The following is a 57,671-nucleotide window of genomic DNA, read 5'->3' as shown; positions in this document are numbered from 1 at the left end:
ATTTAGAACTGTTGTTGCGAAATCACGAAGCCGAACTACAACAACATTTATTGATTATCAGAACTGCATTCAACCAAGTTGCGTTAGTCCGCTACGGTCAGAATTGGGTAAGCGTTGCACCAAATAAATTGATTGCTTTTTGGCGTGGTTTTATTGAGGTAGAGTCTCATATATTCAATTTAGAAGAAAGCTTAGAATTACCTAGTTCCTTTGTACAGCAATTGCGCTCAGTTGCGTTGAATGGACTGAAAAAGTTCCAAATCTCCGAGTATGAGATTGGTTTACTATATCTGCAAAACAATTTTGTGCGACCTCTAGAACCAGGAGATTATGCTTTTTGGTCAGTAGATAGAGATGTTACAGTCCGAACTCTCAGCCGAATTATCCCTAACCCAGATTTTCCCCTGGAAGATGTACTCATTGAAAAACATCCCGATTTTATTGCTGCCTACTGTCAAACCGTGCAATTACAGACTTCGCAAGTTGCAATTGTGCGGTATCGAGGGAAAGTAATTTCTATTTTGCCACCTACCAGCCGCAAACTATTTTGGCAAGGTGTTGCAGTGGAAATTCTCGACATCAGCGCTGATGCTCAGTTACAGCCTGCCTTAGTGGCTGAGTTGGTTGAGGGTTCAGCAGAAGCGAAATTGCTCAGTCGCAACTGTTTGCATATTTGCCAAGTTCCCGCGCAGCACGTGGGACTAGTATACATTAATCAAGAGTTTCAAGGATTGCGATCGCCAGGGACACACGCTTGGTGGTTATTTGGTCGTTCCTTTCAAACCGAAGCTATCGACCTGCGACTACAAAATATGGAAGTATCCGGTCAAGACATCCTCTCTAAAGATAAAGTACCTCTGCGGTTGAATTTGACGGCTGGCTTCCGCATACTCGACCCATTGAGAGCAAAAAACGGGTTATCAGATATTTCTGGTTATTTGTACAAAGAATTACAATTTGCTTTGCGTGGTGCAGTTGGTGAACGCAACTTAGATGCTTTATTAGAAGATAAAGGTGCAATTGATAGAAGCATCTCTGAATACATTCGCCAAAAAGCCGCAGACTATGGAATTGAAGTAGATTCTGTAGGTGTAAAAGATATTATTTTACCTGGTGAGATTAAGGCTATCTTGAGCAAAGTAGTCGAGGCAGAAAAAACCGCTCAAGCAAACGTAGTCAGACGTAGAGAAGAAACTGCTGCTACCCGCAGTATGTTAAACACTGCCAAAGTCATGGAGGATAACCCCGTCGCATTGCGTCTGAAGGAACTCGAAGTATTAGAGCGGATTGCAGAGAAGATCGATCGCATTCAAGTTAATGGCAGCTTAGATAGTATTTTAACAGACTTGATTCGGATGAATCCGCAATGATTTAGTTATTAAAAGCGATCGCACAAACCAAGTGTTGAGTTATCTAGCGTTAATTACCGCGTCTGCTAGATGCAACGATTTCTTATTTGCGATCGTTTTTATCTATTGGTTATTCCAAAAACGATTAAAATGCAGCTTTTGCCAGCATAATGATTTCGCTTCAACAACTCTATTATCGTGATAGAGTTATTAGATAATTTGTTATCTATTTGAGATGACTAGCCTCCCACATCCAATTCAATATCAAGGCAGTAAAAGAAATCTAGCTTCAGACATTCTCAGATTTCTACCCACAAGAGTTGAGAGACTGGTAGAGCCATTTTCAGGAACTGCTGCAATTAGTATTGCTGTCTCTAATAAAGGAATTTCACAAAATTTTTGGATTAACGATCTAAATAAACCTCTAGTTGATCTACTAGAGTTAATTGTAGAAGAACCAGATGAAATAGCAGATGCTTATACCAATATCTGGAATGAACAGCAAGATAATTCTGTAGAACACTTTTATCAAACCAGAGAAAGATTCAATAAAACTAACAATCCAAAGCTTTTTCTATACTTGTTGGCTCGATGTGTAAAAGGCGCTGTACGATATAACTCTGAAGGGTTCTTTAATCAAAGCCCTGACAAAAGGCGAAAGGGAACCCAACCTGAAAAAATGAGGAAAAATATAAAAGGAGTTTCTAGACTTCTTAAGGGAAAGTGTATATTTACACACTTAGATTATAAAGATGTTCTAGCTGAAGTTAAAAATAGTGATTTTGTTTATATAGACCCACCATATCAAGGTGTATGTGGTAATAGAGATTCAAGATATTATTGTGGGATTAAGTTTGATGATTTCGTTATAGCGCTCAAAGAGTTGAATTGCAAGGGAATCATGTTTGCAGTTAGCTATGATGGCAAACGAGGAAATAAAACCTTTGGTAATGAATTACCTAAAGAATTAAGACTAAAGAAAATTGAAATTGAAGTTGGACGCTCGTCTCAATCAACATTATTAGGTAGACAAGAAATTACAGTAGAGTCTTTGTATTTATCATCAAGTTTATTGCGCGATCGCAATTTAGATTTGGAGAACTATATTAGCAAGGCACATAAACAGATTACTCTTTTGGAACAGCATGGACAGTTCTCAACAGCACCCTGACTTACCTGATGATTTCGTACAACTTTGTCAGTCAGTAACCGCTAAAAGACCAAAAGCTGTTCTCGATCATATTTTGCAATATGGTTTTGTAACAACAGAGGAGTTGAAAGAAAGATATGGCTACAATCATCCTCCCAGAGCGGCTAGAGATGTTAGAGAACATGGAATTCCTCTAGAAACATTTCGCGTTACAGGAACTGATGGAAGGAGAATAGCTGCTTATAAATTTGGAGATATCAGTAAGGCTAGATTTTCTAGGCTATCTGGTAGAACAGGTTTATCCAAGCAGTTGAAGGATGAATTGATCAAGAGATATGGCTGTAAGTGCTTCATTTACTTGGAGAAAGTTGATAAGCGCGAATTACAAATCGATCACCGCATTCCTTTTGAAATTGACGGAGAGCCAGAGCTAGTGGCTGAAAGCTTTATGTTACTTTGTAGTTCAGCTAATCGGGCAAAATCTTGGTCATGTGAGCATTGTGAAAATTGGAAAAGTATAAAAGATAAATCTATTTGCTTATCATGCTATTGGGCATATCCAGAAAGTTACACGCATATTGCGATGCAACAAGTTAGGAGGATAGACCTTATGTGGCAAGGGGAGAATATTGAAATTTATGAAAAATTAAAACAAAAAGCAGTAAGATTAAACAAAGAAATACCTGAATTCATCAAAGAGATTATTGAACGAGAAATTAAGCAAAGCGGTGACAGCTAATACTATTTTAATTTTAAACTCTCACTAATAGAAAGTAAGGTAAACAGAAGCAGAAGGGAAAGAGAAAAATGCTTATCTAAGCTATACTTCATAGATAAACTCTAATTATGCCGATTCATTAGCATGGAGTCCCTACAATGTCAATTGATGAAGTGAAAAACCAGCAAAATAATGGTCTATTTCAACCCTCTACAGACTTAATAGAAAACCTAATGAAGGCAAAAGATAAGAAAAAATCTAAAAAATCCAAACGGATTTTTGATGGTAGTACTGAAGCTTTTGCCAAGAAAATTCCCAAAAAGACTTTTGAAACGGAACTAAAGCAACTCCAGATTGAGCTAGTCAAAATGCAATACTGGATTAAGCACACTGGCTATCGAGTTGTCGTCATCTTTGAAGGGCGCGATGCTGTAAGCAAAGGAGGAGTAATTAAACGCATTGCCGATCCACTCAATCCTCGTGGCTGTCGTGTAGTTGCTCTGGGAACTCCCTCCGATCGCGAGAAAACTCAGTGGTATTTTCAACGTTACGTCCAACATCTTCCCACAGTNTGCAGCGAAATAGTCCTTTTCGATCGCAGTTGGTACAACCGAGCCGGAGTTGAAAAAGTAATGGGCTTTTGTACTGAAGCAGAATATCAAGAATTCATGCAATCTTGCCCAGAATTTGAACGAATGCTGGTGCGATCGGGCATTGTTTTAATTAAGTACTGGTTCTCCGTCAGCGATGAAGAACAAGAAAAACGCTTTCTTTCTCGCAGTCACGATCCCGCAAGACGCTGGAAACTCAGCCCAATGGATTTGGAATCACGCGATCGCTGGGTAGAATACTCCAAAGCAAAAGATACCATGTTTGCTTACACGAATATTCCCGAAGCTCCCTGGTTTACCATTGAAGCAGATGATAAAAGACGAGCGCGGCTCAACTGCATTCATCATTTGTTGAGCAAAGTTCCTTACGAAGACATGACACCTCCTCCCTTAGACCTTCCATCTAGACCTGTGGCTGAGGATTATGTTCGCGCCCCACGTAATGAGCAGTTCTTTGTCCCTCAAGTGTATTGAACAACATTCCTGAGTCGAAACTATGGAGTACAGCGACTTTACTCTAGAAAAAGTTTCGGCTATTTTGGGAATCACCACCCAAGAAGCTAAATCTAATGATTCATAACGTATTTTTTGGAACAATGATAACCACAATTTAACGTACTGAAAGATGAGCCATTTTCTAACACTTGTGATTGTTGATCGCACAGAAGCAAACCCAAGCAAAAAGGCTAAAGAATTGATGCTGCCATATTTTGAAACCGATGAAGATAATCCATCTTTGCAAGCAAAATGTGACGGATTTGCTATTGGTGGTCAGTATGATGGCTTAATTTGGGGTAAGGAACAGCATTACAATCTCAACCCAGAAGAATTTCAACTTCGATACGGGCTAGATATTGTGCAATCAGAAGACAATATTCGTCCTATCTCTGCCCTAATGTCTGACTTAGTTTCATACGCTATCGTTACGCCTGATGGAAAGTGGCATGATCGTGAAGGAAAATCCAATGAAGAATGGCTAGAAAAGTTCCGAAGTCTTTTACGCCAATATCAAGACAATATAGTGGTTGCGATTGATTGTCATTGTTGATTAAAGGGATTTTGGCAAAGTACCGGGATTGTTAATTGAGGATTGAACGATTTAATGCGTAGGCGCAGCCCGTCGTAGACATCGCATCCCCTAATCACGCGATCGCCACCGGAAAAGGCGGGTACGCCATCGCAAGCTGGTTGTCGAAGAATGTAGTCGCACCAACAGTCTACTTCTTATCCATCTCACACCAATCTCTAAATGTTATCGAGTGAAGGCGATGTCTACGACGGGCAATTCGTTGTCGCTTAGGTGCTAAATTAAAGACGGTAATATTGGAGTATCAGGAATTACCAAAGATAGTCAAGCCGTTTATTTATGTAGCTCCTTACTGCAATGAAGCCAAAAGTTTACATTGAAACATCCATTCCCAGTTTTTATTACGAAGCACGTACTGAACCTGATATGGTGGCGCGGCGGCAGTGGACACGAGAATGGTGGAGCAATGCAAGTGATAACTATGTGCTTGTAACTAGTCTTGCGGTGCTGGATGAACTTAATCGAGGTAACTTTCCTGGAAAAAGCGAGGCAATAGAACTGATTAGTAGCTTGTTATTTATCTCGATTGAATCTGCGATTGCTGAAATCGTTGAAGTGTATATTCAGCAACACCTGATGCCCAGCGATCCGCTTGGAGATGCACTACATCTTGCCCTGGCTTCGTATCATAAATGTGATTTTCTATTGACTTGGAATTGTCGCCACTTGGCAAATGCTAACAAGTTTGGGCATATTCGACGGCTAAACGTTATGCTGGGGTTATACGTTCCAACACTAGTTACGCCATTAGAGTTAATAGGAGCGCAAAATGACGAAGAATGATGAAGCAATCAACCAAATACGTAAAATTCGCCACATAATATCTCAGGAAAATGGACATAACCCTGATAAATTGGTGGATTACTACATTGAACTTCAGAAGCAATATCCCCATCTTATTCATTACAAAGAGCAGCATACAAAAGTTTTAGAATCCGCAGTACAACAAGGTGTTGAAGCCGAAGCATAGAAGCGATCATCAATCAAGTTCGCAAATTTATCTACGTAGGACGATGGAGAATGTTAGTGCGATGTCTACAACGAGCTATTCGGCATCGCACTATCTCGTAAATTAGTTTTATTGACGCGCAATCATCGGGATTTCAGTAAAGTACCCGGATTGTTAATTGAGGATTAGACAGTTTAATGCGACACCGAATAGCCCGTCGCAGACATCACCTAGTCTATAGTCGAGTGAGGGCGATCGCAACAACACTCTACTTCTTTTACTGCGATCGCACTTTCTCGTAAATTAGTTTTATTAACACGCAATCATAGGGATTTGGGCAAAGTAGCCGGACTGTTAATTGAGGTAGTAACAGTTTAATGCGACACCGAATAGCCCGTCGTAGACATCGCCTAGTTGATTCTCGAGTGAGAGCGATCGCTCATAAAGGCAATTAAATCATCATTATCTTCGAGAAAGTTGCCACCCCTTACTTTAACTCGTTATTCTTCAGATAGGCGTGATGCAGTAAGGGAAAACCTCAAATGTCAACTAATGTTTCTCTGGAAGAACGTCTCGCGGCTGTCGAAGCGGCGGTGACGGAGTTGCAAAAACAAGTATCGGCTTCTCAACCAACTAATTGGCTGCAACAAATTACAGCTTCCTTCAAAGACGAGCCTGCGTTTGAAGAGGTACTCGCTTATGGACGTGCGATTCGTCAAGGCGACGAGCCAATAATCGAAATTCAGGATGAGCTATGAAATATTTGTTGGATACAGATCATTTAAGTATTATCCAGCGACAGATGGGGCAAGATTACATCAATCTTTCAACCCGCATGGCTCAATATCCACTATCAGATTTTGCAATTTCAATTGTTACATTTCACGAACAACTTCTTGGTAGCCACACATATATTAGTCGCGCTCGTAACGATAGTGAAGTTGTTAAGGGTTATGAGATGATGGTACGTCTTGTAAATGATTTCAAGGTTCTACCGCTTGTGTCATTTGATGCTGATGCTGCTACTGCATTGAGTCAATTACAAGCTAAACGCATTCAACTTGCAAGAATGGATTCGCGGATTGCGGCGATCGCACTATCTCGTAAATTAGTTTTATTAACACGCAATCATCGAGATTTCAACAAAGTACCCGGATTGTTAATCGAAGATTGGACAGTTTAGTGCGTAGGCGCAGCCCGTCGTAGACATCGCCTAGTTTATTGTCGAGTGAGAGCGATCGCACCACCAGTCTACTTCTTGTCCATCTAACACACAATTCTTAAATGTTGTTGAGTAAAAGCGATCGCACCAACAGTCTACTTCTTGTCCATCCCACACACAATCTCTAAATATAAAGTCGCGTTTTGTCGAATTGGGGCGATCGCAGGCTGATTTTGTTTAAGGGTATTTTTACGGGAACTTTTTAAAAATGAAATTTTATGTAATTTACGTCTAAGTAATATTTCGGTCGCAATAAAATAAAGTTGAGGTTAAGGTATTTTGATATTGTTAAACGAGGTATAACAACTAATCAAGATGTCTCAGCAAACAACCCTAAATGAACAGCAAAAAAACAAACTAGTAAATAAAGTTTCAGCGATTCGCTTTTACCTTGGTATAGGTAATTTTGATGAAGCTAAAGAAGAAGCTTTCTCAGCAGAACAATCATTGATTGAAAAAGGCATGTCTCCGTTCGGAATTATAACCTTTTATGAGCATATTGCGATGGATTTCGCAAATATTAGAGATTTTGATACAGCTGCAAAGCTTTTAAATTCTTGCTTGGCTTTTCTAGACAATAATAAAACTTTTTTTGACGATGCCTTCTATTCTCGAGTTAGGGAACTTGCTGAAAATGCCAGAGAAAATATGGTTATGCAGCAGTCTAACAATTCGGTTAGAGCCGATAGTTAAAATAGATCGTCAGTTTACCTATATTCATCCTATTTATTGCTAGCTAGCATATATGTCAATTCATATTTTTTGGGATAACTCAAATATTTGGTTAGTTGGTCGTAATGTTTGCCAACAAAAGGAACCTAGCGATGAAAATAGCTTCCGTATTCACTTTTCCAATCTGTTCGATTTTGTTGTAGATAATCGTAAAGTGGATTATGCCTTTGTTGGCGGTTCTATTCCGCCTTATAGTGATCTGCTGTGGCAAAGATTTGAAAATTTAGGAATTAATGTTAAAACGCAAGAACGAGGGCAAAGTAGTGGTGGTGAAGTCGCTGTAGATGAAATCATCCAACTTCAGATGGCTAATCAGGTACTTGATGTAAACCCACCAGGTGTCATAGTACTTCTAACAGGGGATGGTAGTGGTTACAATAACGATCAAGGCTTTATTAAACAGTTGGAACGGGCACACAAATATGGCTGGCAAATTGAGGTAGTAAGCTGGGATTTAGGTTGCAATCGCTTATTGAAAAGATTTGCAGAAAATAACGGAGTTTACCGAACATTAGAATCTGTTTATAACAAGGTAACATTTATTAATAACAAGCGTTGGGCTATGTGAGTCTAGTTCTCTTCTATCGGTGGCAAGCAACATAACCGTATATTAAAGCGGGTGATTAACAAATCGTAGTGCAGTTTTAAATATTATTTGCCGTCGTTCAATTTAACGTCAGACAAAAGTTGGGAGAATTGCATCTTCTACAATTACTCTAATATTTACTAGCTTGTTGTAAAGTAAAAGCGATCGCACCATTTAATCTAAAAAATCGTCATTTAAAATAGTCTTTTGTTTTACAGTTTTTCTTTGAGCAAAATGCCAGCAAAATCTAAGAACCAGACTCCATAAGAGTTATACTGTCTGAAGCAGGAAAACAGATTCTTCCTAAATAACCCTGCAACTGGCATTTAGGCTAGAAATGGGCTGCTTTTTTCTACCGCCACTAAAAAACCTTGCATTGTATGATGTTGAGGAGCGATCGCTAGGTTCGGAGTAATCCCAAGAGTGCATTTGACGGAAAGGTAGACCCATCTTTTGGAAGACGTACTTCTCTTTCACACCAGAAGCAACTAGGTCAGGCTTCAGCGCTTTGATAAATTCCTCGAATTCGTAAGCGGTAACGTCGTCATAAACGATGGTGCCGTTTTCGATGTAGTGAGTGGTACGTTTGTAATCGTCATTATGAGCGAACTCATAACCTGTACCAATCATCTTCATGCCCAAGTCTTGGAAAGCTGGGACAACGTGGCGAGGACGTAAACCACCAACCATGATGGCAACGGTCTTACCTTCCAAGCGGGGGCGGTACTTAGCAACTACCGCATCCATTGTTGGCTGATATTTGGCGATAACTTTCTCAGCGTTTGCTTGGATTGTTTCGTCAAACTTGGAAGCGATTTCCCGTAAAGATTCAGCAATCTTGGTGGGGCCGAAGAAATTATACTCAAGCCAGGGTATACCGTAAGCTTCTTCCATGTGACGGCTGATGTAGTTCATCGACCGGTAACAGTGGATGAGGTTCATCTTCACATTAGGGGTCATCAACATTTCGTTGATGGTGCCATCACCTGACCACTGAGCGACTACGCGCAAGCCGATTTCTTCTAATAGGATGCGGCTAGCCCAAGCATCTCCACCGATGTTGTAGTCACCAATGATGGCTACATCATAGGGAGTACCTTCAAACTGAAGTGTACCGTCTTTTTTCGCTTTGTCTGCTCTGGTGAATACCCAGTCACGAACCATGTCGTTCGCAATGTGGTGTCCCAAAGATTGGGAAACACCACGGAAGCCTTCGCAACGAACGGGTACTACTGGCTTGCCAATTTCTTTGGATGTCTTACGAGCAACAGCTTCGATGTCATCCCCAATTAGACCGATGGGGCATTCAGATTGAATGGAAACACCACGGTTGAGGGGGAAAAGTACATCAAGTTCTTGGATTAGCTTGACAAGTTTCTTGTCACCACCAAACACGATATCTCTTTCTTGGAAGTCGGAGGTGAAGTGCATTGTACCAAAGGTATCAATACCTGTGGTACCGATGTAGTAGTTACGACGACCAGACCAAGACCAGTAACCGCAACCAACAGGCCCGTGGCTGATGTGGATCATGTCCTTAATAGGGCCCCAAACCACACCTTTAGAACCAGCGTAAGCACAACCACGAGCGGTCATTACCCCAGGAAGGGATTTGATGTTAGACTTAACGCCGCAGTCGGACTTACCTTCTTCGTATACACTTAAGTGCTTTTCCCGTTTTTTCTTAGCTTTATCGGGGTAAGCGTCTAGAACTTCTTTAATTAGTTCTTTTCTTTCTTCGATGATGTTTTGATTTTCTGGAGGTGTCATATTTAGCCTCTGTGACTCGTAAGGATCGGGGCATAGGGGGACTAGGAGTCCCCTCTAGGGTTAGGGGGGAGATGCAAGGGAGAGGATAAAAGGGAAGATATGAAACTCTTCCTTTTTCCTTGTGCTAAATCGTTATTTCTTAGCGCCTACTTAGACTAAGCTTGAGTAGCAGTCTGAGCAACCAACTTAGCAGTATTTTCTTCGCTTTCGAGAATACCGAATTCAATCAACAATTCTTCTAGTTCTTCCATTTCGATGGGTGTAGGAATAGCCAGGTTTTTGTTGTTGATGATCTTGGTAGCCAATGTCCGATATTCGTTAGCTTGGTTGCTTTCTGGTGCGTATTCGTTAACGGTCATACGGCGCAATTCAGCGTGTTGAACAATGTTGTCACGGGGTACGTAGTGAATCATTTGGGTGTTCAACCGTTTTGCCAAGGTTTCGATCAATTCGATTTCTCGGTCAGTGTTACGGCTGTTACAAATCAAACCACCCAAACGCACGCCACCTGTGTGAGCATACTTAAGAACACCACGAGCGATGTTGTTAGCAGCGTACATCGCCATCATTTCACCTGATGTTACGATGTAGATTTCTTGTGCCTTGCCTTCACGGATTGGCATAGCGAAACCACCGCACACAACGTCACCTAACACGTCGTAAGATACGAAGTCTAGGTCTTGGTAAGCACCGTTTTCTTCTAAGAAGTTGATGGCGGTGATGATACCACGACCAGCGCAACCTACACCGGGTTCTGGACCACCAGATTCTACGCAACGAACGTTACGGAAACCGGTTAACATTACTTCTTCTAGTTCGATATCTTCTACTGCACCACGTTCTGCGGCGAGGTGAAGAACGGTTGTTTGAGCTTTGCTGTGCAGCATCAAACGGGTGGAGTCAGCTTTAGGGTCGCAACCGACGATGAGGATGCGTTGACCCATTTCTGCCATAGCTGCTAAGGTATTTTGAGAGGTGGTAGATTTACCGATACCGCCTTTACCGTAGAAAGCTATCTGTCTTATGTTTTCTTCTGTCATGGTTCTTGTTTCCCTGCAATTGGTTGGTTGGTGGGTCTGTGCGTTTGTCAGTTGCGTTCACGCCAGTTGAGCGACAGTAGTGAGCGCGTGTAGAGCATCGTTGGTACCGTTGGCATAAATGCCTGCTGGGGGCGATCGCTCCACAGCCAAAATTATTGACAGTAAGTTCATCATCTTCCTCGTTAAAATTTTTTTCTTTTGGTTTTTTGTCCTTTGTCCTTTGTCATTTTTTTTGACAAAGAACAAAGAAAAATACGCAATTTACAAATACGTCATAATGTGTTTCAGCTTGCAAGATTCAATAGGACTTGATGTTGTTATTTGTCAACAATCAATGCATAAGTCCTATTACTTGTTCAAGATAGCGCCCTTCATTTTTGTGACGCGATCTAGTGCAGCTTTGGTGTCATCTGCTGACACTCCACGCACAGCCATTGCTTCGCCGAGATGCTTGGCGATCGCATCGAAGTGTGGTTGCTGTAGATTCAATCCTGCGTGGGTTTTGTCCATTGGACGACCGCCGTATTGCTTTGGCCCTTCAAATATTTGAGCTAAGAAAGCAACTAGATGATTGCGTTGCTTCGCCATGTCTGTACCAGCAAAAACGGGAGCGAGGAGGCTGTCTGTAGCAATGCGTTTGTGGAGTTCATCTACTACTTGTTCAATAGCAGGTTGTCCACCAATGTTGTCGTACAATGTACTCATATCCTGTTCCTTTGAAGCGAGTTGGATGATGAAATTTGCAAGTAGGCGCTTAATCTTTTTGCCTATATGCTGTTAGCCGTCATAGTGGTAGGAGTACCAATTCGTAATTCGTAATTCGTAATACCTCGACTTCGCTCGGCACAAGTTCGTAATTAAGAGAGAATTGGTATGAAGCATTGATGTGGAGACAATTATATGGTTCAAATCCTACTTTCTGTTCCTGGCTGAATGCATATTAGGGCGTATTTGTAGAATACGTTAAGTCCTACAGCAATTCCTAAACTGCTTCGACTACAAGGCTCTTGCTGACACGATCTTGTAATCTGGCTTCGATCGCAATTTTCAGAGTTGCTGTACTACTAGAACAGGAACCGCAAGCACCTTGCAGTACAACTTTAACGCGATCGCCTTCTACATCATAGAGTTCTACATCTCCCCCGTCTGCAATCAGTACGGGTCTGACTTCTTCATCAAGAACCTTTTGAATTAGAGCAATCTTTTGGACGTTTGTTAGCGATCGCTCTTTAGATGTAACAATTTCTGTGGCAACTTTTACGCCGTAATTGTTGAGAGCAGGTGAGGCGTATTCCTGTTGAACTGATCTAATAATATCATCAATGTTCGCCAGACAGGAACCGCATCCGCCACCAGCTTTTACATAATTTGTTACTTGTTCGGCATCCGTGAGATGATTTTCTAGAATCACGCGACGAATTTTAGATTCGCTGATGCCAAAGCAACTGCAAACTAATGCACCTTCATCATCATCATCGTGGGTAGCTAGAGGAATGCCACGATAATTGTAGATAGCGGCTTCTAGCGCTTCTTGTCCCATAACAGAGCAATGCATCTTTGCTTCTGGCAAACCACCAAGGTAATCTGCAATGTCTTTATTGGACACTTTCAAAGCTTCGTCTAAGGTTAAACCTTTGACCATTTCGGTTAATGCACTAGAAGATGCGATCGCACTAGTACAACCAAAGGTTTGAAAGCGAGCATCTAGAATCTTATCAGATTCCACTTCTACTTTCAGGTGCAATCTCAGAGCATCACCGCAAGCAATGCTACCGATTTCACCCGTTGCAACCTTAACTCCAGCTTCGCCCGTTTCTTCAATTTCTCCCTGATTTTTGGGATCGTAAAACAGTTCTAATACTTTATCGGTGTAGTCCCACATATTTAGTTCTGAGTAATGAGTAATGAGTAATGAGTGGGGACAGGTGATAGGGAATAATCTGTTCCCTGTAACCTGTAACCTATTGCCTAATTAACGATGAGCTAGTGCTTGTTCTTGTCCTTGCAACCAACCTGCGTCATCATTTTTGAAGGGTGAGAGGGCGCGTAAACGTTCTACAATACCGGGCATTACCTCTATTACTTGATCGATTTCGGCAACGGTTGTGTAGCGACAAAGACTGAAGCGAATAGAACCGTGCAAAGTTGTATAGGGTAAGCCCATTGCCCGCAGGACGTGGGAAGGTTCTAGAGAACCGGAGGTACAAGCAGAACCGGATGATGCACAGATACCGTATTTGTTCAATAACAGTAAAATTGCTTCACCTTCGATGTACTTGAAGCCGATATTAGTTGTGTTTGGCAATCTCTGCGTAACGTCACCGTTAACGACACAATCGGGAATTGTAGCAAGTAAAGTTTGTTCTAGGCGATCGCGCAGCTTTCTTTCTCTTGCCGTCGCTTCTTCTAAGTGTAACAGTTCTAGTTCAGCAGCTTTGCCCAAGGCGATAATTGCTGGAACATTCTCAGTTCCCGCCCTACGTCCGCGTTCTTGGTGTCCCCCAATTATGAAGGGACGGAACCGAACCCCGCGCCGGATATACAAAGCACCAATTCCTTTAGGTCCGTGCAGCTTGTGACCAGACAAGGTTAACATATCGATGGTGCTAGTCTTCATATTCAGAGGGATTTTTCCCACTGCTTGCACCGCATCTACATGGAAGATAGCGCCATATTCTTTAACGCGCAACCCAATTTGTTCAATCGGGAAAATCGTCCCAGTTTCGTTATTAGCATACATAATTGTCACCAGGGCGGTGTTACCCGTCAAGGAAGCTTCTAGTTCATCTAGATCCAGCTGCCCTTGATTATTTACTGATAGATAGGTAACACTATAACCTTGGGTTTCTAATTGTTTGCAGACATTGAGTACTGCTGGATGTTCAACTTGGGTAGTGACGATATGTCGCTTTTCAGGTTGCGCTAACAGTGCGGCTCGAATCGCCGCGTTATCTCCCTCAGTTCCACAACTTGTGTAGACAATTTCAGACTCATCGGCTCCCAGGATGGCTGCAAGTTGTTCTCTTGCGGTTCTCACTGCTTTACCGACTTGCCCACCAAAGGTATGCATACTGGAGGGATTGCCGTAATAATCTGTGAGGTAAGGTAGCATTACCTCTATAACTTCTGGGTCTACCTTAGTGGTGGCATTATTATCGAGATAGATGCAGTTATTTTGCATTGTTGTCTTCAATTAAGAATTAGGAATTATTTAGGGATTACCAAGAAATAAATTATCCAATCTTGTGGGGTGGACATCTTGTCCGCCCTTAGTCACGGGCACTCGTGTCGCCCACCCCACAAGAAAAGTTGGGTCTTTTTTATTTGGAAGTCCCTTAAGCTTCTGCTACCATTTTTTGGGGTTGGCGCTTTTGCAACTGTTCAGAGTATTTCTGGGAATAACAGTTAAACCAACGTTCCCAGTAATCTTGTTTATTTGTTAATTTAGCGACTACGCGGTTGTAATTAGCAAACCAGCCTTCCCAATAATCGCTAGGCTGCTTAACGCAACCGTTGCAGGTGGGACAACCAGCTTTACACTGGGGCATGGTATGAATACTACCAATACAGTTTGTACAAAGTTCAGGGTCAATCCAGTGCTGTCCATCAACCACTTTTACTGCATTTGTCGGACATACCGTTAGACAGAGATTGCAGGAAATACACTGGCTAGTAAGAATTTTGTAAGCCATGATTATTCTCCTTTCTGGGGTAAGGGGTATTGGGCATTGGGCATTGGGGAGGCAGTGCCGTAGGCAAGAGGCGACTGGCGGCATTGGGGATAATTATTGTTCTATTCCCCATGCCCCATGCCCTATTCCCTAATTACCTAATTCCTTAACGTATTGCTCGTAGAACTCCAAAGCAACCTTTTCAATTACGTCGTAAGCTTCAATTGTCTTGATTCCAGCTTCTTGCAATTTTTCTTGAGGACAGTTACCAATCTTGGAGACTAAAACTGCTTTGCAATCTGCGATCGCTTTCATAATATGCTCAAAGGAAGCTTCTTCGCCGTATCCACCTTGGCAGTATTGGTCAATTTTGCGATGACCGATAAAGCGAACTTCGTTTCCACCCACTTCGTAAATTTGGAATTCTTTTGCATGACCGAAGTGTTGGTTAACTAATCCGCCGCCTTTGGTTGCTACTGCAACTAAAACTTTCGGACTATTGGCAACTTTCTTACCAGCTAGTGCCTTATCTTTGGCTACTTTAAGTTCTTCTTTAAACTTCTCAATTCCTTCGTGAACGGTAGCGCGTTGTTCCATGTCATATTCGGGAGCCATTTCCAAGAATTTCTCTTTGGAAAACTCTTGGCTGCGGTCTTCTCCCAACAATCCGACTGCATCGGCACGACACTGGCGACAGTGGCGCATCATTTTCATGTTACCAGAGCAGTTGTCTTGAACTTCTTTGAGTTCTTTGGGTGTGGGGCCGCGTTGACCAGTTAAACCGAAGTGTGTGCCATGTTCTGGTGCAGAAATCAATGGCATGATGTTGTGCAAGAATGCACCTTTCTCACGAATGACTCGATTCACTTCAACTAAGTGATGGTCATTAATTCCGGGAATCATTACGGAGTTGACTTTGCACAAGATGTCAGCGTCTTTCAGGGCTTGCAATCCTTCCATTTGTCTTTCGTGGAGGATTTTTGCACCTTCAAGACCTCTGTAACGCTTGCGTTTGTAGTGAACCCAAGGATAAATCAATGCACCGATCTCTGGATCTACCATGTTAATGGTGATCGTTACGTGATCTATATTTAATTGTTTAATGCGATCGATGTAGTCTGGCAGCATTAAACCATTGGTTGATAAGCACAGCTTGATGTCTGGTGCTTGCTCTGCAATCAACTCAAATGTGCGGAAGGTTTTTTCTGGGTTCGCTAATGGGTCGCCAGGACCAGCAATTCCCACAACTGTCATTTGGGGAATCTTACCACCAATGACCAAAGCTTTGTGTGCTGCTTCTTCTGGTGTTAGTAATTCGCTAACTACTCCAGGACGGCTTTCGTTAGCGCAATCATATTTGCGGTTGCAATAGTTGCATTGAATGTTACAAGCTGGTGCAACTGCAACGTGCATCCGGGCGTAGTGGTGATGAGCGTCTTCGCTGTAGCAGGGATGTTTAGCAATGCGTTCTTGGAGCTTTTCGTCCCTTTCCACGGTGGTGCTGGTGGTGCTGTCACAGCCGCAACCACCTGATTTTGCTTGGGTTGGCGATTCCGTAGCGTTGGAGTTGAGGAGTCGTGTAGACGGTGATGTCATTGAGTTTCGCAAAAGGTCGGTGGACTTGGCTGCCACTGTGGGAGATGCTGTTGCTACTCTTTCATGCCCAGAATTGAAGTCGCGTCTTCCACACTGCCTGCAAACCCTTGGGTTCGGGCGACTTATTTTCAAGTCAGACAGGCGATAGATATCTGATGTTCGGCTGGTGTGTGTCAACGTTCGGTTCTTGGGTAGAATTTGTGCTTACAGCCGCGACTTCTCTTCACTTCAGGCATGGTGCTATGTCATCCCTCCACTCACTTTCCGCTTTGTTTTGTTTCAGAGCGTTAGGTGATTGGCGATATAAGATTTATAGCAGCCGTCTCCCAGCCAGATATTGCGTCTCTCTAGGATAGAATTTATTGGATTTATTACTTTTGTACTCAATACTAAAAACCCTAATTCTTCAAGCATTACAAGAATTAAAAAAGTTTTTTTCGGGTAGGGGTTCTAGTATTTTTTGGTTGGGGTTCNNNTGTTTATATATAGGGGTTCAGGATTTCTTTGTACTCAGCNNNAACCTAATCCCAGCAAAGAATTTAATCTATTTGCAACTAGGTTTTGGTTTTTTAAATGTGTACTCAGACTACCCTCAATTTCCGTCAAAAGCAATAAATGCCAAGGGTTTGAGGGTGAAAAACTGGAGTAATCTATGTTGTTTTACTCCAGAAACGTGCGAAATTCAATTCTGTATCTAACATATCATTTTTTTGAGGGTAAAAATGCACTTCATATTTTTTTAATTTTTGCTTTGACAATCATATTCAATTGTGGTTGTAAGCCTTGTGTGATAAGCGATGTGAGGTAATGAAAATAGGTGTGTTGCTGCATATCATTTTCAAAAAACTTAACTTTTAACTCTTTTTTTTCATTCCCACAATGAGGAGATGGGTAGGAACCTGTCGGATTTTGTGTTTAAGAGAAACAACAAACTATAATCTAACATGATTGAGCGATCGCAATGAATTTTCTGAATTGCTCATTACAAACCTTAGCAAAAAACCTCACCCCCTAACCCGGATTTATCACCACACCTCTTAAAGCCTGCGCAAGTGCCGGGGAGAAGTAATGAGCAAGAAGTAAGAAGTAAGAAGTTTTTACTTATTACTTATTACTCATTACTCATTACTCATTACTTCTCCTCTGCTCCATCAAACGCCTTAAGCTTGTGAGAAATGCGGGCTAAGCAGCTACAATCAAGCCAAGCGTGAAAAAATCTGATTGGTTGGATTTGTATACTCCTGGAGTCGTAGGAAAAGACTGGGAAATTCCGCCAAAGTTAGGGTCTTTGTAGACCTTAACCTGTTGTGACGGCGTGTAGGAAAGCTTATAGATAGTGCCGCTGAAGTCATCCGAAATTAACAAATTACCTTGCTGGTCTACTACCATATCCACGGGTCGCCCCCAGGTTTCTTGCGTTGCTGGAACTACCCAACCGATGACTAAATCCATCTCTTGCCCTGGGGTCTTTGTCGTACTGTTCCAGGGAAAGTAAGCTATTTTGTAGCCCGTTTTCTTCTGCCGATTCCATGAACCATGCAGCCCTGTCACTGCCCCATTTGAGTATAGGCTGGGAAAGTTGGTATTTTGTAAGAATGTTAGTCCCAAGGGAGCGGAATGGGCTTGGATACCTTTGCTAATCCTGTCCATTGCATTGCAATTAACACTTCCATTCGCATTGAACTGATAGTCGCGGTCAAATGGCATATTGTTGAGGCCATTTGGCGTGTCAGGATTGGGGTTGCAGAATGGCCAACCGTAGTTACCGCCATCTCGGACTTTCGTGAACTCTTCTGGTGGGTGGTCGTCTACATAAGAGGGGATAATTTTACCGTAATTGCCAGTGCTATCGTTGAAGGGATAGGCGATGTTATCTCGATTATTAACGACTACCCAAAGGTCATTTGTGCCAGGTAAGAATGCTAACCCTTCGGCATTACGTAAACCTTCGGCAAAAAGCCGCTGATTGGTTCCATTAGCGTTGTACTGGTAAATTGCACCACGCTTTGGAGTGCTGACAGTATCTTCCTTACAGGCATTGCATGTAGAGGCGATCGACACGTATAGTTTGTGGTTGGCATCAAGTGCGATATTTTTTAGTTCGTGACCATAAGCGCCTTTGAGTTCTAGTGTGCTGCTGTCTGGTAAGCCAACTACAACGATTTGACGATTTTTCGCGATTAAGTCTCCAGAGTTGTATATGAAGCGGTTAATTTGATGAGTTTCAGAGATATAAATGTATGTGGTGTTGTCAATTTTATGAAACACAATGTCGTGTGGTTTGCGTAGACCCGTTACGAAGTCAGAAATAATTGGATCTTTGCTGCCATTTGGCCGGACAATTAATACTTTACCGGAACTGGGCTGTGATACTAGAAGATCCCCATTGGGAGCAACTGCCATAAAGCGAGCTTTGTTAATGCGAGCATAAACAGAGATAGAGAAATTGGGCGGCACTTTCAAGTAACGGCTAGTATTAAAGGGCCAAGAGGTCATTGTAATAGGCACTTTCAGCTTGGTTTCAACAGACGCAGGGGGCGGTTGACCGATTGCAGCGGTGCTAAGAACCTCTAAGGACATCAAACTAATTAGAGATGCGGATAGTATGCGTCCAAGTATCTGTGTTGGTTTTAGAGTAGATGCAACCATTTTGAACTTCCCTCTAGCTTAGTAGTGATCTATATTACACATCATTCTCGGCTAGCCGATTTGACCGAGAATTTGAACAAATTAACTCAGAGGTGTCATTTTTTAGAAATACTTAAAATATCTTTATCTACTGCTATTTTTCTAACTTATGAAAAAATGGGTGATATCATGTCCGCCAAATTACCCAGAATAAAATAACCCCAACCCCCTCCCCGCCTGCGGGGAGGGGAGACAAAGCACAGCTTTGGCGGGGTGGGGTTCTTCGGGTTTAATAAGCAATCAAGCGGACATGATATGAAATGAGAGTTATAAAAAAGGCAGAGCGATCGCACTTCCCAACTAAAATATTCCTCAAGCTACTTAGCCTCGAAACCATTATGCAGAGGTTCTTAACAGCGTTCCTTCTCGGTCAAAAAGCCAAGTTTGTGTTGGAAAAACCCAACGCTGAGGACTTGGTTTTTCTCAAATAGTGGTGATTGATTGCACATATCCCTTGGTATAACTAGCCGTGGCTCATGGTTGTAGCGAGAGTGAGCGTGCTGTGGGGGAAATTGCGATCGCTCGGCATAGATCCAGATAATCTTGATTAATCTGCGAAAAACTAACGCGAAACCTAACCCCCTAAGCCCTTTCCCAAAGCGTAAAAGGGAAAAATTCAAAGTCTCTCTCCTTTTAGGAAAGAGATTTAGAGAGAGGTTCTTCAGATACCTGTAATATTTCCGCAATCACCCTGAAATTTGGAAACTACTTACAACAAATAGGGGTAAAATTTTTACCCCTACAAAGTTGTGTATTATTTTAAGAATAGCTAGAAAAGCTTATTAATCTGAAGTTAAATGACTTTCTAGCAAAGTTGCGATCGCATCAGGATGAATATTCTTGTATTTCTTTTTACCAAGCTGCAAAACACAGTTGGGAGCGCTGCCACAGCATTTTTGGCAACTGGTATGTTCAATGGTAACTTTGTCTAATAAACCGCGATCGCACAAAGTTTTTTCTAATTCTGATAATAACCCTTTACCACCACGTTTCAGACAACCGCCCTTTTGACATACCATAATCCTCGCTTTTGATTGAGGTGGTAAATCTTGCTTTGGACACGCATTGATTGGTGTCACCTTATAGGCTTTAATTTTAATTTTACTTGTGCGTGAGTCTATCTTACTATGACCACAAATGCGAAGTTGCTGACCAGGAACTAAGGATGAACTTAGTAAACGGCGCAACTCTTTAGGCAGTTTAATATCTACATTTCCAGATGGAACTGCCAATTGTAAGTATTTATATTTTCCTGGTTCACCACCAACAAAACCTAGTAACTGTCCCTCAAGGTTCAATTCTGATAACGTCAAATACTTGTTACCCATGATTGATAAAAGTTAGGAGTGGGGGAGTTAAAAGTGAAGAGTTAGGAGTGAGGAGTTAGGAGTGAGGAGTTAAAATGAGGAGCTAAGAGTTAATAATTCATAACTCTTAACTCATAACTATTGACTTCCAACTCATAACTCTTAACTCCTAACTGTTTTATGCGAGGCGTTTAGCTTCTACTGTTTGAGGTAAATTTGCTGTGTCTGGCAATTCACGAAATTCTAATTCCCAACCATTTGCTAGGGTGAGAATCTTGCCATCGTTTCCATCGGTTTGTTTGACGACTTCTTCTTCCAGGTCTTTTTTAGCAACGTAAACTACTAAAGTGCCGGCATCATTCATCCGTAGCATTACTTTCATGAGATTCCTCAACCGATTCTAGTTCTTTTTTCTTGCAGCCGACGACAAACCCTGTTTCTAAGAAATGCACAGCATATATATAGGAAGTCTGCAAATATGTGCCTATACTCGCTATGTAACCGATATCTCCCTTGTTCACTAAAACTTGGCCGACTTCCTTACCAGGAAAGGTACCATCGTTTTTTAGCAGTTTACGAACTCTGACTTTTTCACCAATTTCAAAAGCGGGTGGCAAGTTTAGTTCTAATTCATCGCGTTGCATGAGAGTACCTCTGTTCTCTGACCAAATTCAACAGTTCTTCTGTCGTCAAACTGCGTTTTTTCTGTACCGATTGATGGCGTACTGCATCTAAAACAGATTGGGTTTCTTGGGAATTCAAGAAAATTCCATGCTGTTCTAGCAAGTTAGCAACTAAATGCCGTCCAGAATGTTTACCTACTACTAAACGCCGTTCCCAACCCACTTCTTCAGGTGCAAATGGTTCGTAGGTAATGGGATTTTGCAATACCCCGTGAGCATGGATGCCTGATTCGTGAGCAAAAGTGTTTTCGCCAACGATCGCTTTCCAAGGTGGTACATCGGCTCCTGATGCGGCTGCAACTAGTTGAGAAAGTTCCAGCAAACTTGGTGTGTCAATGCCCAAATCAACGCCGTAGATGCGTTTAATCGCCATGACAACTTCTTCTAATGCTGCATTTCCTGCCCGTTCACCCAATCCGTTAACTGTGGTATTCACTGATGAAGCTCCGGCTTTGATACCCGCAAGGGCGTTGGCAGTTGCCAGACCAAAATCATTATGCGTGTGGATTTCTAGGGGAATCGTCAACGCTGAAACCAACCTTTGGACTTTGGTGTAGGTGGTGAAGGGGTCGAGAACTCCTACTGTGTCGCAGAAACGGAAGCGGGATGCACCCCACTCTTGGGCATAAAGTGCTACATCTAAGAGGAAGTTTTCATCAGCCCTGGAAGAATCTTCTCCGCCGACTGCTACCCAAAGACCCTGATCGAGGGCGAAGTGGATTGAGTCTTTGAGTTTTTGCAAACTTACTCGCCACTGACCATGAAATTTAGTGGCAATTTGGATACCAGAGACGGGAATGGCAATATGCACCCGATTCAAACCACAGGCGATGGAAGCCTTGATATCTGAGATGACAGCGCGGTTCCAGCCCAAGAGTTTTGCTTGTAAACCCAAGTCAGAAATTGCGGCGATCGCACGGGTTTCTTCGTCGCCCATTGCCGGTATACCCACTTCTAATTCCGGTATACCAATAGCATCGAGAAATTTAGCGATCGCTACTTTTTCTTCTAGGGTAAAAGCAACACCTGCTGCTTGTTCACCATCACGTAGTGTAGTGTCATTAATTATGATTTGATTCATTGCAAATATCCCTCTCTTGGAAGTATTCTTAATATCCTTTCCCTCTACAATCCCTCGTGATGGTAAATGCTAAAAATATCACAATTCATAATGTAGGATACATGATCCTTAATTATTGCCCCATTATTAGCATCACATCTGTATGGCAAGGAACTAAATCAATGTATAAATTACTAATCGTTTTTACCGATGTCAGTTGAAATGTCTTCGAGTAGCAATGAGCTAATATAACTATTAGCAAATCCCGAACAAAGTAATACACAAAATCCAGCAATTAAGGATGTAATCATCTTCGTAACCTCATCTTTTCTAGTGCATTTGGGTGTAATTTAGGCAGATAATGCTACTTAAAGCTAAGGGGTAAAAACTAGCTAACTGTGGTCTGCTAGCCAATCAAATATCTTTCCTAGCTGCTCCAAATCAACGAAACCATACTGCCAGAGGAGCATCGGTAGTGGGCCATTTTCTAATTCACGGTGTCGCAGAGCTACAGCAATATCGGCATTTGAAAGTTCAAGTTCATTGTGCAAAAAATTGAGTAGTTTTATATCTCTGTTCCGAATCGCCATAATTGATTGAACTTTCAATTTCTTAATTTGGGAAAAAATTAAAAATCAGAAATCCCAATTTATATTTGAGAATTTCGCCTTTCTAATTGTTGCTATATGTCAGGGTAATTTCAGATTTAGTAGACCCAACAAAATCTAAACCCCATCTAATCCATCTCAGTCTGCAACAAATTCTGCTAGCGGACAGTAGCTTCAAACTCTAAACCTATTTGAGCTTTGTGCATCTATGAACAAAAAGGATAAAGTCCAGTATTTGCGTCATGAATTCAAGATTAATCGTCTCTGAATTAGGTCTTTTTGAAATAATCATGACTCATTACTGTAACGCCAGCAACGCTCTAGCCATTCTAATAATTCGTTACGAGAAGCAAGAAGTTGCATAACTGTACTACGAATTAGAATTACTTCCAGTAAATTGTTCACTTGCACTCGTAAAGAACCATCAGGGGGACAAGAGCAATTAATTTTTAACTCTTGCAAACGGTGATAGATTCGCCAGCGATCGCTCAAAGGAATCTGCAAAACGTGATTTGTCATTTGTCCTTTGTCATTTGTCCTTTGTCTGTTGTCATTTGTCAGTTGTCCTTTGTCCTTTGCTAATGACTAATGACTCTTGACTTTTAAAGTTTGCAGTTGTTTTTCGAGTTCTTCGATGCGCGAGAGCAAAGAACGAATCACGGTTGCTTCCACATCGGGTAGCTTTCCATGTTCTAAGGGAGAAAGGCTGACGCCGCTTTCGTTGCGAGAAATAATTCGGCCGGGGATTCCCACAACTGTGGAGTCGCTGGGGACATTTTGCAAGACAATGGAACCTGCACCAATACGGACGCGATCGCCAATTTGCAGATTACCTAAAACTTTCGCACCCGCCCCAATCACTGCATTTTTGCCGACTGTGGGATGACGCTTACCAGTTTCTTTACCAGTTCCGCCAAGGGTGACGCCCTGATAAATCAGTGTATAGTCACCGACGATCGCAGTTTCGCCAATGACTACTCCCATTCCGTGGTCGATAAACACGCCGTGTCCAATCTCTGCACCTGGGTGAATTTCAATACCGGTCAAAAATCGCCCCAAATGGGAAATGAAACGGGGAATAAAACCGACTCCTCGACCATGTAACCAGTGAGCAAGACGATGCAAACATAGGGCGTGTAATCCAGGGTAGCAAAACACCACTTCTAGCCAATTCCGTGCTGCGGGATCGCGCTCAAAAATAATGCGAAAATCACTCAATAATGGCTCAAAAAAAACGCCAGAGAGGAGATTTTTCAGCATGGATTTATGTGCAGAATCCTGTGTTTTGGTACTGGGGGGATCGCTAATACTGTCTAAAGACTGTTGCATCGGTAATGTCTATCTGGTAAAAGATTCATCTGCTATTTTTATGCTTATATCAGGTGACATCCAACTCGATACAAAACTCAATGCTGATTGGATTTATTGGATTGATTAAGGTTGTACTCAAACGCCGAAACCCCGACTCTAGATAAACTTAAAATTTATCTTGGGGTAGGGGCACTAGTATTTAATGATGGGGGTACTAGTATTTTTGGGGCAGGGGTTAAGAATTTATGTTCATGCTACAAGAAACCTTACCCGTAAGCATTTGCTAAGATTTCGTCAAGATATTTTGCAATATATTAAGCTGTACTCAGATGCACTCAAATATGAATTTAGTAAGGCTATAAATCTATTTTCTGTATATCCTATTACTATTAGTATCTTATTATTTGGATAGGCGAAAGACAGGTTTCTTTATTTTCTTTTAGGATTTGCTGTCTGTATGTATGTATACGTTTCAAAATATAGTTATCGCTCATTGCGACTGTTTTCTTATTATATAGATGTGTGGGAATAGCCAACACAAAATCTTAGAGCGGCAGAATAAGTAGATATTCTCATAGCAGTTAAATAATTGTTGATTGCTGTAGCGGCGTAAAGCTATGCTACCCTAGCCACGAAACTTGTAGAGGCTTACTAATGGAGTTCAAAGACTCAAGAACCAGACGCAGCTTTAGTAGGTCTACCTTTGATAGCATTAAAGCGATCGCCTAACTGTTAAGCGACAGTCTTTAAACCTGGAATCTTTTTCGATGCAGTTTTGACATAATCGTAAACAGTTAAACTGCTAAGGAAGTCCCAAATAAAAAAATATACAACTATTTATTGTGGGGTGGGCGTCTCGCCCGCCCACAGTCAAAGTCAAAGGCGGGCAAGATGCCCACCCCACAAGATTGGATAATTTATTTCTTGGAAGTCCCTAATCATCGCTTCACTACCAACAAGCCATTAGGGTATCATCTACCTGTTCAGTGAGTTGCTTATGAGCAACCCTGTCGAGCAGAAAAACGTAATTTATACACTATTTTGCAGTTTCTACCAGAAGTAGGTCGTGCTTAAGCGATAATAAATACAATTTGCTTATAGATGCACAGTTATGATCTGCTGCCTCAATCCAGCTTGCCATAATCCGCCCGATCCAGATCGCACAATGTTTGGCTCTAACTGCGGCACAGGATTGGTGGTGTTGAGAAACCGCTATCGCCCGATAAAAACATTAGGTGGTGGGGGATTTGGTAAAACCTATTTAGCAGAAGATTTAGACAAGCTGAATGAATCTTGTTTCTAACTCGGTTAGTTCCGTAGCCTTTAGCCCAGATGGCAAAACCCTTGCCAGTGGTAGTGATGACCAGACCATCAAAATTTGGCGACTAAAGTAGTGAGTGCTGCGATCACAGTTTTGAGTATTTAGCTAGATACAGAAAAAGTAACCTAAACTAAAATCAAGATGACTTGCTCTTAAATCTGGAAAAAACTATGGTTAATACTTATGACGACATTTTCAATACTGCATTGTCCTTACCTCCAGGGTTAAGAGCAATGCTGGCTGAACATTTATTTAAAAGTCTGGATGCTGAAAATCAAGCAGAAATAGATGCTATTTGGGCAGAAGAAGCAGAGCAAAGATTTGAAGCTGTTGAACAAGGCGAAGTTAATTTAATTCCTGGTGAACAAGTATTGCGAGAGCTACGTTCTAGGAGTAAGTAATGGCTTATAATTTTCATCCTGATGCCAAACAGGAATTAGATGATGCTGTTGCTTACTATGACAACATCAGCCGTGAGATGGGAGACGCATTTATTGCTGAAGTAGAACGCACTCTCAATCGTATTGAACAGTTCCCAGAAGCATGGACTCAATTATCAAAGAATACAAGACGCTGCCGCATAGCCAGTTTTCCCTATGGGATAATTTATGCCATCAAAGAGCAGCAAATTTTAATAGTTGCAGTTATGCACCTTCAACGTCAACCAAATTACTGGGCTAAGAGAATCTGAATAGATAGCTTAATCAAGATTATCTGGATCTATGCCAAGCGATGTCTAAAGTTACGTTAAGTTATAATCAGCAGTCCAACATTTAAAACAAATGAACTGGAAACTTGACGAAGCACAACAAAAACTGCCAGAGGTAATTGATGCTATTGCATCAGAACCTCAATTAATCTTCAAGCAGGACAAATTAGTTGCTGCAATTGTAGAACCAAAACTTTTTCAAGAGTTCCTTGCTTGGCATCAGGAACAAAAAGCCTCTTCCCTCGCCAATGCTTTTGTAGAATTACGTCAAATCTGTGCTGAAGAAAATTACATTTTAGAGACACCTGCACGATGTAGCGATCGCCCTATCCCATTTGCTGAGGAATAGCATGAGCTTTCTTTGCGATACTAACATTATCAGTGAATTAGCTCGTCCAATACCCAATCCTGGAGTCATCACCTGGAGTCAAAGCATCTCATCAATTTTTCTGAGTGCTATTACCTTAGAAGAAATTTGCTATGGTTTATCAGCAAAGCCAAACCAGAGAATTCAAACTTGGTTTGATAATTTTTTGGTCACTTATTGTCAGGTAATTCCTATTAGCCCAGAAATTGCTAAACGTGCGGATGAATTAAGAGGATACTTACAAACTCAAGGAAAACCTCGCACTCAAGCGGACATAATCATTGCCGCAACTGCCGAAATTCACCAAATTACATTAATAACCAGAAATACAAAAGACTTCGAGGGATGCGGTATTACCATACTTAATCCATTTACTTGAGTTTTGAGTGCGTTAGCCTTGGTATAGCTTCTCTAAGAGTTACTTGCGTTGCGATCGCGAGTATTGATATTCCTACGTCAACAACACAGCACTATGAATCCTGATGATTATTTTCTTGCTGGATTCGTTGAGCGATGCAGATGTACTAGCAAGCGATTAATCAAGATTATCTGGATCTATGCCAAGCGATCGCAACCTGTCTGCCATCTGTTGAGCGCGTTGTTCAGTTTGTTGAATCTTCTCGTAAGGTGTAGGATAGCGTTTTCCTGACTGATCATACCAATAAAGCCATTCTCTAGTGACACCAGAATAATTCCCGCGATCGCATCCTATTCCTAAGCCAATTTCTGGTAGCCAAACCGGATTTCCTGCTTGCAATTCATACTTACCCTTGACTAATTTATGCACTTCTAAACGCGGTTTGCGGCGACGGCGAGAAGAATAAATTACGTAATAAAGTACGCCTAAATTTGCATATTCATCTAATTTAGTTGTATATTCTTTACGGTAAATTTGAGATACCACCTCTAGCACTAAACTTGGTAAAACTTTTTCTTCCCACAACGCATAACTAGGACGCAATTCCTCATCATAGAACCGTTCTACCCCTAAGCTTAAAAATCCATCTGGTACAATTGGTGGTTTATCGGGGTGATAATAAATACCCATATCTATGCCAAAGAACCAGTCCATGCGTTCCGCCCAAAGTATCAGCAATATTGCTTTCAGCAAGCCTGGTATTAATTCTTGCAGTTCATTATCCACAGGCGTTTCATCAGAGTCGGGTAGTTCTTCGGCGCTTGGCAAGTACCTCGGCAGACTGTACTCTAACATGGCTGGTTTCCCTAAAACTCACTAAAATTATAGCGGTTAAATCTGATTATTACTTAGCAATGGATAGGTACTAGAGCGATCGCACAGATAATCAGTAATTCAGAAATAATATTTGTATCTAAAATATAATTCATAATTCTAGTTGGCGGTTGTCAAGGTCTCTTTGACGTTTTAAATCTATATCCACACCAACTAGAGGAGAGCTTTGAAATAATTCAACTAAATTTTCTGATTCTGTTTTGGGGTCTTTCTTTTCTATTTGTCTAGTCAAATAATGAATTAATTGTATCTTTTATTCTCTGCTTAAATTATCAATTTCTTTTAATAAGGAATAGTAATTCAGGAATTGAATAATCACAATAACTAAGAGCTTGTCTGCCTATATTTGAAAAATGTCATGAGCGTTACCGAGATTATTTAGAGAATTGCCTGAATAGTTTTGTATTTGATAACTATCTTAGAAAAAAATGCCCTTGCTAAAAAGTAAGGGCATTGAAATTTACCTATTTAATATTTAGTGAGTAAATCTATACAGCTTGGGATACTTTTTGCTTAAGCTTCATCCAAAATTCCATTACTCCAGCGATCATTTACATGAAAGAAAATAGTCTTTTATTTTGTCTATAATCACCGAAGATAAATCAAGCCGTATTGCGAATAGTCCCTACTCAATGGCTACGCTAATTTCTTGCGTAGCTTGCTACCAGCCAAAGCCAGACCGACGATTCCTAAACCAGCAAGGCTAGCAGGCTCAGGAGTCGATTGGACAATAGAAGATTTCTTGAATTCAAATGCAATGGTTTGTGTGCCGTTGAATTTGCTGGCATCATAGCCAGTGGTTAGCAACTGCTGCGTTACATTACCTTGTGCTAGGAATGAGATTCCACTCAGATAGTTTCCAGAGTTGATGACATTGAGATTAAATGTCTTGTCTTTCCCGTTATTGGTAAAGTAACTACTGGTCAAATCACCATAACCGACAACGCCACCACCTTGTTTTACCTGAGTTTCGTAAGAAATCCATCCATCTCCTGCCAAACCACCATATCCAACAGTGTAGCCTTCTTTGATATTAGTAACTGTCTTTGCTTGAACATTACTATAAACACCAAGTTGTTGTACCCCTGAAGCATTTGCTGAAGCGAAATGAATCCCAAACAAATCGCCACTGCTCATAGCATTTTCAAAGGTTTTACCCGCCATGTTGAAGAACAAATCGCCATATCCAATCTGACCGTCAGCAGCACCCTGTTCAGCCTCTCCTGTTAACTTCATGTTGCCATTGATTGCTACAATGATACTGGTAGCAGTTTCTTTGATAGCCATACCAGAGAGATCGTAGGGATTTACTTTTCCTGCCGCGGCACCAACCCAGTAATTCCCGTTCATCCCATCTTTGTTTGAATCAAATGAATACTGCCATCCGCTAGCATCAGTGGAGTTTTGACCCATCAAAAGTCCGGTAGTGTCGTTCAGACACTCCAAAGATATGCTAAATGCTGTTCCCTTTAAGTCTGAGGCATAGGCTCCTTGAGCAGCCACAAAGAAGATTCCAAAAGTAGCAATACCAACCTTCAGAAAATTGAATAAGTTTTGAGTTTTCATTATTTATAAATTGATTGATTTAGAGAATCACAATTTTTTGGGCTTCTCTATTTGTAATTGGAATTACAAATAGAGAAAAGCGTGATTTTTCTGAAAATATAATTTGGATAACTTAACGTTAATTTTATAAAACTCAAATGAAAAATGACATATTTAGTTACAATTGCCGTTATCTAACCCAATTGTATGAAAGTGAAATAGGAGCAAAGGCAAGCAGGTCTAGCAGCCTGCGATTATCTGCACCCATTTATTTAGACAGTTTTGAAAAACTTTTGGGTTTGTGCAAGCTTAATAAACCATATCCCCCTAGCATCTCCGTACAGAGCATCTAAACGCGCGATCTACTTTAAAAAGTAATATCCGATTTGGATGAACACTTGGGCATTTACATTGCGCTTTATTATTTAAGAGAGTCAGGAGGCAGGGGTTGAAATCAATAAGCCTCTGACGACTGACAGCTTTATTATGGTTACTAGCAAACAATGCAACCCTTCTAATCAAATCAAACCTTCCAACGCGTGTTGTAAATCGTTTGTTACATCAGCAACAGCTTGTCTAGCACCCAAACGATTTTCCTTATACGCTGGGTAACGCTCAGAAATGGATATAGGTTCACCCACAATTATTTTTACTTTTTGCTTACCCAACTGTGGACGCTGCACAGCTTTATTACCTTTGATTTTAGCAATCATTTGCCATAAAATTAAAGTCGTCTCAGCAAACCTTTCTACTGTTGGATTTTCACGAATATAATTACCAGAAACAGCCACAAAGCTTTCTACTAAACGCATGTGCCACATCCGGGCATTGGCTTCTTCTGCAACGCGATCGCCTAAAGCTCTTTCAACCGCAGATACTCCTTTTACATCTTTAAATTCTTCTCTAAATATATAATTCCAACCTGCTTGTTCTACTCGCCGACAACGATCGCTCAAACTACCTTTTGACTGCAAATTAAAATACTGTTCTGAGATTAACAACGCTGCATTCAACAAAGCTTGTAGACGAACTGCTAACGCTTCATTTCTATCTGGAATTTGCCCGTTGACAATCTTCGCATCTGGCAGTTTTTGATGATAAAACCGCGTGTAAAATTCTTCCATTAGCAAAAGTAAATGTTCTGCCAAAGCCAACAACCGGGGATAAAGCGACTCTATAGAAGCATTTTCTGGTGGATTTACAGGTAAACCACTAGCCGCTTCCAATTCACTTAAAAGATTAGCGATCGCATCCCAAGGAGCATCAACGTAACTATATTTAATCCCAACTGGTAAAATTAGAACCTGTTCGGGGCGTTCAGCTTTGTGCAAGTCTTCAGCACACCAAAAGCCTAATTGGGCAATACCAGGTTCTAGCGGGCTGATATTCTCTGATAAACCATTGGTAGCACCTTCTGGCGCAGCCGCCATCGGAAATTTCCCATTGGCGAACAAGTCACGCGCCGAACGTAACCCCGTCCAGTCAGCCTTACCGCGCTGAATCGGAGTCCCACCTAAATGAGAAGCAATCCAGCCAACATGGGAACCTGCCCATAGAGGAATACCGCGATCATAGATAAAATGAGCATGAATGGGATGTTGTAGTGTTGTACCTTGCGATCGCGCTGTCTTTGGTACAATTTGAGACAGCAAGTAACCCAAACAAAACGGATCGTCTGTTTTCGGATGGCGAAATGCCAGCATAAAACGGATCTTACCCTCCTGAAACTGGCGATAGAGATCCACCAGAACTTCTACGTTGTCTGCTTCAATTTGGGTAATAGGTGTTTGCCATTTTATCCAACTGGGTAGCAACAGATGAACAACTCGTAGCAATAAAGGGTTAAACGCGGGGGGAATAAATTCTAAGGGTGCTTGTGCTTGATAAATTACATCTGCCAAAGTAGTTTCTCCTAAAGATTCCCTGATTCTAATCGCCTGATGGTTATTTCTTTTAAGATATCCTAACGGCTGTAATATGCCCTGAGTAATGAAGTCAAAGTAAAACCTGCCTATTGCGCTGTGCTTGGCACATGACTTAGGTTAGAAAACTAGGATACCTTCTTAGCCCGCCTACGCAGATTATTTTAATGAAGAGTCTTTACGCAGACTTATAAAGTAGGGCTTGCTGCAATGGGAAGTGTTGGCAGATAGTGGAGTTTAGCAGCACTTGCAAATCTTAATAACAAGAAAGACTTAAACCAAATCCTGGTAATACATCTTCACCCGATAATTGTGTGGGTAGATTTCGCACTTCGACTTAGATTAAATAGTTCCAAAGATCACATCACAATCCAGTTCAGAATGAGCAGCAAAACACTTGTAGAGACGGCGATTTATCGCGTCTCGAAAACCCAAAATTGTTGCCAGTAGACCTTAACCCAAGCGTATTGGTTTATGAGGCGTGATGCTTATATCCCCCGTTTTTAAACGGAGGATATAAGCGAATGTGCCAAATGTATTGGGCTATCTTATGTCAAGAATGTTAACATAAATATGTGGTTAATTGGTCGATACCATTGATTATTTACGAGTTCAAGGTTAAAGGAAAAGACAGGCAGTATTGCGCTATAGATGAGGCTATACGTACCAGCCAGTTCATTCAAAACAAGTGCTTGCGCTACTGGATGGATAACAAAAATGTTGGTAGATATGATCTCAATAAATATTGCGCGGTATTAGCTGCTGAGTTTCCCTTTGCTAATGAACTCAACTCAATGGCTAGGCAATCTGCGGCTGAACGTTCTTGGGGTGCAATTTCTCGATTTTACGATAACTGCAAGAACAAGGACTTGAGTAAGAAAGGCTTTCCCAAATTTAAGAAAAATTGCCGTTCGGTTGAATATAAATCAACTGGGTGGAAACTTTCTGTTACTCGTAAAGCCATAACTTTCTCAGACAAGAAAGGCATTGGAACCCTGAAACTAAAGGGAACTTACGACCTAAATTACTACAATATCAAGCAAATTAAGCGTGTCCGTTTGGTGCGTCGTGCTGATGGGTATTACGCTCAATTTGCGGTTGATGTGGATGCTAAAGTAGAAGCACAACCGACTCAACAAGTAGTTGGTATCGACTTAGGTTTGAAGTATTTTATTGCCGATAGCAAAGGTAATGTAGAACCTGCGCCTAAGTTTTACCGCAAATCCGAAAAAGCCTTAAACCGCGCTAATCGTAAAAAGTCCAAGAAGTTTAGTGCAGCCAAAAAGAAAGCCAAGATCCGGCAATCAAACAATTACCACAAAGCTAGAAATAGATATGCCCGGAAGCATTTAAAAGTAAGTAGGCAACGAAAAGAGTATTGCAAGAGATTAGCATACTCCGTCATCCAATCTAATGATTTGGTAGCCTATGAAGATTTAAATGTGAAAGGGCTTGTGAAAAATCGACATCTAGCTAAATCTATCAGTGATGCTGGTTGGTACACTTTCCGTCAGTGGTTAGAATATTTTGGTCACAAATACGGGAAGGTGACTGTTGCAATCCCTCCCCATAATACAAGTCAAAACTGTTCTAACTGTGGCGAGAAAGTGAAAAAATCTCTGTCTACAAGAACTCATGTTTGCCCACATTGCAACTATGTAGCGGATAGGGACATAAACGCTAGCATCAATATTTTGAAATTAGGACTGAGTACCGTAGGGCATACGGGAATTTACGCTACAGGAGATTTGCCCTCTTGGGCGGTTGGCAAAAGCCTGTCGTCTAACGGCGAGTCTGTGAATGTAGAATCCCCGAATTAGCAATTTGGGGAATGTCAAAAACAAATTAGAGATTTTGGAAAGGGAATAAGGGAATAAACGATGCGACTTTCACAAATGTTATTTGTTACACTGCGGGATGATCCGGCTGATGCTGAGATTCCCAGTCATAAATTATTACTCCGTGCAGGCTACATCCGTCGCATCGGTAGCGGTATTTATGCTTATCTCCCGCTAATGTGGCGGGTATTGCAAAAAGTTTCCCAGATTGTGCGGGAAGAAATGAACGCTACAGGCGCACAAGAATGTCTTTTGCCACAATTACAACCTGCTGATTTATGGAAGGAATCGGGACGCTGGGACACTTACACCAAAGCTGAGGGGATCATGTTTTCCCTAATTGACCGCCGCGAGCAACAATTAGGATTAGGCCCAACTCATGAAGAAGTCATCACAGCGATCGCTCGTGATATGATTCGCTCGTATCGCCAACTACCCCTACATCTCTACCAAATTCAAACCAAATTCCGCGATGAAATTCGTCCCCGCTTTGGTTTAATGCGCGGACGAGAATTTATCATGAAAGACGGTTACTCCTTCCATACCGATGAAGCCAGCCTCAAGGAAACTTACCAGGATATGTATAAAGCGTATAGCAATATCCTGCGACGTTCTGGTTTAGCTTTTCGGGCAGTGGAAGCTGATTCTGGTGCAATTGGCGGTTCTGGTTCCACAGAATTTATGATTTTGGCGGAAGCGGGTGAAGATGAAGTTCTCTACACTGAGGATGGTAAATACGCCGCTAACGTAGAAAAGGCTGTTTCTTTACCAATTGACGCCGAAACCTCACGGTTTACAACCTACGAAAAACGCGATACACCTGGAACAGAAACCATTGAAAAGGTCTGTCAACTCCTCAACTGTTCTCCCACTCAATTAGTGAAAAATGTCCTTTATCAGACAGTTTATGATAATGGTATAACGGTGTTAGTTTTGGTGAGTATCCGAGGCGATCAGGAAGTTAATGAAGTCAAATTGCAAAATGAATTGACCAAATTAGCTTCTGAATATGGTGCTAAAACTATTATTAGTTTGAATGTACCAAATGTAGAAGCCCAGCAAGCATGGACAGCGAAATCTCTACCTTTAGGCTACATTGCGCCGGATATTGCAGATGATTATATTACTGCTAATAAACAGATTCATCCCAAGTTTTTGCGCTTAGTGGATCAAACAGCCGTTGATTTAAAAAACTTTGTTACAGGCGCAAATGAAGCTGGTTATCATGTAGTTGGTGCTAATTGGGGTGAGCAATTTAAGTTACCAGATAGAATAGTAGATATTCGTAAGTCCAAACCAGGCGATCGCGCCATCCACAACCCAGAACAAATCCTACAAAGTGCTCGTGGAATTGAAGTAGGTCACATCTTCCAATTAGGCACTAAATATTCCCAAGCGATGGGTGCAACTTATACCAATGAACAGGGTGAAGAAAAACCGCTATTTATGGGTTGTTTTGGTGTAGGTGTGTCACGATTAGCACAAGCTGCCGTCGAGCAATCTTACGATAAAGATGGGATTATTTGGCCAGTTGCGATCGCACCATACCACGCGATCGTCACAATTCCCAACATAAAGGATGCTCAACAAATCGAAATCGCCCAAAAACTTTACACAGAACTCAATCAAGCGGGAATTGAAACCCTACTAGATGACCGCGACGAACGGGCGGGAGTCAAATTTAAAGATGCGGACTTGATTGGCATACCTTATAGAATTGTAACCGGACGCGCGATCGCTAATGGCAAAGTTGAAGTTGTAGAAAGAGCCACCCGTAAATCTCAAGAAATAGTCATTGATGAAGTTACAAAAATACTCAAACAATGGATTACAGAAGCAATAGGGCATAGAGACTTGGGATAAGGGAAGAGGTGACAGGTTATAGGGAATAATCTGTAACCTGTAACCTATTCCCTTCTTTACTCCCGACTCCCAAAAATTTACATAATCTGGCAGGTGACGGATTAGAAATAAAAATTCTAGAATTGGATTAGGGACTTGCAGAATTAAAAGCCATCAAGTCTCCTCTCGATTGTGGGAAACTCTCTACTTATAAGTATCGTCTTTAACCAGGCTGCTCCTCACATAACTACCATATCAGCCCTCAGTTAGGAAGGTTTTGAACATGAAAGACCAACAAGGATCTAATCGTATTTCTTCAGGCGTAATTGCAGCTGTGTCAGCAGCGGTTGTAGCGGTGGGTGGCGGTGTAGCTTGGTTTACCACACAATCCAGCAATACTCCCACACCATCAAACCCTTCTGGCCGCATTGAACAGTCAGCACAGCCATCAACTAGGCAGCTAGGTAATGAGCAAACCCCCAACGTTTATTGGCTAAGATCAAACAACAAAAATGTTACTTTGGTTCCCCAGCCTGTTAAAGTCGCTTCTATTCGACCCAACCAGCCTTTAGAAGCAGCTTTCCAAAGTTTGTTAGCAGGCCCAACAGAAGGGACAGATTCGACAACCATCCCTAAAGGAACCAAGCTATTGGGACTGAAGGCAGAAAATAATGAGGTTCACGTTAATTTATCTGAAGATTTTACCAGCGGTGGCGGTAGCACCTCAATGATGGGTCGCGTAGGACAAGTTGTTTACACTGCCACAACTTTAAATCCCAAAGCCAAAGTGTACATTGACGTGAACGGCAAACCCTTAGATGTTTTAGGCGGTGAGGGTGTAGAGTTACAACAACCGCTAACTCGCGAACAGTTTCAGAAAGATTATCCCCTTTAAAAAAGTTAGGAGTTAGAAGTTAGGAGTGAGGAGTTTTAACTCATAACTCATAACTCATAACTCTCTTAAACTTACCGTTTACTATTTAACACACGAAAATTACGGGCTTGCTGCTCCAACCTTGTGGCGAGGCGATCGCAAACCCGATTACACAAATCAAAAATCATTTGATCTTCCACCCGGTAATAGGCGCAAGTTCCTTCACTGCGGCGGCTAAGAATACCTGCTTGCCACATTACCTTCAGGTGTTTTGAAACATTTGCCTGAGAAGTCTGTGTTGCCTCTACCAACTCTTGCACGCATTTTTCTTCATCCCGTAATAAGTGTAACAGCCGCAGGCGCATTGGCTCACTTAACAGGCTGAAGTATTCAGCTACTTGTTGCACCACTTCTGGTGGTAAAGGCAACGTTTGTTTCATCAGGGTTAACCCGCAAGGAAAGAAAATTTTAACAATGACTCACATCATATATACATTAATACTTAATCGGGGTTAATTCGCATCAAAGGTTGACCATATTCTACAGCGTCGCCATTTTGGAGAAGAATTTCCATCACCTGTCCAGAGACTTCGGCTTCGATTTCATTCATCAGCTTCATGGCTTCAATGATACAGACTGTTTGACCCTTGCGGACGCGATCGCCCACTTCCACAAATGCCGCTTCCCCAGGCGCAGGAGCGCGATAAAACGTTCCTACCATTGGGGAAGGCACTTCTACTAATCTCTGGTCAATGGTTGAGGGAGGATTTACTGATAACTGCATTTGTGTGCTAGTTCCAGTATTCTCAAATACACGAGATGTGGACACCTCCGTTACCTGACTTCCGCTCATCTGGTTTCCTCCAGATGAACCCGATGTCAAGCCTGAACCTACCACACCGCCTAAAGTCCCTTGACCTAACGACAACATCTGATTGCTAATGCTCACAGCCTTACGGACTGTTAGCTCAAAGTCATCGCTTTTGAGTATGACTTCTGCAATATCTGTTTGTGCGATAGTTGCCAGAAGTTGGCGGATTTCATTAAAGTCCAATGGCACAGTTTTTATTACCTCGACCTATCCGTAAATTAGCATTTTAAGTGTGGCAGGGAATTAATCCCTATGTAGGGATTTAAATCGAGACTTGCATTTCCGTAGAGATGAAAGTTATTCCCTGCTGATATATTTATCTTCCTGGGTATCAACTTTGATGCGTTCTCCTTGAGAAATAAACAAAGGAACCATCACAATTGCACCAGTTTCCAGAGTTGCTGGTTTTGAGCCACCTGTGGCAGTGTCACCTTTTAAACCTGGATCTGTTTGGACAATTTCCAGAACTACAGACTTAGGTAACTCTACTCCTAGAACCTGCTCACCCCATTTAATAACTTCAGCTTCCATACCTTCCTTCAGGTACTTGACGCGATCGCCAATTTGCTCACGAGTCAATCTGCCTTCTTCGTAGGTTTCCATATCCATAAAGACAAACTCATCGCCTTCTTTATAGGTATGCTGCATCGTGCTTTTTTCTAAAGTAGCTTGCGGCACTGTTTCCCCTGCGCGGAACGTTTTTTCCATAACGCTCCCACTTTGGACATTTTTTAGCTTAGTGCGTACAAAGGCTGAACCTTTACCTGGCTTGACGTGTAGGAATTCAAGCACTCGCCATACAGACCCATCCAATACAATTGAAACACCGGGTCGAAAGTCGTTACTGGAGATCATGAAACTTTCAAATTTTGGAAGACAATCGGCATTTATTGTACCCTTCTAGGGTCGTCATTGGGCATTTGTCATTAGTTTAGTTGTCATTGTCATTAGTCATTTTTACTCTGCCCTAGACCTCTGCTCCACTCATCACCTAACGTGGGAAGATTATTTATGGGTTACGTCCAGTCAACAATTCACTGCTGCATTTGAGTTATCCCATGCTTAACTTATTAAAATCCTGGCTGAAGAACAGCCTAATGGCAATACTGCTGGTAACAATATTTTTAGGCATAACTACAGTCGGGTGGACTCCCTCCAGTAGCGCCGCACTGCCAGCCGGCAATGCAATTACCGACGGAAAGGCTTTGTTGCGGTATGCACTCCCGATAGATAACAAACCTGTGCGGCAACTACAAGGCAGTTTAGAGGACATCTCTGCCCAACTGCGGGCGAATCGACGTTGGGGTGCTATTTCCAAAGACATTAGCCAAGCATCCCGCATTCTCGATAAACCTTCCCAAATCTTAACAAGCGTTCCCGCAGAACGCCAACCCCAAGCCGAAGCTTGGATTACCGAGTTGAAATCTGGGGTGGGTAAATTACAGGAATTGGCGAACAGCAAAGATAAAGAACAAATTCTGCAAGAAAGAGGCAAACTTCTGAATCTTGTGACTCAGCTAGAAGAGTCAATGGTGAAACAATTCCCCTTTGAAGTACCTGCTGAGTACAGCAACCTGCCACAACTTAAAGGTCGTGCCACTGTAGAAATTAAAACCAACAAAGGCGATTTGGCCCTTGTAGTAGACGGTTACAGCGCTCCTGTAACTGCTGGTAATTTTGTAGATTTGGTACAGAGGGGTTTTTATAATGGCTTAGAATTTACCCGTTCTGAAGAATCTTACTTTCTCCAAACTGGAGATCCTGCTGGGAAAGATGTGGGTTTCATTGATCCAACAACGGGCAAATATCGTGCTATTCCCTTAGAAGTCTTAGTTCAAGGAGATAAAGCACCTACTTATGGCATTACTCTAGAAGAAGCTGGTCGTTACGTTGATATGCCAGTTCTACCTTTTTCTGCCTTTGGTGCAGTAGTGATGGCTCGTCCTGAAAGTGAAGTAAATGGTGGATCTTCGCAATTCTTCTTCTTTCTCTTTGAACCAGAACTCACTCCCGCCGGACGCAACCTCTTGGATGGTCGTTATGCCGTTTTCGGCTATCTTACCGAAGGCAGAGAAGTTTTGGATAAACTGAAAGCTGGTGACAAAATCGAATCAGCAAAAGTGGTTCAGGGAATAGAAAATCTGGTTGAACCGCAAGCTGCATAAGAAGACACAGGGGACAGGAGAAGAATAATTCTTGTACAGACGCGATTAATCGCGTCTCCCCTGATTCAGATTTCCGGCGGTGAACACCCGATCAACTGCAATAGCTAATTCTGGAAAAGTCTGTGATACAATTTGCTCAGTGGCTGTAAAAACTGTTTCTTCGTAAAATCCATCTTCCAGTAGTAACACCGAAATTTTTGCTTTTAGTGGGTCTACAATCCAATATTCAGGAACCTCTAAGACCGCATATTCTGAGCGTTTATAACGATAGTCCCGTTTCACCGACTCAGGACTGACCACTTCGACAATTAGTAACGGTGGTGACTCAAATACTGCTGAAGCATTCAACAATTCTCTAGCTTGCTCCAGTGTCACTACACACAAATCAGTCAACCTAGATTTATTTCTACCCGTTCTCACCCCACTTTCCCGAAAACACAGCCAAGTAAAGTTACAACGTTTGATTTCTGCTTCCAAGGCAGTATCCAAAAAACTGGCAATCAGAAAATGTTCAATAGTTGGTGGGTTCCTTAGCTCTAGCTTTCCATCCACCAGTTCATAATGGGAACCGTTACCATCATCATAGGTTAAGTACTCCTCAAATGTGATGCTGGTTACTGGTGTTGTTACCATCCCAACTGGCTCCTAGACGATACCCTTATTTTAAACAGTAAAACAAATCATCAGTTTTCTTCGTAATTTTGCAACACGAAAAACCGATTGTGAACAGTGAGTTATCTTCTCAACAAGTAAAAGACATTGGTGAACAAGGAATTTTAGAAAGATTACAGCGCTTCTGTCCTTCAGAAATTATCGGCGATGATGCAGCAGTACTTGAGACTGCACCAGGGCAATCTTTGGTAGTGACTACAGATGTGCTGGTTGATGGTGTGCATTTTAGTAACCTCACCACTTCCCCAGAAGATGCAGGTTGGCGAGCTGCTGCTGCCAATTTATCAGATTTAGCAGCAATGGGCGCTTCTCCATTGGGAATCACTGTCGGGTTGGGACTCCCTGGTGAACTTAGAGTTAGTTGGATAGAACGTTTGTACCAGGGAATGACAGAATGCCTGCAAAAATACAATACCCCAATTGTTGGGGGTGATGTGGTGCGATCACCTGTTACTACTCTGTCAATTACCGCTTTTGGTCAAGTTAACCCTAGTCAAATTATTCGCCGTTCTGCTGCTATTGTGGGTGATGCGATCGTCGTTACAGGCGTTCATGGAGCCTCCCACGCTGGCTTAGAACTCCTCTTACATCCCGAATTAGGACAAAACCTCAAAGATGCAGAACGCACGGCTCTAATCCGCGCACATCAACGCCCACAGCCACGATTAGATGTCTTACCAATCCTCTGGAAAATTTTAACTCCTAACTCCCAACTCTTCATTGCTGGTATGGATAGCAGCGATGGTTTGGCAGATGCAATTATCCAAATTTGCCGCGCCAGTGGGGTTGGCGCTGTCCTAGAACGCAGACAAATGTCCATGCCAGCAGCTTTTGACAATTGGCTGACACAAGAGCAAGCGCTAGAATATGCTCTATATGGTGGCGAAGACTTTGAATTAGTACTGTGTTTACCACAAGAATTAGCATCAGCCTTAGTGCAACATCTTGGTCAAGGTGCTGCGATCGCAGGCAGAATTACAGCCGGATCGACAGTAATATTGCACGACGAGCAAAAAAAATTCCCTGACCAAGTTCTGAATCTTAGCCAGGGATTTCAACACTTCAATAGTTAAGAGTTATGAGTTAGAAGTTTTAATTCGTCACTGTTAACTCTTCCCTCCTTATTCCTCACTCCTGACTCCTCACTGTTTAATTAAACCCACTTCTCGGCTACCAACTCTGCCAAATCCAAGACTCGTTGGCTGTAACCCCACTCATTGTCATACCACGCCATAACTTTTACTAAGTCATTGCCCATAACCAAAGTCAAGCTAGAATCGACAATCGAAGAAGCATCACTACCTTGATAATCGGAAGATACTAGTTCTAGTTCGCTGTAGTCCAAAATCCCTTTAAGTGGGCCTTCGGCAGCATCTTTGAGAGCTTGGTTAACTTCTTCAGTAATAGTACGCTTCTCAACCTGAACTACGAAATCTACCATTGAGACGTTCGGGGTTGGTACGCGCAAGGCAACACCATTTAGCTTGCCTTTCAGGTCTGGGATAACCAGCGCCACTGCTTTTGCTGCACCAGTAGAGGTGGGTACAATGTTTATCGCTGCGGCCCTCGCCCGTCGCAAATCCCGGTGAGAAGCGTCTAGCAAGCGCTGATCGCCTGTATAGCTGTGGGTGGTGGTCATCGTACCTTTGATGATGCCGAACTTATCGTTCAACACCTTGGCGATTGGTGCCAAGCAGTTGGTAGTACAGCTAGCGTTACTGATAATGTTGTGTTTGTTGTGGTCATAGTCATGATGATTCACACCAACCACAAAAGTACCATCCTCGTTTTTACCAGGAGCGGTAATCAGGACTTTCTTGGCTCCAGCATTTACGTGCTTGAGCGCTCCTTCTTTGCTAGTAAATACCCCGGTTGCTTCGATAATTAGGTCAATTCCCCAATCTTTCCAGGGCAAGTTTTCGGGATTGCGATCGGATACGCACTTGATGGTCTTACCGTTGACGATGATAGAGTTATCGTCAGCACTAATCTCAGCACCTTTGATCTTGCCTAGCATTGAGTCATACTTTAGCAGGTGAGCATTGGTTCTAGGGTCTGAAGTGTCATTAATAGCGACAAGATCGATCCGACTATTCTCTCTACCCACCCAGCAACGCGCAAAGTTACGTCCAATCCGCCCGAAACCGTTGATTGCAACTCTAATCACAGTGTCTTGCCCTCTGTATTTATGCTTATATGTTGATATCGTTGACCCCAATCATATCGCAAAGGGGGGGGCACTTTTAACCATAAAGTGTTAGATCAATAAAAAAACACATAATTTATTCAGATTTGTAAGAGTAGAGATTGTTGTTAGTGATATATGATCTGACCGATTCCGGGACTAAATAACGAATTGACTGGTCTTTGCGGCAAAATTTGCGAATTAGACTTGACGAAACTCCTACTAAAGGTATATTCAAGAGTTGCCAGTGAACGATCACAGACTCCTCCTTGAGTTGTTGCTCGACTTGCTTGCAGATTAATTTGCTTTGAGTTATAGTCTCACCACCTAGCTGTCGGGGTGCGATTAACCAATCACACATTTGTGCTAATTCGTGTCCCCGGTACCAACCGGGTAAGGTTTGGAAAGTATCCAAGCCCACAATCCAGTACCAGTGAGTATTTGGGTAACAAGCAGATAAGTCAATCAGGGTGTTAATGGCATAAGAAGTCCCAGACCGATTAGTCTCCACTAGTGAGACAGTAAATGCTGGGTTATCTTTTATTGCTAATTGCAGCATTTGCAGACGATGCTCAAACAAAGCTGCTTCTTTGTGAGGAGGATTTAGGGTTGGTACCCAAATTACCTTTTCAAGGGAGACTTGATGCAAAGCTGTCTCGGCTACGAGCAGGTGTCCCCAATGAATTGGATCAAATGTGCCACCAAAAATTGCTAGTTGCTGCATCCAGATCAGCCTGGGTTATATGCAATTGAAAAATAGTTTCATTACCAATGTACTATTGTACTCAATTCACGCCTAAACTTGATGCAATTTCAAATTAGTTTCACTAAACAATGTATTATGTAGCCAATTCCAGTAAGGTAGCCAAAAATATGTATTTGACATTACAAGAATTTCTTTCCCGATGCGGCCAAAATTTTCAGAATAATCTTAACAACAGTTCAGAAATCGCAAAAACCTCCAACCAAGGTAAAATCATTCTCAACCAGGAAAACCAGAGCAGAAACATCATTTGGGCATCAAACATGAACATGATACAGGAGTAGTTACGGTAAAAATCAAATTCCTGTTATGATACGCGTGTCATTTGTGATTATGGTGTGGTGTGGTGTAAGAGGAGCAATAAATGACTAATTTTGTAGATTTTAGTGGTAGACCATTTCATTTCATTGGCATCGGTGGCATAGGTATGTCTGCTCTGGCATACGTTCTTGCAAAGCGTCAATTTCCAGTGTCAGGTTCGGATCTTCGTCCTAACCACATTACGCACAAGTTGGAATCTATCGGTGCTCATATTTTCGGCAAACAAGAGGCAAGCAATCTCGAATTCTTTCAGCCTCAGGTATTGGCTGATTCAGTAGTATTAAATTCACCGGAAGAATTACCTACTGATACTAAGTCAAAACTGCCTCAAGTCATTTGTTCAACAGCAATAAACACTAATAATTTAGAATACAAAGCAGTTCTGGAATTAGGTTGTCCAGTTTTACATCGTTCAGATGTCCTAGCAGCTTTAATTGCCGATTATTACAGTATTGCAGTAGCAGGAACGCACGGCAAAACTACAACCAGTAGTATGATTGGCTATATGCTTCTAGAAGCAGGCCTAGACCCAACGATTTTAGTCGGTGGCGAAGTCAATGCTTGGTCCGGTAATGCTCGATTGGGACAAAGCCAATATTTGGTGGCCGAAGCAGATGAATCAGATGGTTCTCTGGTAAAACACGCTCCCGAAATTGGCATCATTACCAATATTGAACTCGATCATCCTGACCATTACGATACATTAGAAGAAGTCATTGACACCTTCCAGACATTTGCCAAGGGTTGTAAAACGTTGATAGGTAGCATTGACTGTGCTACAGTGCGCGATCGCTTACAACCCACAATCAGCTACAGCTTACACTCAGATACCGACGCTGATTACACCGTCACCAATATTGATTATCGTGCTGATGGTACCACAGCTTTGGTTTGGGAAAGAGGCAAAGCTTTGGGCGTGTTGACGTTGCGCTTGCTCAGTCGGCATAATCTCAGCAATGCTTTAGCGGCAGTGGCTGTTGGTCGCGCTTTGGGCTTAGAATTTGGAGCAATTGCCAAAGGTATCGCCACCTTTGAAGGAGCAAGACGACGCTTTGAGTTCCGAGGTGAAGTCAATGGCATTACCTTCATTGATGACTATGCTCATCACCCGAGCGAGATTCGCGTTACTCTCGCCGCAGCACGTTTACAGGCAAGACCAGGGCAAAGAGTGGTTGCCATCTTCCAACCTCATCGCTATAGCCGGACACTGACCTTTTTAGAAGAATTTGCCGAGTCTTTTACCCATGCTGATTTGGTGGTGCTGACTGATATTTACAGTGCAGGCGAACCTAATTTAGGGCAAATTAGTGGTGAACGTCTAACGGCGGAAATTGCTAAACAGCATTCTCCTGTCGTTTATCAACCAACTTTACCCGCAGTGTGTGAGTACTTGCTAGAAACACTACGCCCAGGAGACTTGGCACTGTTTTTAGGGGCTGGAAATTTGAACCAGGTGATTCCTGAAATAATTACGACACTTTGTGAGCTAGCTAAAGCCACATCCTAAGTGGAGACTTTGCGAAGTTTTATTTCCGAGCAAAGCGCCCCTCTAGCAACGGTTTCATCTGTGAATTCGATTACCGTATCTTTACGGTAAATTAATGTAAAAATTTTACCAAAAAAAGTAAAGATGACCATTTCCCAGGCAGCTGGAAAAGTCTGCACAGTTTCTGCTTTGAATACAAAGAAACAACAAAGAGCTAATTCAGTGGAGAGTGAAGTAATTTACTTACCCAGTACTGATTGTGCAATCAAGTCCCAGGCTTCTTTGTCAGCGTTTACTTCCTATAGAGTTGGGGGAGCAGCTGATTTATACGTTGCCCCACGAAACTTAGAAGCACTGCAAGCAAGTCTTAAGTACGCAAAAGAACGTAATTTAAAGGTGACAACACTGGGAGCAGGTTCTAACTTGCTGGTAAGCGATGGTGGTATATCAGGCTTAGTTATTGCTACTCGTCATCTCCGCTTTAACCACTTTGACCCCCAAACCGGTCAATTAACCGTTGCTGCCGGAGAATCAATTCCCAGCTTGGCATGGGCGGCAGCAGAATTAGGGTGGCAAGGATTGGAGTGGGCTGTTGGTATCCCCGGAACAGCAGGAGGTGCCGTGGTGATGAACGCAGGGGCACATAATAGCTGTATCGCAGATATGTTAGTTAGTGCTGAGGTACTTTCACCCGATGGTACGCTGGAAACTCTTACCCCGGAACAGTTAGGTTATAGCTACCGGACTTCATTATTGCAAGGTGGCGATCGCATAGTCACCCAAGCTACCTTACAACTCGCGCCAGGTGCAGACCCAGCAAAAGTTGTGGCAATTACCAAAGAACACAAAAAGCATCGGTTAAGCACTCAACCATACAACTTCCCCAGTTGTGGCAGTGTATTTCGCAATCCCAAACCTTACAGTGCTGGCTGGTTAATTGAACAAACTGGTCTGAAAGGCTACCAAATTGGTGGAGCACAAGTAGCACTACTACATGCTAATTTTATCGTTAATCGTGGTGGAGCAAAAGCTAGTGATATCTTCTGTCTCATTCGCCACATCCAACATCAAGTACAAGAACGTTGGTCTATTAATTTAGAGCCAGAAGTCAAAATGCTCGGAGAGTTTCAAGGTGCTTGTGGATAAAGAATGGGGAATGGGGAATGGGGANATTGGGAGANNNGGTAAAAGAATTAATAACCAATGTTCAATACCCTACTCCCTACTCCCAACCCATAACGCATTAATTATTGGTAAAAAAAGAGTCAAATTACTTACCGCATCTATAATTGAATTTGATTTGTTATTCAACGCACACGCGTATTAATAATTATGACAGGAAAAGGACAGGGATTCGGCTTTGGCTTAGGAAAAATGAAAGAATTAGCCGAAGCTTTTAAGAAAGCGCAGCAAGTTCAAGAAGGCGCAAAGCGACTCCAAGAAGAATTGGAGCAAATGGAGATTCAAGGAGAATCTGGCGGTGGTCTGGTGAAGGTAATTGTCAGTGGAAACCAAGAACCCAAGCGGGTAGAAATTTCTCCAGATGCTTTAGCAGAAGGTGCAGAAGTACTTTCCGATCTCGTAACAGTGGCAATGAAAGAAGCCTACAACAAGTCCACAGCAACAATGCGGGAACGCATGGAAGAATTAACCAGTGGGTTGGAGTTACCTGGATTTTAGTCATTGGTCATTAGTGAGCCAGCGCGGTCTTGGGGGTTTCCCCCATGAGTGACTGGCGAACCCATAAGGGTCATTGGTCATTAGTCATTAGACAAAGGACAAATGACTATTGACAAAGGACAAAGTATATCTATGCCTTACAAGTTGCTGTTTGTCTGCTTAGGTAACATCTGCCGATCGCCATCGGCAGAAAATATCATGAATCATCTCATTGAAGAGGCTGGCTTGAGCGATCGCATTCTCTGTGACTCTGCTGGTACATCTAGCTATCACGTTGGTAGCCCACCTGACAGACGTATGAGTGCTGCGGCTGCTACTAAATTGGGTATTAAACTGCGTGGTCAAGCACGACAGTTTCTAAAATCAGACTTTCAAGACTTTGATTTGATTTTGGCGATGGATCAAGAAAATTATGAGAACATCCTCACTCTCGATCGAACTAAGCAATATCAGCATAAAGTGCGTTTGATGTGCGAGTTTTGTTCTCGACACACTCTAACGGAAGTTCCAGATCCCTATTACGGTGGTCAAGAGGGATTTAATCAGGTTATTGATTTACTGATCGATGCTTGTGAAGGTCTGCTCACAAAAGTTAAAAGTGAAGAGTTAGGAGTTATGAGTGAGGAGTTATGAGTTTGGAGTTTGGAGTTTTAATTCCTCACTCCTCACTTTTAACGCCTAACTTTTATTCCACTAAACCATGCTTCATCGCATAACGGACTAATTCCGCGCGGTTGCTGGTTGAGGTTTTTCTCAATAAACTGCTAACGTACTTTTCCACAGTTCGAGGACTCAGGTGTAGCTGATGACCCATTTCGGCATTAGAAAGACCATGAGTCAATAACTCTAAGACTTCCTGTTCTCTGTGAGTTAGGGCTGAGTGCAGATGAGATTTCTGAATTTGAGTGGACAGAGAATTATGGGCATCTCCCGCTTTTGTCAAACCGGAAATGCCCAAACTATCTTTATGAGAAAAACGATACTCTGATTGGATAATTTGCGATCGCTCCAAAAGATTGCGGATTGCTGCTGCTAACTCTTCCAGTTCAAAAGGCTTGGGCAAATATAAATCGCACCCTGACTGGTAGCCCAGAATTCTTTCTTGGGTTTTAATGCGTGCCGTTAATAAAATTACAGGCAATAAACGAAACACTGGTTGTTGACGCACCCGGCGCACCAGTTCATAGCCATTCATCCGTGGCATAACAATATCCGTGACAATCAAATCAGGATGATACTCATCCACCATAAACAAAGCCTCTTGACCGTCATTAGCCGTGATCACTGAGTAGCCAGACAGTTCAAGATAGTCGCTAACAGACAGACGAGTGCCCAAATCATCATCCACTACAAGGATCGTCAAGGGCATGGATAATACACCCCTAGCATTTTTTTACTCAGAAATTTGCTTCTATGTACTCCGTTACTGAACACAGACAATAATAGTGTTCTTATGTTTCATACTATGACAGGATTACCAGCTAATGACTGCTCTCAGGGTTTATTTATAAAGAAAATCTTAAATCATTAGGAAGGTTAACGAAGTTTAACCACCTTAGACTCCCTGTGCTTAGGAGGTATAAAGAGCTTTGTAATTTGTCACAACTCATCAATTAAGGAGAGTGAATGTTCATTAGCGTCATATTTGTCAGGATTTATGCAAAAAGGGAGTGAGGGCAATTCATCTAAATGCAAAGAAGCAAGTTACCGCGAAGTTTTTCGTAAAGAAGTGGCTTTCCACAGGGTATGACCTCTACTTGATGTGTAAGTCCTATCTGTGAAACTGCACAAAATCAGGCTTGGTGAGACAAGTTGCTCAAGCAACTTGTTCTATGAAATCTTAGAGGTAATCGGTATCAGCTAACTTAAAGTTGCCAGAAAACCTTAATTGTGAACTTAGAAAAGCTAAATTAGTGATATACAGTTCACCATTTATAGCGGTTCTAAGATACACCCTATAATTTACAAACCAATCCAAATAATTTTTTAGGTACATTTAAAGCACACAAAATTATCAATGAGCGACAAGAACGAAGGTTACAAAGTCATTTGCGACAACCGTCAAGCCCGTTATTTGTATGAAATTCTAGAAACTTACGAAGCTGGAATTGAGTTGACAGGAACAGAGGTGAAGTCGATTCGTGCGGGGAAAGTCAATCTCCAAGATGGCTATGCTTTGCTTCGCAATGGCGAAGCATGGTTGATCAATGTGCATATCTCGCCTTACAACGCTAGTGGACAATATTTTAATCATGAACCAAGGCGTACACGCAAGCTTCTATTGCATCGTCAAGAACTCCGTAAGCTAATTGGCAAAGTCGAACAGCAGGGTTTAACTTTAATCCCTTTGAAAATGTATCTCAAACGAGGCTGGCTAAAAGTCAGTATAGCCCTTGGCAAAGGTAAAAAGCTCCACGATAAGCGAGAAGACCTGAAACGACGCCAAGACCAGCGTGACATTCAACGGGCAATGAAAAGTTATTGAGGATTCAGTGTTGCTAAACTACCACAATGAGTGAGAAACGTATTGCTGTAAAAGCTATGTTGTATGTCTACAGCGTGAGTTATGAAAATGTTTAGTTTATAGCCGCAGATTGATTTTGTTAAGGTTGAGAACCAATACAGTGGTGAGTGACTTCGGATAGCATCAGGAACTTTTACAACTTATGAAAAGTAATTTCATTACCGCTGTTGGCACTGGCATTCTCACCTTGAGTATGGGAATTTTACCTTTAACTCTATCTGCACAAGCTCAAACAACTAATGACACTGGAGCCACTACTACTGCTCCAACAACCACCACTGACGATCGCAACGATTTTGATTGGGGTTGGCTAGGATTGCTTGGTTTATTGGGTCTAGGCGGGTTGGTTGGCAAAAAGAACGATCGCGAACCTGTAGCTTATCGTGACCCTAATGCCCCAAGTGCCACTAACTACAGAGATTAGACAATTCAAAGTTTATTTATGGAAAATTCAAAAGTTGTCAGTTGTTCGGTAAGAAAACAACTGACAATTTATTTATGTTAATTTACTGCTGGTTCTGAGTTAGTTGTATTTGTCTGGTTTTGAGCTAAAGGTGTCCAGTAGCTTGCAATTAAGGCAACGATCAGCCACCAGAGAGTATTGACTTCAGGACGATACCAGACAGTATCTACGGTACCGTGAGCTAGCATACCCAACAAAATAGCGATCGCTCCAATTAACCAAAATCCCTCTACACTTCTGATTTGTCGCAATCGTCGCATTTGTAAAAGTGCAGTATTAAATGTGACAATTAATAGCCAAAGAAAGCAGGCTAAACCAACAAAGCCAGTTTCTACAGTCACTTCAAACAATATCGAATAGGCGCTCAAAGCAGTGTAACGAGGGCGTTGGTAGAGGGGATAAACTTTATTAAAAGAGTTGTGACCAGGCCCAATGCCGAAAATCGGGCGATCGCGAATCATTTCAAATACAGCATCCCACACATTTCGGCGAAAATTATTACTGCTATCTTTACGGTCGGCAAAAATACTAAAGACTCGCAGCCGCACTGGCTCTACAAATATCACTGCTAGCACCAATACGCCGATTAAACCTCCTAACACAATCGGTATTGACCAAGTACGCCAAAAACGAGGCATTTCTACGCTTTTCCAATAAACTAGCAATGCCATCACAGCTAAAACTGCCACCACTAGTCCAATCCAACCGCCACGACTAAAAGTCAGAATCAGGCAGGAACTATTGACAATTAGCATCGTTAATGCAAGAGCTTTTTTAGCCAGCTTTGCCATGCAAAAATTGCCACTAAACTAAAAATTACTGCTGGTAGGAGGTATCCAGCCAATAAGTTGGGATTGCCTAAATAACTATAGACTCTTGTAGTCTTAGACATCGGAGATTCTGGATCAACCCAAGTTGCCAATGCTGTGGCTCCAAAAAACCATTGGCGCAACCCGTATACACTAACAATTAACGATACGTGCAGATAAAGGATGATAATCCAAGAACGGAGGCGAGGCGACCTTAATACCCTGGCACAAAGGGCAAATAGTAGCAAATACAAGGTCAACGTTCCCAAGTCGTTAAGTGCTGCCTTTTTGACTGGTGATAATGCTGTTGCAATTGCGGCAACTCCCCAGTAAAGCAGTACTAGCAGGTGAATGGGAGTGACTGACGAGACATTTGCTGTTGTTACTTCATCTGATAAAGTCAACAACAGCCAAAATCCGACACAAGCCACCAGCAACAAACCCACCAACGTACTGGAAGCAAAAGGTGCTAGAGCATATATTAAGCTGAGTAAAGCTGCTGCGATCGCATCTCCCCATTGAAGCAAGACGCTAGTTTGCCGCCAAGAACTTAGCAGTCCCACCAGAGAGCGGTGTACATAACTGGTAGCAAGATATTCTTTGAGCGGTAAAGTTGATAGAGTAAATCGTTGCCAGACTAAATTCATAAAAAACATTGCGATCGATTAGCCTGCCGACGCAGAACTTGGAATCGATCATAATGCCTATAGCTATAAAAAGGTAATAACAGAAATTGCCCATCGCGTGATGGCGCTTTTATTCCTAGCCATCAGCCAATAGGAAGTTAAGATAGTTCTTCATATACTTAGTACAGCTTAATGTAAAATGGTGGCGAATTGAGGGTTGAAATTTAAAAGCATAGGTAAGCGCAGAAGCACACAGAGAATTAATCAAATCTAGATAGAAAATACGTCTTTCCCAATCTCCAATTACCCCTTATCCCCAGAGGGGGCCCCACCTTACGCAATCCCCACGATTAGACATCGCTAATTGCTTGTGAGGAAGTCGCTAGTTGCAGTGGCAAAGAAAGCACATAACGATATCCTGATTCTGGTGAACCTTGAATCAAAATATGTCCACCATGTAATTCTGCCAGTTGACAGCTTAGTAATAGACCTAAGCTTTCACGAGAAAGACTTCCATGTGATTTAGCTAAATTTATACCTGAACTAGTAGCAAAGAAATTTGAGTGGGAATCACTCAAGTTTTTGGAATTTTCCACTGCTACTGATAAAGTATCTAGTTGTTCTTGTCTTTCTGTATGAGTATTGTAAGTTGCGACCTCACCTGTAAGCTCCAGCAGCGACAAAGAATTGAGACGGAAGTAAGGATCGACCTCTGTTATGCCATCGCCTAACCAGGGATGGGAAACCCAAATAGTAATGTTAAGCGCATCTTCTTTGTAAGAAACATGAATGCGAACAATGCTACCTGTAGCCGAAAGTTGAATCACACTGAAAACCAGATGATAAAGCATTTGCCGCACCTTGTCTTTATCTAAAGGCCAAATGCGATTGCGTCCCGGTTCTATAGACAGGCGAATATCTTGCTCGCGGCGATTAGCTACTTCTTCTAGGGTATTGATAGCTTGTTGGCATAGCATTTCAATATCCACGGGAGCTAAATTTAGCACAGTTGAGTTTTCATCCATCGCTCCTAGTTCGGTAATTTCGTTTACTAGGGAAAGTAAATACCGACCACTGTGTTGGATAATTTCTAAATATTCTCTCTGCTTAGTCGTCAAAGCGCCCATAAATCTCACGTCCTAAAACACTAGCCATACCGAGTACAGATGTTAAGGGCGTGCGTAACTCCTGAGTTAGCTGACTCAAAAGTTCTAGCTTCAGTTGCTTAGTAGAAACAGAGTCGCTATCTGTGGATGCAGTAATTTTAATCTCAGTGTTACGTTCCTCATTCAGTGAAAACATCGGAACGTTTTTGGCAGCGCTTGATTCGAGTTTGCCTTGCAGGAGTCTATTACGTTCAAATTCACTCATGCTCCAACGAGCAATGATTTGTAAAAACTCAATATCTCGCGTTGTAAAATTGCGCGGGACTAAATCCATCACCGCTAATGCACCTAAACAATGTCCCTCAGCATCAATTAATGGCGCTCCTAAGTAAGCACGAATACCATAATCTTGCACTAACTTGCTGCCAGCAAGTACAGGATCGGTAAGTTTATGCGTATCATTAATTACAAATACTTGAAAGTTATCTACTACCTGAGTGCAAAATGATTCCCGGCGTAGTAGTTGGCGGCTTTGTGCTAAATGATTCATTAGTCCTAGTCTAGATAAGCCTATCGCCGATTTGAACCAATGGCGTTCTTGATCCACAAATCCCAATATCGAAATTGGTGCTTCCAAAAAGTGGGCAGCAGTCTGTGTGGCTTCTTCAAAAACCGGAATCGTTTCTGGTTGCCGCAAACCTAAATCGGACAAAGCTTTGAGGCGTTGCTGTTCTCTTGATTCATGAGAATCCCAACCATCCTTTAGGGCAAATAATTTGTTTTCAGGCTCTATCATTGCCACTGCTACCTTAATAATTTCTCTATTGTGTAATTGATCCAAGTCCTATTTCTAGGTTATCAATTGCTATTTTTAAGCATTCCCTAATTTTGCCTCTGACAAACAAATTTAGGGCAAAAATTTTTTCTCCCTTGCATTAAGCCAAGATATGGTGTCTGCTAGTTACTAGTTACTGGTGCTGAATGTTCTTTATCTAGCACTGATGTAGTCTTTATTGCTTGAGATTTTGCAAGCAGACTGCGTTAGATTTGAATTCCGTCAGGGTAAGCTAATGCTAAGGATACAATACAAAGGGGCTGTGATTATTTATGTATATAAGGGAAAATTTTGACTGTAACATTCAAAGTAAATTTACTTAAAAAAATAGATCTTAGTGTAATTAAATATAGACATTTTACTGAGAACAGTTAGCACCCAGAGATGATAATCCTAGTGCAGGATGACCTAAATAGGGCAACCATATCTCTACGGATTAGCAAACTACCAAATTATTGAAAAGCCCAGTTTATGAAATTTTTGAATTTTGAGAGAAGTCTCATGGCAACTTCGGGCGCTCAAATTAAGAGGGCGTGATTTTGAAAACCATAACCGACTAAATAATTGATCTAAGTCTTTATCCAATAGATTAAATCTATGACAATTTCATGCCGAAAATTGTACAATAGGTTCTATTTTTTCCATGTAAGGAAACAATTTTTTGAGGACGACTGGTAATGAATAAAATGACTATTAGAGTTCCATTTGTAGACCTAAAGTTACAACATGAACCAATTCAAACGCAATTGCAAGATGCAATCCAATCTGTATTGGAACTGGGAGATTTTATTTTAGGACAAGCACTTTCAGATTTTGAAGCAGCATTTGCGGCAGTATCTGGTACGGCTTATGGAGTTGGTGTGGCATCAGGAACAGATGCGATCGCTCTGGGGTTACAAGCGTGTAATATTGGTACTGGCGATGAAGTGATTTTACCCGCAAATACCTTTATCGCCACCTTAATTGGGGTGCTACGTGCTGGCGCCAAGCCAATTTTGGTAGATTGCGATCGCCAAACTGCTTTAATTGATTTAAGAGAAGCAGCAAAGGCAATTACGCCTCAGACTAAAGCGATTATCCCTGTGCATCTCTATGGTCAGATGGTATCACCTCGCGATTTAGTGAACTTTGCCGATACCTACAAACTCCTAATTTTTGAAGATGCCGCCCAAGCACATCTCGCCCAAAGAGACGGATATTACGCTGGTTCAGTAGGAATAGCAGCAGCTTTTAGTTTCTATCCCAGCAAAAATTTGGGAGCATTTGGGGATGGGGGAATGCTGCTGACACGAGATGTAGATGTAGCCCAAAAGATGGTGCGCTTGCGAAATTATGGTGCATCGCAAAAGTATTTTCATACTGAATCAGGTACGAATAGCCGCTTGGATACTTTGCAAGCAGCAATTTTGCACAAAAAACTCCCATATTTGCCGCAGTGGAATCGCGATCGCCTAACTATTGCCCAGCAGTATGATAATGAGCTAGCACCCTTGGCAACTGCTGGAATTATCCCTATAGAAAATCAAAGTAATACAGGACACGTTTATCATCTTTATGTGATTAAAGTAGATGATTCTTGCCCAATAGAACGCCAGCAACTCCAGGAAAAACTCACGGCGGCGGGGATTCAAACTGGTATTCACTATCCAATTCCTTGTCATCTCCAGCCAGCATTCACCAACTTAGGCTATCAATTGGGAGATTTTCCTCAAGCAGAAAAGTTATCAAAGCAAATATTATCATTACCGATGTATCCTGGTTTGAGTAGTAGCCAAGTTAAAGAAGTTGTAGCAGCGATCGCCAATGCAGTCTCAACAAGTTATCAGGTAGATAATCTATCTCCTGCTGACCTTGGCAGCGTGGTAGCCTGAAGTTAATTCATACTTAATGTACATCTAAAAATTAGACATTTGTCCTTTGTCAATAGTCATTTGTCCTTTGTCCTTTGTTAAAAACTAATGACCAATACTTCTCTACGAGAGTCTACGCGAACGACTACGCGGTAGTTGAATCTCGACTTACCTCGACTTCGCTCGGCACAAGTCGCTCGATTACCGCGCAGTCGAAACTCAGTACAAGTGACCAATGACCAATGACTAATAAGCAATGACTAATAACCAATGACCAATGACTAATACTGAAAATCATGGCACTCCAGCAACAGGTTAAAAATATAAACGCATCAGGCTTGTTAAATCTAGCTATTTTAGGCGTTTTGCTGCTGCTTTATTCTCCAATATTGTTACACTGGTTGGATGGTTGGCTGCACAAAAATATCAGTACAGAACACGAATATTTCAGCCACGGGATTATTGGTCTACCATTTGCGGCTTATCTGGGCTGGATGAACCGGAAAAAGTGGAGACGTTTGCCAGATACCATCAATCCTTTAGGCGCTGTTTTATTGCCATTAGGGGCAGTTTTTTATCTTAGCGGTGTTACAGAGTGGGTTAACCTTTCCTTGCCCGTGATATTAATCGGATTATGCTTGTGGTTTAAGGGAATAGCAGGTTTGCGATTACAAGGATTCCCTCTACTACTAGTATTTTTAGCAACCCCAACAGCATTACCCTATCTCATTGCTCCCTATACCTTACCTCTGCAAAGCTTCATCGCTGGCACAGCAGGTTTCATACTGAATCAATTTGGGATGGAAGTAACCGTAGATGAGATCAATCTTTACGTGGGAGGACGGATTGTAGAAGTTGCTCCCTATTGTGCAGGGCTGAAAATGTTGTTTACAACTCTCTACGTGGGCTTGATGCTGCTTTATTGGACAGATGCTTTGTCTTCACGGCGGACAACTATATCGTTTTTATCTCTTGCTGCGATCGTTAGTATTATTGCCAATATCATTCGTAATACTTTACTTACTTTCTTTCACGGCACGGGTCAAGAAGCGTCTTTTAAATGGCTGCATGATGGTTGGGGTGGTGATCTTTACTCTGCTTGTATGCTGGTGTCACTAGTGCCCTTACTGAATTGGATTAATAGCTATTTTTCAGCATCTCTAGAAACTGAGCAAGAGGCAGAAAGTTAGAGGCATTGGGCATTGGGTAGAGGGGCAGAGGAGCAGAGGAGCAGAGGAGAAAATTTTCTGCAACTTCTCCCCTGTTCTCCATTTTTCACTCTCCACTCCCTTAATTTTTCATCACTTATACGTAAGTCCTAAATATTACTGAACTCACAATGTGATTTTATAAAGTAAGATTCTGCCTAAGTATTGCAAATTTTACTGATGATTTCCTTCTCTAAATTTTTCAAGGAAAACCAATTGACTCAGGTAGCAGCACTTTTGTTGTTGCTACTGCTGCTAGCAATGGCAGGGGTTCCCGGATATCTGACAGGACACTGGCAATGGAAACAGCCGCCAGCTGTTACTACCCTCCACGAATTAAAACAGATCCGCAAGACTGGGTTAACCCTTCCTGGTTGGCAAACTATTGAACAAGCAGAACAGCAAATTGGCGAACATAATTGGTCTTTGCAGGTAATTAAAAAAGAAGGTTCCGAATCCCAAGCAATCCTGCTTTTGTTGCCGCAAAATGGGCCTATGGATCAACCAGAGGTAGAGTGGACAGACGTTAACGGCTGGGGAAGGTCACGCTGGGGAAAGTGGGATATAGCTCAATCTCGTTCTGCGGAATTTACTGTGAAACCATCTGCAAAGTTAGCTTCTAATGTCGAAACTAAAGTAGAAGCTAGGTTTTTTCGCGCCTCCACACCACAGCAAACCTTCGCTGTTTTGCAATGGTATGCGATGCCAGACGGCGGAAATCCATCACCTTTTCACTGGTTTTTGGCAGATCAACTGGCACAGTGGCGCAAGCAACGCACTCCTTGGGTTGGCGTGAGCATTCTGATTCCAATGGAACCTTTGGGGCAGGTAGAAACATCTTGGTCTTTAGCCCAGTCTATTGGGGAAACAGTGCAAGCTGCATTAATGGCAGGCCCTTTGTAGAGTCTGTTATAGATGCCCTTGTGCAGAGATTTATCAAGAGTATGTCTATAAATTGTGTTCAGACTGAAACTCACCTAAAATGATGTTAACAACATGAAGTTAGAAATTAAATTGAGCAAAATTATTTTTTTTCTCTTGGTAAATACTTCTAGATAAAAGAGACATTGAAGGCATTTTTAGAGTAAAATAACCACTCGGCGCGACTAATTTCTATATCAATATTTTCTACACCGATGTTCATAGATGCCAGTTATTATATGCGTGGATTCAGCGCCCTGTGTTTTGTCAGTCTTCAAGTAGGAGTTTTCTTAACAACACCTATCCAACTTGTTGTTGCCCAGCCTTTTCCATCTCAAGGACAATCACCAGGGAAATTCCCCTCACCTGTGCCAGTTAATGAAGTTGCACCTCTAGGCGCAAATGAAGAAATTTCCCCGCAACTGAGCCGCTACCTTTTGGGGCCAGGAGATGCAATTGGTGTTGTGCTTCAGCGTCCTCCTGGGCCATACCGTTTAGGCATAGGAGATGGAATTAGCGTTTCGGTTCAGCGCTTTCCAGATTTGAGCTTTCAAGCTTTAATCAACCCAGAAGGTAATATTGCGGTGCCGTTATTGGGAACAATTTCTTTACAAGGTTTAACTTTGGAAGAAGCTCAAGAAAAAATTCGCTTGGGTTTAAATCGTTATGTAGTCGATCCAATAATAGTTTTAGCCTTAGTAACGCAGCGTCAAGACCTCAGTTTTCAAGCTGTAATTAGTCCAGAAGGCAACATCATCGTGCCACAAGTGGGAACGGTGTCATTAAAAGGTTTAACCTTGGAAGAAGCTCAAGAAAAAATTCGTTTGGGCTTGAGTCGCTTTTTCCCAGATCCAATCGTGGTAGTATCTTTGGCAGGAACGCGACCAGTTCAAGTTACCATTAGCGGAGAAATATTTCGACCAGGAATTTATCCAATTAATTCACCAACACCCCGCGTTGCTGATGCTTTGCTAACATCTGGTGGTTCAACGTTGAATGCAGACCTGCGACAGGTGCAAGTACGGCGAAAGTTAATCGATGGTTCTGTGATTTCACAAACTATTGACTTATACGCAGCATTGCAAAATGGCGGTTCAATCCCGAATTTACGCTTACAAGACGGAGATGCAATACTCGTACCCCGTCGTGAAGTTGGTAATGAGGATGGTTATGACCGCAATTTGGTAGCACGTTCATCCTTGGCCACACCACAGATTAGAGTCCGAGTTTTAAACTACGCTGCTGGTGGTCTTTCCATTCAAGCACTGCCTAACGGTAGTACATTTGTAGATGCTTTGGGAGGTGTAAATCTAGACACTGCTAATCTGAGAGATATCGCTCTGGTTCGCTTTGATTCGGAACGAGGCAAAGCTGTTAC

General features: G+C 42.0%; 59 protein-coding genes and 3 pseudogenes (2 of these 62 only partly in view). 33 read left to right on the top strand and 29 right to left on the bottom strand.

The annotated features are described in order from the left end of the window. From QUD05_RS03910 to QUD05_RS03870, 9 genes are all read left to right on the top strand, one after another. A protein-coding gene (locus tag QUD05_RS03910) for a slipin family protein (protein WP_289799876.1) crosses the window boundary here: on the top strand, positions 1 to 1,370 show its 3' portion. Its footprint begins 157 nt before the window's first position; 1,370 of the gene's 1,527 nt are visible here — the last part of the coding sequence; the start codon falls outside the window, past its left edge; its stop codon occupies positions 1,368 to 1,370. 214 nt (positions 1,371 to 1,584) lie between these two features. Then, the gene (locus QUD05_RS03905) at positions 1,585 to 2,520 is read left to right on the top strand and encodes a DNA adenine methylase (protein ID WP_289794949.1); all 936 of its coding nucleotides are present in this window, start codon (positions 1,585 to 1,587) and stop codon (positions 2,518 to 2,520) included. Then, positions 2,495 to 3,238: a helix-turn-helix domain-containing protein gene (locus QUD05_RS03900; RefSeq protein WP_289794948.1), complete on the top strand. Its 744-nt coding sequence runs from the start codon at positions 2,495 to 2,497 to the stop codon at positions 3,236 to 3,238. The genes QUD05_RS03905 and QUD05_RS03900 overlap by 26 nt, the downstream gene beginning before the upstream one ends. A 137-nt stretch (positions 3,239 to 3,375) precedes the next feature. Beyond that, the gene (gene ppk2 / locus QUD05_RS03895; protein ID WP_289794947.1) at positions 3,376 to 4,302 is read left to right on the top strand and encodes a polyphosphate kinase 2; all 927 of its coding nucleotides are present in this window, start codon (positions 3,376 to 3,378) and stop codon (positions 4,300 to 4,302) included. A 151-nt stretch (positions 4,303 to 4,453) separates the two neighbouring features. Further along, entirely contained in the window at positions 4,454 to 4,876 is a 423-nt protein-coding gene (locus QUD05_RS03890; RefSeq protein WP_289794946.1) for a hypothetical protein, read from the top strand. A gap of 336 nt (positions 4,877 to 5,212) precedes the next feature. Further along, positions 5,213 to 5,698, top strand: coding sequence for a type II toxin-antitoxin system VapC family toxin (locus QUD05_RS03885; protein ID WP_289794945.1), 486 nt, complete (start codon positions 5,213 to 5,215; stop codon positions 5,696 to 5,698). Next, a complete protein-coding gene (locus QUD05_RS03880) occupies positions 5,685 to 5,885 on the top strand; it encodes a hypothetical protein (RefSeq protein ID WP_289794944.1) in 201 nt (66 codons plus the stop codon). Before QUD05_RS03885 ends, QUD05_RS03880 begins: the two co-directional genes overlap by 14 nt. A gap of 521 nt (positions 5,886 to 6,406) precedes the next feature. Then, positions 6,407 to 6,622 carry a hypothetical protein gene (locus QUD05_RS03875; protein WP_289794943.1) on the top strand — a complete coding sequence of 72 codons (216 nt, stop codon included), beginning with the start codon at positions 6,407 to 6,409 and terminating at the stop codon, positions 6,620 to 6,622. After that, entirely contained in the window at positions 6,619 to 7,047 is a 429-nt protein-coding gene (locus QUD05_RS03870) for a type II toxin-antitoxin system VapC family toxin (RefSeq protein WP_289794942.1), read from the top strand. The genes QUD05_RS03875 and QUD05_RS03870 overlap by 4 nt, the downstream gene beginning before the upstream one ends. A gap of 30 nt (positions 7,048 to 7,077) precedes the next feature. Here QUD05_RS03870 and QUD05_RS03865 read toward each other — a convergent pair whose 3' ends face one another. After that, complete coding sequence (locus tag QUD05_RS03865) at positions 7,078 to 7,203, bottom strand: hypothetical protein (protein WP_289794941.1); 126 nt, start codon at positions 7,201 to 7,203, stop codon at positions 7,078 to 7,080. 198 nt (positions 7,204 to 7,401) lie between these two features. Between QUD05_RS03865 and QUD05_RS03860 the strand changes: the two genes are divergently transcribed. Beyond that, positions 7,402 to 7,779: a hypothetical protein gene (locus tag QUD05_RS03860; protein ID WP_289794940.1), complete on the top strand. Its 378-nt coding sequence runs from the start codon at positions 7,402 to 7,404 to the stop codon at positions 7,777 to 7,779. A 52-nt stretch (positions 7,780 to 7,831) separates the two neighbouring features. Next, positions 7,832 to 8,386 (top strand): NYN domain-containing protein, encoded by a 555-nt coding sequence (locus QUD05_RS03855; RefSeq protein WP_289794939.1) that lies wholly within the window; start codon positions 7,832 to 7,834, stop codon positions 8,384 to 8,386. Positions 8,387 to 8,707: 321 nt separating this feature from the next. On the opposite strand, the gene nifD is transcribed toward QUD05_RS03855, so the two are convergent. The 8 genes from nifD to QUD05_RS03815 all read right to left on the bottom strand — a co-directional run bounded on the left by nifD (position 8,708) and on the right by QUD05_RS03815 (position 19,130). After that, the gene (gene nifD, locus QUD05_RS03850) at positions 8,708 to 10,174 is read right to left on the bottom strand and encodes a nitrogenase molybdenum-iron protein alpha chain (RefSeq protein ID WP_289794938.1); all 1,467 of its coding nucleotides are present in this window, start codon (positions 10,172 to 10,174) and stop codon (positions 8,708 to 8,710) included. 155 nt (positions 10,175 to 10,329) lie between these two features. Further along, a complete protein-coding gene (gene nifH / locus QUD05_RS03845; RefSeq protein WP_069073115.1) occupies positions 10,330 to 11,214 on the bottom strand; it encodes a nitrogenase iron protein in 885 nt (294 codons plus the stop codon). A 348-nt stretch (positions 11,215 to 11,562) separates the two neighbouring features. Beyond that, on the bottom strand, positions 11,563 to 11,919 hold the full coding sequence (locus QUD05_RS03840) for a globin domain-containing protein (RefSeq protein WP_069073114.1): 357 nt from the start codon (positions 11,917 to 11,919) through the stop codon (positions 11,563 to 11,565). A gap of 277 nt (positions 11,920 to 12,196) precedes the next feature. Continuing rightward, entirely contained in the window at positions 12,197 to 13,096 is a 900-nt protein-coding gene (nifU, locus tag QUD05_RS03835; protein ID WP_289794937.1) for a Fe-S cluster assembly protein NifU, read from the bottom strand. 90 nt (positions 13,097 to 13,186) lie between these two features. After that, entirely contained in the window at positions 13,187 to 14,395 is a 1,209-nt protein-coding gene (gene nifS, locus QUD05_RS03830) for a cysteine desulfurase NifS (RefSeq protein ID WP_289794936.1), read from the bottom strand. A gap of 154 nt (positions 14,396 to 14,549) precedes the next feature. After that, positions 14,550 to 14,906 carry a 4Fe-4S binding protein gene (locus QUD05_RS03825; RefSeq protein WP_289794935.1) on the bottom strand — a complete coding sequence of 119 codons (357 nt, stop codon included), beginning with the start codon at positions 14,904 to 14,906 and terminating at the stop codon, positions 14,550 to 14,552. A gap of 129 nt (positions 14,907 to 15,035) precedes the next feature. Next, on the bottom strand, positions 15,036 to 16,481 hold the full coding sequence (gene nifB, locus QUD05_RS03820) for a nitrogenase cofactor biosynthesis protein NifB (RefSeq protein WP_289799875.1): 1,446 nt from the start codon (positions 16,479 to 16,481) through the stop codon (positions 15,036 to 15,038). Positions 16,482 to 17,663: 1,182 nt separating this feature from the next. Next, a complete protein-coding gene (locus tag QUD05_RS03815) occupies positions 17,664 to 19,130 on the bottom strand; it encodes a PQQ-dependent sugar dehydrogenase (RefSeq protein ID WP_289794934.1) in 1,467 nt (488 codons plus the stop codon). Positions 19,131 to 19,429: 299 nt separating this feature from the next. On the opposite strand from QUD05_RS03815, the gene QUD05_RS03810 reads away from it, so the two are divergent. Then, entirely contained in the window at positions 19,430 to 19,600 is a 171-nt protein-coding gene (locus QUD05_RS03810; protein WP_289794933.1) for a hypothetical protein, read from the top strand. A 351-nt stretch (positions 19,601 to 19,951) separates the two neighbouring features. On the opposite strand, the gene QUD05_RS03805 is transcribed toward QUD05_RS03810, so the two are convergent. The 7 genes from QUD05_RS03805 to cysE all read right to left on the bottom strand — a co-directional run bounded on the left by QUD05_RS03805 (position 19,952) and on the right by cysE (position 24,156). Next, positions 19,952 to 20,497 (bottom strand): (2Fe-2S) ferredoxin domain-containing protein, encoded by a 546-nt coding sequence (locus tag QUD05_RS03805; RefSeq protein WP_289794932.1) that lies wholly within the window; start codon positions 20,495 to 20,497, stop codon positions 19,952 to 19,954. A gap of 157 nt (positions 20,498 to 20,654) precedes the next feature. Then, positions 20,655 to 20,858 (bottom strand): putative nitrogen fixation protein NifT, encoded by a 204-nt coding sequence (gene nifT, locus QUD05_RS03800; RefSeq protein WP_069070440.1) that lies wholly within the window; start codon positions 20,856 to 20,858, stop codon positions 20,655 to 20,657. Then, complete coding sequence (locus QUD05_RS03795; protein ID WP_069070441.1) at positions 20,833 to 21,120, bottom strand: nitrogen fixation protein NifZ; 288 nt, start codon at positions 21,118 to 21,120, stop codon at positions 20,833 to 20,835. The genes nifT and QUD05_RS03795 overlap by 26 nt, the downstream gene beginning before the upstream one ends. Beyond that, complete coding sequence (gene nifV / locus QUD05_RS03790) at positions 21,107 to 22,240, bottom strand: homocitrate synthase (RefSeq protein WP_289794931.1); 1,134 nt, start codon at positions 22,238 to 22,240, stop codon at positions 21,107 to 21,109. Before nifV ends, QUD05_RS03795 begins: the two co-directional genes overlap by 14 nt. A 371-nt stretch (positions 22,241 to 22,611) precedes the next feature. Next, positions 22,612 to 22,809, bottom strand: coding sequence for a DUF2949 domain-containing protein (locus tag QUD05_RS03785; RefSeq protein WP_069070443.1), 198 nt, complete (start codon positions 22,807 to 22,809; stop codon positions 22,612 to 22,614). A gap of 306 nt (positions 22,810 to 23,115) precedes the next feature. Beyond that, positions 23,116 to 23,346 carry an Asr1405/Asl0597 family protein gene (locus QUD05_RS03780; protein ID WP_289794930.1) on the bottom strand — a complete coding sequence of 77 codons (231 nt, stop codon included), beginning with the start codon at positions 23,344 to 23,346 and terminating at the stop codon, positions 23,116 to 23,118. A gap of 66 nt (positions 23,347 to 23,412) precedes the next feature. Beyond that, positions 23,413 to 24,156, bottom strand: coding sequence for a serine O-acetyltransferase (gene cysE / locus QUD05_RS03775; protein ID WP_289794929.1), 744 nt, complete (start codon positions 24,154 to 24,156; stop codon positions 23,413 to 23,415). Positions 24,157 to 25,249: 1,093 nt separating this feature from the next. Here cysE and QUD05_RS03770 point away from each other — a divergent pair. The 6 genes and pseudogenes from QUD05_RS03770 (at position 25,250) to QUD05_RS03745 (ending at position 26,914) form a co-directional block, all read left to right on the top strand. After that, a complete protein-coding gene (locus QUD05_RS03770) occupies positions 25,250 to 25,441 on the top strand; it encodes a hypothetical protein (RefSeq protein WP_502911377.1) in 192 nt (63 codons plus the stop codon). Beyond that, positions 25,437 to 25,532 (top strand): annotated as a pseudogene (locus tag QUD05_RS03765) (hypothetical protein); the annotation flags it as partial. The gene QUD05_RS03770 and the pseudogene QUD05_RS03765, both read left to right, overlap by 5 nt. Positions 25,533 to 25,629: 97 nt before the next feature. Then, on the top strand, positions 25,630 to 25,860 hold the full coding sequence (locus tag QUD05_RS03760) for an addiction module protein (protein ID WP_289794927.1): 231 nt from the start codon (positions 25,630 to 25,632) through the stop codon (positions 25,858 to 25,860). Then, entirely contained in the window at positions 25,860 to 26,150 is a 291-nt protein-coding gene (locus QUD05_RS03755) for a type II toxin-antitoxin system RelE/ParE family toxin (RefSeq protein ID WP_289794926.1), read from the top strand. The genes QUD05_RS03760 and QUD05_RS03755 overlap by 1 nt, the downstream gene beginning before the upstream one ends. A 91-nt stretch (positions 26,151 to 26,241) precedes the next feature. After that, positions 26,242 to 26,517, top strand: a complete 276-nt coding sequence (locus QUD05_RS03750; RefSeq protein WP_289794925.1) for a prevent-host-death protein — start codon at positions 26,242 to 26,244, stop codon at positions 26,515 to 26,517. A gap of 1 nt (position 26,518) precedes the next feature. Beyond that, the gene (locus QUD05_RS03745; RefSeq protein WP_289794924.1) at positions 26,519 to 26,914 is read left to right on the top strand and encodes a type II toxin-antitoxin system VapC family toxin; all 396 of its coding nucleotides are present in this window, start codon (positions 26,519 to 26,521) and stop codon (positions 26,912 to 26,914) included. Between the two features lie 156 nt (positions 26,915 to 27,070). Here the strand turns inward: QUD05_RS03745 and QUD05_RS03740 are convergent, their stop codons facing one another. The 4 genes from QUD05_RS03740 to QUD05_RS03725 all read right to left on the bottom strand — a co-directional run bounded on the left by QUD05_RS03740 (position 27,071) and on the right by QUD05_RS03725 (position 31,233). Next, a complete protein-coding gene (locus QUD05_RS03740) occupies positions 27,071 to 27,748 on the bottom strand; it encodes a Uma2 family endonuclease (RefSeq protein ID WP_289794923.1) in 678 nt (225 codons plus the stop codon). A gap of 130 nt (positions 27,749 to 27,878) precedes the next feature. Further along, on the bottom strand, positions 27,879 to 28,019 hold the full coding sequence (locus QUD05_RS03735; protein WP_289794922.1) for a hypothetical protein: 141 nt from the start codon (positions 28,017 to 28,019) through the stop codon (positions 27,879 to 27,881). 404 nt (positions 28,020 to 28,423) lie between these two features. Continuing rightward, entirely contained in the window at positions 28,424 to 29,353 is a 930-nt protein-coding gene (locus QUD05_RS03730; RefSeq protein ID WP_289794921.1) for an XDD3 family exosortase-dependent surface protein, read from the bottom strand. A 497-nt stretch (positions 29,354 to 29,850) separates the two neighbouring features. Continuing rightward, entirely contained in the window at positions 29,851 to 31,233 is a 1,383-nt protein-coding gene (locus QUD05_RS03725) for a lysophospholipid acyltransferase family protein (protein ID WP_289794920.1), read from the bottom strand. Positions 31,234 to 31,850: 617 nt separating this feature from the next. Here QUD05_RS03725 and QUD05_RS03720 point away from each other — a divergent pair. From QUD05_RS03720 to QUD05_RS03710, 3 genes are all read left to right on the top strand, one after another. Beyond that, positions 31,851 to 33,074: an RNA-guided endonuclease InsQ/TnpB family protein gene (locus tag QUD05_RS03720; RefSeq protein WP_289799874.1), complete on the top strand. Its 1,224-nt coding sequence runs from the start codon at positions 31,851 to 31,853 to the stop codon at positions 33,072 to 33,074. A gap of 60 nt (positions 33,075 to 33,134) precedes the next feature. Then, entirely contained in the window at positions 33,135 to 34,955 is a 1,821-nt protein-coding gene (locus QUD05_RS03715) for a proline--tRNA ligase (RefSeq protein ID WP_289794919.1), read from the top strand. A 262-nt stretch (positions 34,956 to 35,217) separates the two neighbouring features. Beyond that, a complete protein-coding gene (locus tag QUD05_RS03710; RefSeq protein WP_289794918.1) occupies positions 35,218 to 35,829 on the top strand; it encodes a GerMN domain-containing protein in 612 nt (203 codons plus the stop codon). 71 nt (positions 35,830 to 35,900) lie between these two features. On the opposite strand, the gene QUD05_RS03705 is transcribed toward QUD05_RS03710, so the two are convergent. The 3 genes from QUD05_RS03705 to efp form a co-directional block, all read right to left on the bottom strand. Next, positions 35,901 to 36,248 carry an ArsR/SmtB family transcription factor gene (locus QUD05_RS03705; protein WP_104909018.1) on the bottom strand — a complete coding sequence of 116 codons (348 nt, stop codon included), beginning with the start codon at positions 36,246 to 36,248 and terminating at the stop codon, positions 35,901 to 35,903. Positions 36,249 to 36,310: 62 nt separating this feature from the next. Next, the gene (accB, locus tag QUD05_RS03700) at positions 36,311 to 36,868 is read right to left on the bottom strand and encodes an acetyl-CoA carboxylase biotin carboxyl carrier protein (RefSeq protein ID WP_289794917.1); all 558 of its coding nucleotides are present in this window, start codon (positions 36,866 to 36,868) and stop codon (positions 36,311 to 36,313) included. Positions 36,869 to 36,976: 108 nt separating this feature from the next. Then, positions 36,977 to 37,534, bottom strand: a complete 558-nt coding sequence (efp, locus tag QUD05_RS03695) for an elongation factor P (RefSeq protein ID WP_069070428.1) — start codon at positions 37,532 to 37,534, stop codon at positions 36,977 to 36,979. Between the two features lie 203 nt (positions 37,535 to 37,737). Here efp and QUD05_RS03690 point away from each other — a divergent pair, with 203 nt between their 5' ends. After that, positions 37,738 to 38,844, top strand: a complete 1,107-nt coding sequence (locus QUD05_RS03690; RefSeq protein ID WP_289794916.1) for a peptidylprolyl isomerase — start codon at positions 37,738 to 37,740, stop codon at positions 38,842 to 38,844. 45 nt (positions 38,845 to 38,889) lie between these two features. Here QUD05_RS03690 and QUD05_RS03685 read toward each other — a convergent pair whose 3' ends face one another. Beyond that, complete coding sequence (locus QUD05_RS03685; protein ID WP_289794915.1) at positions 38,890 to 39,477, bottom strand: Uma2 family endonuclease; 588 nt, start codon at positions 39,475 to 39,477, stop codon at positions 38,890 to 38,892. 89 nt (positions 39,478 to 39,566) lie between these two features. Between QUD05_RS03685 and thiL the strand changes: the two genes are divergently transcribed. Further along, the gene (gene thiL, locus QUD05_RS03680) at positions 39,567 to 40,589 is read left to right on the top strand and encodes a thiamine-phosphate kinase (protein WP_289794914.1); all 1,023 of its coding nucleotides are present in this window, start codon (positions 39,567 to 39,569) and stop codon (positions 40,587 to 40,589) included. Between the two features lie 80 nt (positions 40,590 to 40,669). Here thiL and QUD05_RS03675 read toward each other — a convergent pair whose 3' ends face one another. Both QUD05_RS03675 and nadD read right to left on the bottom strand, forming a co-directional pair. Beyond that, on the bottom strand, positions 40,670 to 41,683 hold the full coding sequence (locus QUD05_RS03675) for a type I glyceraldehyde-3-phosphate dehydrogenase (RefSeq protein ID WP_289794913.1): 1,014 nt from the start codon (positions 41,681 to 41,683) through the stop codon (positions 40,670 to 40,672). Positions 41,684 to 41,798: 115 nt separating this feature from the next. Beyond that, positions 41,799 to 42,425 (bottom strand): nicotinate (nicotinamide) nucleotide adenylyltransferase, encoded by a 627-nt coding sequence (gene nadD, locus QUD05_RS03670; protein ID WP_289794912.1) that lies wholly within the window; start codon positions 42,423 to 42,425, stop codon positions 41,799 to 41,801. 403 nt (positions 42,426 to 42,828) lie between these two features. Here nadD and murC point away from each other — a divergent pair, with 403 nt between their 5' ends. The 4 genes from murC to QUD05_RS03650 all read left to right on the top strand — a co-directional run bounded on the left by murC (position 42,829) and on the right by QUD05_RS03650 (position 46,584). After that, positions 42,829 to 44,292 carry a UDP-N-acetylmuramate--L-alanine ligase gene (gene murC / locus QUD05_RS03665; protein WP_289794911.1) on the top strand — a complete coding sequence of 488 codons (1,464 nt, stop codon included), beginning with the start codon at positions 42,829 to 42,831 and terminating at the stop codon, positions 44,290 to 44,292. 123 nt (positions 44,293 to 44,415) lie between these two features. Beyond that, the gene (gene murB / locus QUD05_RS03660) at positions 44,416 to 45,417 is read left to right on the top strand and encodes a UDP-N-acetylmuramate dehydrogenase (RefSeq protein ID WP_289794910.1); all 1,002 of its coding nucleotides are present in this window, start codon (positions 44,416 to 44,418) and stop codon (positions 45,415 to 45,417) included. Between the two features lie 186 nt (positions 45,418 to 45,603). After that, positions 45,604 to 45,951 carry a YbaB/EbfC family nucleoid-associated protein gene (locus tag QUD05_RS03655; RefSeq protein WP_099100025.1) on the top strand — a complete coding sequence of 116 codons (348 nt, stop codon included), beginning with the start codon at positions 45,604 to 45,606 and terminating at the stop codon, positions 45,949 to 45,951. Positions 45,952 to 46,083: 132 nt separating this feature from the next. After that, positions 46,084 to 46,584: a low molecular weight protein-tyrosine-phosphatase gene (locus QUD05_RS03650; RefSeq protein ID WP_289799873.1), complete on the top strand. Its 501-nt coding sequence runs from the start codon at positions 46,084 to 46,086 to the stop codon at positions 46,582 to 46,584. 52 nt (positions 46,585 to 46,636) lie between these two features. On the opposite strand, the gene QUD05_RS03645 is transcribed toward QUD05_RS03650, so the two are convergent. After that, entirely contained in the window at positions 46,637 to 47,320 is a 684-nt protein-coding gene (locus QUD05_RS03645; RefSeq protein WP_289794909.1) for a response regulator transcription factor, read from the bottom strand. A gap of 648 nt (positions 47,321 to 47,968) precedes the next feature. On the opposite strand from QUD05_RS03645, the gene smpB reads away from it, so the two are divergent. Next, a complete protein-coding gene (gene smpB / locus QUD05_RS03640; protein ID WP_094349892.1) occupies positions 47,969 to 48,436 on the top strand; it encodes an SsrA-binding protein SmpB in 468 nt (155 codons plus the stop codon). A gap of 181 nt (positions 48,437 to 48,617) precedes the next feature. Beyond that, on the top strand, positions 48,618 to 48,899 hold the full coding sequence (locus QUD05_RS03635) for a WGxxGxxG family protein (protein WP_289794908.1): 282 nt from the start codon (positions 48,618 to 48,620) through the stop codon (positions 48,897 to 48,899). Positions 48,900 to 48,976: 77 nt separating this feature from the next. Here the strand turns inward: QUD05_RS03635 and QUD05_RS03630 are convergent. Together QUD05_RS03630 and QUD05_RS03625 are read right to left on the bottom strand one after the other, a co-directional pair. Then, positions 48,977 to 50,394: pseudogene (locus QUD05_RS03630) on the bottom strand (IctB family putative bicarbonate transporter). Positions 50,395 to 50,723: 329 nt separating this feature from the next. Further along, positions 50,724 to 52,275: pseudogene (locus tag QUD05_RS03625) on the bottom strand (GAF domain-containing sensor histidine kinase). Positions 52,276 to 52,991: 716 nt separating this feature from the next. Here QUD05_RS03625 and QUD05_RS03620 point away from each other — a divergent pair. The 4 genes from QUD05_RS03620 to QUD05_RS03605 form a co-directional block, all read left to right on the top strand. Then, entirely contained in the window at positions 52,992 to 54,185 is a 1,194-nt protein-coding gene (locus QUD05_RS03620) for a DegT/DnrJ/EryC1/StrS family aminotransferase (RefSeq protein WP_289794907.1), read from the top strand. 275 nt (positions 54,186 to 54,460) lie between these two features. Then, on the top strand, positions 54,461 to 55,354 hold the full coding sequence (gene crtB / locus QUD05_RS03615) for a cyanoexosortase B (protein WP_289794906.1): 894 nt from the start codon (positions 54,461 to 54,463) through the stop codon (positions 55,352 to 55,354). A 198-nt stretch (positions 55,355 to 55,552) separates the two neighbouring features. Further along, positions 55,553 to 56,275: a cyanoexosortase B system-associated protein gene (locus QUD05_RS03610; protein WP_289794905.1), complete on the top strand. Its 723-nt coding sequence runs from the start codon at positions 55,553 to 55,555 to the stop codon at positions 56,273 to 56,275. Positions 56,276 to 56,508: 233 nt separating this feature from the next. Next, positions 56,509 to 57,671 carry the 5' portion of a polysaccharide biosynthesis/export family protein gene (locus QUD05_RS03605; RefSeq protein WP_289794904.1) on the top strand. It continues 196 nt past the right edge of the window, so only the first 1,163 of its 1,359 coding nucleotides appear in the window; it begins with the start codon at positions 56,509 to 56,511; the stop codon falls past the right edge of the window.

It is taken from the genome of Nostoc sp. GT001 (genome assembly GCF_030382115.1).
Classification (GTDB): domain Bacteria; phylum Cyanobacteriota; class Cyanobacteriia; order Cyanobacteriales; family Nostocaceae; genus Nostoc.
This window is presented reverse-complemented; position numbering and strand designations above follow the sequence as displayed.

Coding starts and splice junctions, on each gene's coding strand:
- nifB (WP_289799875.1), bottom strand. CDS start 16,481: ATGACATCACCGTCTACACGACTCCTCAACTCCAACGCTACGGAATCG.
- QUD05_RS03730 (WP_289794921.1), bottom strand. CDS start 29,353: ATGAAAACTCAAAACTTATTCAATTTTCTGAAGGTTGGTATTGCTACT.
- cysE (WP_289794929.1), bottom strand. CDS start 24,156: ATGCAACAGTCTTTAGACAGTATTAGCGATCCCCCCAGTACCAAAACA.
- crtB (WP_289794906.1), top strand. CDS start 54,461: ATGGCACTCCAGCAACAGGTTAAAAATATAAACGCATCAGGCTTGTTA.
- QUD05_RS03880 (WP_289794944.1), top strand. CDS start 5,685: ATGACGAAGAATGATGAAGCAATCAACCAAATACGTAAAATTCGCCAC.
- QUD05_RS03870 (WP_289794942.1), top strand. CDS start 6,619: ATGAAATATTTGTTGGATACAGATCATTTAAGTATTATCCAGCGACAG.
- QUD05_RS03740 (WP_289794923.1), bottom strand. CDS start 27,748: ATGTTAGAGTACAGTCTGCCGAGGTACTTGCCAAGCGCCGAAGAACTA.
- QUD05_RS03610 (WP_289794905.1), top strand. CDS start 55,553: ATGATTTCCTTCTCTAAATTTTTCAAGGAAAACCAATTGACTCAGGTA.
- QUD05_RS03745 (WP_289794924.1), top strand. CDS start 26,519: ATGAGCTTTCTTTGCGATACTAACATTATCAGTGAATTAGCTCGTCCA.
- QUD05_RS03795 (WP_069070441.1), bottom strand. CDS start 21,120: ATGCAACGCGATGAATTAGAACTAAACTTGCCACCCGCTTTTGAAATT.
- nifD (WP_289794938.1), bottom strand. CDS start 10,174: ATGACACCTCCAGAAAATCAAAACATCATCGAAGAAAGAAAAGAACTA.
- nifT (WP_069070440.1), bottom strand. CDS start 20,858: ATGAAAGTAATGCTACGGATGAATGATGCCGGCACTTTAGTAGTTTAC.
- QUD05_RS03860 (WP_289794940.1), top strand. CDS start 7,402: ATGTCTCAGCAAACAACCCTAAATGAACAGCAAAAAAACAAACTAGTA.
- QUD05_RS03645 (WP_289794909.1), bottom strand. CDS start 47,320: ATGCCCTTGACGATCCTTGTAGTGGATGATGATTTGGGCACTCGTCTG.
- QUD05_RS03855 (WP_289794939.1), top strand. CDS start 7,832: ATGTCAATTCATATTTTTTGGGATAACTCAAATATTTGGTTAGTTGGT.
- QUD05_RS03885 (WP_289794945.1), top strand. CDS start 5,213: ATGAAGCCAAAAGTTTACATTGAAACATCCATTCCCAGTTTTTATTAC.
- nifH (WP_069073115.1), bottom strand. CDS start 11,214: ATGACAGAAGAAAACATAAGACAGATAGCTTTCTACGGTAAAGGCGGT.
- QUD05_RS03715 (WP_289794919.1), top strand. CDS start 33,135: ATGCGACTTTCACAAATGTTATTTGTTACACTGCGGGATGATCCGGCT.
- nifS (WP_289794936.1), bottom strand. CDS start 14,395: ATGCAAAATAACTGCATCTATCTCGATAATAATGCCACCACTAAGGTA.
- QUD05_RS03780 (WP_289794930.1), bottom strand. CDS start 23,346: ATGACAAATCACGTTTTGCAGATTCCTTTGAGCGATCGCTGGCGAATC.
- efp (WP_069070428.1), bottom strand. CDS start 37,534: ATGATCTCCAGTAACGACTTTCGACCCGGTGTTTCAATTGTATTGGAT.
- QUD05_RS03890 (WP_289794946.1), top strand. CDS start 4,454: ATGAGCCATTTTCTAACACTTGTGATTGTTGATCGCACAGAAGCAAAC.
- QUD05_RS03785 (WP_069070443.1), bottom strand. CDS start 22,809: ATGGCGATTCGGAACAGAGATATAAAACTACTCAATTTTTTGCACAAT.
- QUD05_RS03905 (WP_289794949.1), top strand. CDS start 1,585: ATGACTAGCCTCCCACATCCAATTCAATATCAAGGCAGTAAAAGAAAT.
- QUD05_RS03770 (WP_502911377.1), top strand. CDS start 25,250: ATGATCTGCTGCCTCAATCCAGCTTGCCATAATCCGCCCGATCCAGAT.
- QUD05_RS03655 (WP_099100025.1), top strand. CDS start 45,604: ATGACAGGAAAAGGACAGGGATTCGGCTTTGGCTTAGGAAAAATGAAA.
- QUD05_RS03750 (WP_289794925.1), top strand. CDS start 26,242: ATGAACTGGAAACTTGACGAAGCACAACAAAAACTGCCAGAGGTAATT.
- murB (WP_289794910.1), top strand. CDS start 44,416: ATGACCATTTCCCAGGCAGCTGGAAAAGTCTGCACAGTTTCTGCTTTG.
- smpB (WP_094349892.1), top strand. CDS start 47,969: ATGAGCGACAAGAACGAAGGTTACAAAGTCATTTGCGACAACCGTCAA.
- QUD05_RS03755 (WP_289794926.1), top strand. CDS start 25,860: ATGGCTTATAATTTTCATCCTGATGCCAAACAGGAATTAGATGATGCT.
- nifU (WP_289794937.1), bottom strand. CDS start 13,096: ATGTGGGACTACACCGATAAAGTATTAGAACTGTTTTACGATCCCAAA.
- QUD05_RS03690 (WP_289794916.1), top strand. CDS start 37,738: ATGCTTAACTTATTAAAATCCTGGCTGAAGAACAGCCTAATGGCAATA.
- QUD05_RS03760 (WP_289794927.1), top strand. CDS start 25,630: ATGGTTAATACTTATGACGACATTTTCAATACTGCATTGTCCTTACCT.
- QUD05_RS03900 (WP_289794948.1), top strand. CDS start 2,495: ATGGACAGTTCTCAACAGCACCCTGACTTACCTGATGATTTCGTACAA.
- QUD05_RS03705 (WP_104909018.1), bottom strand. CDS start 36,248: ATGAAACAAACGTTGCCTTTACCACCAGAAGTGGTGCAACAAGTAGCT.
- nadD (WP_289794912.1), bottom strand. CDS start 42,425: ATGCAGCAACTAGCAATTTTTGGTGGCACATTTGATCCAATTCATTGG.
- nifV (WP_289794931.1), bottom strand. CDS start 22,240: ATGAATCAAATCATAATTAATGACACTACACTACGTGATGGTGAACAA.
- QUD05_RS03815 (WP_289794934.1), bottom strand. CDS start 19,130: ATGGTTGCATCTACTCTAAAACCAACACAGATACTTGGACGCATACTA.
- QUD05_RS03840 (WP_069073114.1), bottom strand. CDS start 11,919: ATGAGTACATTGTACGACAACATTGGTGGACAACCTGCTATTGAACAA.
- QUD05_RS03875 (WP_289794943.1), top strand. CDS start 6,407: ATGTCAACTAATGTTTCTCTGGAAGAACGTCTCGCGGCTGTCGAAGCG.
- QUD05_RS03810 (WP_289794933.1), top strand. CDS start 19,430: ATGAGAGTTATAAAAAAGGCAGAGCGATCGCACTTCCCAACTAAAATA.
- QUD05_RS03635 (WP_289794908.1), top strand. CDS start 48,618: ATGAAAAGTAATTTCATTACCGCTGTTGGCACTGGCATTCTCACCTTG.
- QUD05_RS03805 (WP_289794932.1), bottom strand. CDS start 20,497: ATGGGTAACAAGTATTTGACGTTATCAGAATTGAACCTTGAGGGACAG.
- QUD05_RS03620 (WP_289794907.1), top strand. CDS start 52,992: ATGAATAAAATGACTATTAGAGTTCCATTTGTAGACCTAAAGTTACAA.
- QUD05_RS03685 (WP_289794915.1), bottom strand. CDS start 39,477: ATGGTAACAACACCAGTAACCAGCATCACATTTGAGGAGTACTTAACC.
- QUD05_RS03710 (WP_289794918.1), top strand. CDS start 35,218: ATGAAAGACCAACAAGGATCTAATCGTATTTCTTCAGGCGTAATTGCA.
- QUD05_RS03650 (WP_289799873.1), top strand. CDS start 46,084: ATGCCTTACAAGTTGCTGTTTGTCTGCTTAGGTAACATCTGCCGATCG.
- QUD05_RS03825 (WP_289794935.1), bottom strand. CDS start 14,906: ATGGCTTACAAAATTCTTACTAGCCAGTGTATTTCCTGCAATCTCTGT.
- murC (WP_289794911.1), top strand. CDS start 42,829: ATGACTAATTTTGTAGATTTTAGTGGTAGACCATTTCATTTCATTGGC.